The sequence below is a fragment of the Phormidium tenue FACHB-1050 genome (assembly GCF_014696925.1).
In the GTDB taxonomy this organism is placed as follows: Bacteria; Cyanobacteriota; Cyanobacteriia; order Pseudanabaenales; family Pseudanabaenaceae; genus Pseudanabaena.
The window spans coordinates 1-57,671 of the sequence record NZ_JACJQY010000025.1; the positions used below are offsets into that span (position 1 = coordinate 1).

The 57,671-nt window shown below is 43.4% G+C and carries 49 protein-coding genes, 1 tRNA gene and 1 pseudogene (1 of these 51 running past the window's edge); 27 read left to right on the forward strand and 24 right to left on the reverse strand.

All coding sequences use genetic code 11. The features are described from left to right. Positions 1-265: 265 nt before the first annotated feature. Positions 266-874: a flavodoxin family protein gene (locus tag H6G05_RS15095; RefSeq protein ID WP_190578967.1), complete on the reverse strand. Its 609-nt coding sequence runs from the start codon at positions 872-874 to the stop codon at positions 266-268. 122 nt (positions 875-996) lie between these two features. Between H6G05_RS15095 and H6G05_RS15100 the strand changes: the two genes are divergently transcribed. Further along, positions 997-1,341 (forward strand): winged helix-turn-helix transcriptional regulator, encoded by a 345-nt coding sequence (locus tag H6G05_RS15100; protein WP_190578969.1) that lies wholly within the window; start codon positions 997-999, stop codon positions 1,339-1,341. A 24-nt stretch (positions 1,342-1,365) separates the two neighbouring features. On the opposite strand, the gene H6G05_RS15105 is transcribed toward H6G05_RS15100, so the two are convergent. Together H6G05_RS15105 and H6G05_RS15110 are read right to left on the reverse strand one after the other, a co-directional pair. After that, a complete protein-coding gene (locus H6G05_RS15105; protein WP_190578971.1) occupies positions 1,366-2,886 on the reverse strand; it encodes a restriction endonuclease subunit S in 1,521 nt (506 codons plus the stop codon). Between the two features lie 253 nt (positions 2,887-3,139). After that, entirely contained in the window at positions 3,140-3,763 is a 624-nt protein-coding gene (locus H6G05_RS15110; RefSeq protein WP_190578973.1) for a DUF2887 domain-containing protein, read from the reverse strand. 92 nt (positions 3,764-3,855) lie between these two features. Here H6G05_RS15110 and H6G05_RS15115 point away from each other — a divergent pair, with 92 nt between their 5' ends. Further along, positions 3,856-5,313 (forward strand): RNA-binding domain-containing protein, encoded by a 1,458-nt coding sequence (locus H6G05_RS15115; RefSeq protein WP_190578975.1) that lies wholly within the window; start codon positions 3,856-3,858, stop codon positions 5,311-5,313. A gap of 189 nt (positions 5,314-5,502) precedes the next feature. Here the strand turns inward: H6G05_RS15115 and hsdR are convergent, their stop codons facing one another. Then, positions 5,503-8,808 carry a type I restriction-modification system endonuclease gene (gene hsdR, locus H6G05_RS15120; protein WP_190578977.1) on the reverse strand — a complete coding sequence of 1,102 codons (3,306 nt, stop codon included), beginning with the start codon at positions 8,806-8,808 and terminating at the stop codon, positions 5,503-5,505. Positions 8,809-8,970: 162 nt separating this feature from the next. Here hsdR and H6G05_RS15125 point away from each other — a divergent pair, with 162 nt between their 5' ends. Then, a complete protein-coding gene (locus tag H6G05_RS15125) occupies positions 8,971-10,383 on the forward strand; it encodes a class I SAM-dependent DNA methyltransferase (RefSeq protein ID WP_190578979.1) in 1,413 nt (470 codons plus the stop codon). 133 nt (positions 10,384-10,516) lie between these two features. On the opposite strand, the gene H6G05_RS15130 is transcribed toward H6G05_RS15125, so the two are convergent. The 3 genes from H6G05_RS15130 to H6G05_RS15140 form a co-directional block, all read right to left on the reverse strand. Beyond that, positions 10,517-10,837 carry a S1 RNA-binding domain-containing protein gene (locus H6G05_RS15130; protein WP_190578981.1) on the reverse strand — a complete coding sequence of 107 codons (321 nt, stop codon included), beginning with the start codon at positions 10,835-10,837 and terminating at the stop codon, positions 10,517-10,519. A gap of 3 nt (positions 10,838-10,840) precedes the next feature. Then, positions 10,841-11,170 carry a 3-isopropylmalate dehydratase small subunit gene (locus tag H6G05_RS15135; RefSeq protein WP_190578983.1) on the reverse strand — a complete coding sequence of 110 codons (330 nt, stop codon included), beginning with the start codon at positions 11,168-11,170 and terminating at the stop codon, positions 10,841-10,843. A 90-nt stretch (positions 11,171-11,260) separates the two neighbouring features. Then, entirely contained in the window at positions 11,261-13,078 is a 1,818-nt protein-coding gene (locus H6G05_RS15140) for an ABC transporter ATP-binding protein (RefSeq protein WP_190578985.1), read from the reverse strand. Between the two features lie 315 nt (positions 13,079-13,393). Here H6G05_RS15140 and H6G05_RS15145 point away from each other — a divergent pair, with 315 nt between their 5' ends. Together H6G05_RS15145 and H6G05_RS15150 are read left to right on the forward strand one after the other, a co-directional pair. Next, positions 13,394-13,678 carry a DUF7734 family protein gene (locus H6G05_RS15145; protein WP_190578987.1) on the forward strand — a complete coding sequence of 95 codons (285 nt, stop codon included), beginning with the start codon at positions 13,394-13,396 and terminating at the stop codon, positions 13,676-13,678. 88 nt (positions 13,679-13,766) lie between these two features. Continuing rightward, positions 13,767-15,101 carry an ATP-binding protein gene (locus H6G05_RS15150; RefSeq protein ID WP_190578989.1) on the forward strand — a complete coding sequence of 445 codons (1,335 nt, stop codon included), beginning with the start codon at positions 13,767-13,769 and terminating at the stop codon, positions 15,099-15,101. A gap of 202 nt (positions 15,102-15,303) precedes the next feature. Here H6G05_RS15150 and H6G05_RS15155 read toward each other — a convergent pair whose 3' ends face one another. Further along, entirely contained in the window at positions 15,304-16,869 is a 1,566-nt protein-coding gene (locus H6G05_RS15155; RefSeq protein ID WP_190578991.1) for a hypothetical protein, read from the reverse strand. A 144-nt stretch (positions 16,870-17,013) separates the two neighbouring features. Beyond that, positions 17,014-18,039, reverse strand: coding sequence for a type I glyceraldehyde-3-phosphate dehydrogenase (gap, locus tag H6G05_RS15160; RefSeq protein WP_190578993.1), 1,026 nt, complete (start codon positions 18,037-18,039; stop codon positions 17,014-17,016). A gap of 350 nt (positions 18,040-18,389) precedes the next feature. Here gap and H6G05_RS15165 point away from each other — a divergent pair. Beyond that, positions 18,390-18,463 (forward strand) — tRNA-Pro (locus H6G05_RS15165). A 35-nt stretch (positions 18,464-18,498) separates the two neighbouring features. Here H6G05_RS15165 and H6G05_RS15170 read toward each other — a convergent pair. From H6G05_RS15170 to H6G05_RS15185, 4 genes are all read right to left on the reverse strand, one after another. Then, complete coding sequence (locus H6G05_RS15170) at positions 18,499-19,038, reverse strand: rhodanese-like domain-containing protein (RefSeq protein WP_190578995.1); 540 nt, start codon at positions 19,036-19,038, stop codon at positions 18,499-18,501. Continuing rightward, positions 19,038-19,826, reverse strand: a complete 789-nt coding sequence (locus H6G05_RS15175; protein ID WP_242025542.1) for a sterol desaturase family protein — start codon at positions 19,824-19,826, stop codon at positions 19,038-19,040. The genes H6G05_RS15170 and H6G05_RS15175 overlap by 1 nt, the downstream gene beginning before the upstream one ends. 207 nt (positions 19,827-20,033) lie before the next feature. Next, complete coding sequence (locus H6G05_RS15180; protein ID WP_190578997.1) at positions 20,034-20,954, reverse strand: pentapeptide repeat-containing protein; 921 nt, start codon at positions 20,952-20,954, stop codon at positions 20,034-20,036. A gap of 46 nt (positions 20,955-21,000) precedes the next feature. Then, entirely contained in the window at positions 21,001-21,693 is a 693-nt protein-coding gene (locus H6G05_RS15185; protein WP_190578999.1) for a type IV pilin-like G/H family protein, read from the reverse strand. A gap of 452 nt (positions 21,694-22,145) precedes the next feature. On the opposite strand from H6G05_RS15185, the gene psbD reads away from it, so the two are divergent. Continuing rightward, positions 22,146-23,213, forward strand: coding sequence for a photosystem II D2 protein (photosystem q(a) protein) (psbD, locus tag H6G05_RS15190; protein ID WP_190579001.1), 1,068 nt, complete (start codon positions 22,146-22,148; stop codon positions 23,211-23,213). Between the two features lie 229 nt (positions 23,214-23,442). After that, entirely contained in the window at positions 23,443-24,822 is a 1,380-nt protein-coding gene (psbC, locus tag H6G05_RS15195; protein ID WP_408962480.1) for a photosystem II reaction center protein CP43, read from the forward strand. 94 nt (positions 24,823-24,916) lie between these two features. Here psbC and H6G05_RS15200 read toward each other — a convergent pair whose 3' ends face one another. Beyond that, entirely contained in the window at positions 24,917-25,216 is a 300-nt protein-coding gene (locus H6G05_RS15200) for a 30S ribosomal protein PSRP-3 (RefSeq protein ID WP_009627931.1), read from the reverse strand. Between the two features lie 60 nt (positions 25,217-25,276). Between H6G05_RS15200 and H6G05_RS15205 the strand changes: the two genes are divergently transcribed. From H6G05_RS15205 to accD, 7 genes and pseudogenes are all read left to right on the forward strand, one after another. Then, the gene (locus tag H6G05_RS15205; RefSeq protein ID WP_190579005.1) at positions 25,277-26,080 is read left to right on the forward strand and encodes a TIGR01548 family HAD-type hydrolase; all 804 of its coding nucleotides are present in this window, start codon (positions 25,277-25,279) and stop codon (positions 26,078-26,080) included. Between the two features lie 58 nt (positions 26,081-26,138). Beyond that, complete coding sequence (locus tag H6G05_RS15210) at positions 26,139-26,480, forward strand: MgPME-cyclase complex family protein (RefSeq protein ID WP_190579007.1); 342 nt, start codon at positions 26,139-26,141, stop codon at positions 26,478-26,480. An 86-nt stretch (positions 26,481-26,566) separates the two neighbouring features. Further along, the gene (locus H6G05_RS15215) at positions 26,567-27,547 is read left to right on the forward strand and encodes a hypothetical protein (protein WP_190579009.1); all 981 of its coding nucleotides are present in this window, start codon (positions 26,567-26,569) and stop codon (positions 27,545-27,547) included. Further along, positions 27,544-29,460, forward strand: a complete 1,917-nt coding sequence (locus H6G05_RS15220) for a pentapeptide repeat-containing protein (protein WP_190579011.1) — start codon at positions 27,544-27,546, stop codon at positions 29,458-29,460. The genes H6G05_RS15215 and H6G05_RS15220 overlap by 4 nt, the downstream gene beginning before the upstream one ends. Before the next feature lie 200 nt (positions 29,461-29,660). Beyond that, positions 29,661-30,419 carry a nucleotide exchange factor GrpE gene (grpE, locus tag H6G05_RS15225; RefSeq protein WP_190579013.1) on the forward strand — a complete coding sequence of 253 codons (759 nt, stop codon included), beginning with the start codon at positions 29,661-29,663 and terminating at the stop codon, positions 30,417-30,419. Between the two features lie 114 nt (positions 30,420-30,533). Then, positions 30,534-32,394 (forward strand): annotated as a pseudogene (gene dnaK / locus H6G05_RS15230) (molecular chaperone DnaK). A gap of 148 nt (positions 32,395-32,542) precedes the next feature. Continuing rightward, positions 32,543-33,511: an acetyl-CoA carboxylase, carboxyltransferase subunit beta gene (gene accD, locus H6G05_RS15235; RefSeq protein ID WP_190579015.1), complete on the forward strand. Its 969-nt coding sequence runs from the start codon at positions 32,543-32,545 to the stop codon at positions 33,509-33,511. Positions 33,512-33,632: 121 nt separating this feature from the next. On the opposite strand, the gene nagA is transcribed toward accD, so the two are convergent. Continuing rightward, positions 33,633-34,709, reverse strand: coding sequence for an N-acetylglucosamine-6-phosphate deacetylase (nagA, locus tag H6G05_RS15240; RefSeq protein ID WP_242025545.1), 1,077 nt, complete (start codon positions 34,707-34,709; stop codon positions 33,633-33,635). A 188-nt stretch (positions 34,710-34,897) separates the two neighbouring features. On the opposite strand from nagA, the gene H6G05_RS15245 reads away from it, so the two are divergent. Both H6G05_RS15245 and H6G05_RS15250 read left to right on the forward strand, forming a co-directional pair. Further along, entirely contained in the window at positions 34,898-35,404 is a 507-nt protein-coding gene (locus H6G05_RS15245; protein ID WP_190579017.1) for a hypothetical protein, read from the forward strand. Between the two features lie 7 nt (positions 35,405-35,411). Further along, on the forward strand, positions 35,412-36,251 hold the full coding sequence (locus H6G05_RS15250) for a metal ABC transporter permease (protein ID WP_199310569.1): 840 nt from the start codon (positions 35,412-35,414) through the stop codon (positions 36,249-36,251). 67 nt (positions 36,252-36,318) lie between these two features. On the opposite strand, the gene H6G05_RS15255 is transcribed toward H6G05_RS15250, so the two are convergent. Further along, the gene (locus H6G05_RS15255; RefSeq protein WP_190579019.1) at positions 36,319-36,624 is read right to left on the reverse strand and encodes a hypothetical protein; all 306 of its coding nucleotides are present in this window, start codon (positions 36,622-36,624) and stop codon (positions 36,319-36,321) included. Positions 36,625-36,951: 327 nt separating this feature from the next. Between H6G05_RS15255 and H6G05_RS15260 the strand changes: the two genes are divergently transcribed. The 9 genes from H6G05_RS15260 (at position 36,952) to H6G05_RS15300 (ending at position 46,376) form a co-directional block, all read left to right on the forward strand. Next, positions 36,952-38,232: an MSMEG_0569 family flavin-dependent oxidoreductase gene (locus H6G05_RS15260; RefSeq protein WP_190579020.1), complete on the forward strand. Its 1,281-nt coding sequence runs from the start codon at positions 36,952-36,954 to the stop codon at positions 38,230-38,232. A gap of 302 nt (positions 38,233-38,534) precedes the next feature. Then, entirely contained in the window at positions 38,535-39,017 is a 483-nt protein-coding gene (locus tag H6G05_RS15265) for an MSMEG_0572/Sll0783 family nitrogen starvation response protein (protein ID WP_094534132.1), read from the forward strand. 15 nt (positions 39,018-39,032) lie between these two features. Next, entirely contained in the window at positions 39,033-40,043 is a 1,011-nt protein-coding gene (locus H6G05_RS15270) for a Nit6803 family nitrilase (protein ID WP_190579022.1), read from the forward strand. A gap of 41 nt (positions 40,044-40,084) precedes the next feature. Continuing rightward, on the forward strand, positions 40,085-41,182 hold the full coding sequence (locus tag H6G05_RS15275) for an MSMEG_0568 family radical SAM protein (RefSeq protein ID WP_190579024.1): 1,098 nt from the start codon (positions 40,085-40,087) through the stop codon (positions 41,180-41,182). A 237-nt stretch (positions 41,183-41,419) separates the two neighbouring features. Then, positions 41,420-41,926, forward strand: a complete 507-nt coding sequence (locus tag H6G05_RS15280; RefSeq protein ID WP_190579026.1) for an MSMEG_0567/Sll0786 family nitrogen starvation N-acetyltransferase — start codon at positions 41,420-41,422, stop codon at positions 41,924-41,926. After that, on the forward strand, positions 41,927-42,889 hold the full coding sequence (locus H6G05_RS15285) for a sll0787 family AIR synthase-like protein (protein ID WP_190579028.1): 963 nt from the start codon (positions 41,927-41,929) through the stop codon (positions 42,887-42,889). 600 nt (positions 42,890-43,489) lie between these two features. Further along, positions 43,490-44,125, forward strand: coding sequence for a hypothetical protein (locus H6G05_RS15290; RefSeq protein ID WP_190579030.1), 636 nt, complete (start codon positions 43,490-43,492; stop codon positions 44,123-44,125). Between the two features lie 363 nt (positions 44,126-44,488). Next, the gene (gene plsY, locus H6G05_RS15295; RefSeq protein ID WP_199310571.1) at positions 44,489-45,163 is read left to right on the forward strand and encodes a glycerol-3-phosphate 1-O-acyltransferase PlsY; all 675 of its coding nucleotides are present in this window, start codon (positions 44,489-44,491) and stop codon (positions 45,161-45,163) included. Then, positions 45,141-46,376 carry an aminotransferase class I/II-fold pyridoxal phosphate-dependent enzyme gene (locus tag H6G05_RS15300; RefSeq protein ID WP_190579032.1) on the forward strand — a complete coding sequence of 412 codons (1,236 nt, stop codon included), beginning with the start codon at positions 45,141-45,143 and terminating at the stop codon, positions 46,374-46,376. The genes plsY and H6G05_RS15300 overlap by 23 nt, the downstream gene beginning before the upstream one ends. Positions 46,377-46,592: 216 nt before the next feature. Here the strand turns inward: H6G05_RS15300 and pheT are convergent, their stop codons facing one another. The 3 genes from pheT to H6G05_RS15315 form a co-directional block, all read right to left on the reverse strand. Then, positions 46,593-49,004: a phenylalanine--tRNA ligase subunit beta gene (gene pheT / locus H6G05_RS15305; RefSeq protein ID WP_190579034.1), complete on the reverse strand. Its 2,412-nt coding sequence runs from the start codon at positions 49,002-49,004 to the stop codon at positions 46,593-46,595. Positions 49,005-49,292: 288 nt separating this feature from the next. After that, complete coding sequence (locus tag H6G05_RS15310) at positions 49,293-49,658, reverse strand: type II toxin-antitoxin system PemK/MazF family toxin (protein WP_190579036.1); 366 nt, start codon at positions 49,656-49,658, stop codon at positions 49,293-49,295. After that, complete coding sequence (locus H6G05_RS15315) at positions 49,652-49,906, reverse strand: AbrB/MazE/SpoVT family DNA-binding domain-containing protein (protein WP_094534155.1); 255 nt, start codon at positions 49,904-49,906, stop codon at positions 49,652-49,654. The genes H6G05_RS15310 and H6G05_RS15315 overlap by 7 nt, the downstream gene beginning before the upstream one ends. A gap of 141 nt (positions 49,907-50,047) precedes the next feature. Here H6G05_RS15315 and H6G05_RS15320 point away from each other — a divergent pair, with 141 nt between their 5' ends. Continuing rightward, complete coding sequence (locus H6G05_RS15320; RefSeq protein ID WP_190579038.1) at positions 50,048-53,572, forward strand: tetratricopeptide repeat protein; 3,525 nt, start codon at positions 50,048-50,050, stop codon at positions 53,570-53,572. Positions 53,573-53,797: 225 nt separating this feature from the next. On the opposite strand, the gene H6G05_RS15325 is transcribed toward H6G05_RS15320, so the two are convergent. The 5 genes from H6G05_RS15325 to H6G05_RS15345 form a co-directional block, all read right to left on the reverse strand. Next, positions 53,798-54,073 carry a hypothetical protein gene (locus H6G05_RS15325; RefSeq protein WP_190579040.1) on the reverse strand — a complete coding sequence of 92 codons (276 nt, stop codon included), beginning with the start codon at positions 54,071-54,073 and terminating at the stop codon, positions 53,798-53,800. Positions 54,074-54,222: 149 nt separating this feature from the next. Then, entirely contained in the window at positions 54,223-55,299 is a 1,077-nt protein-coding gene (acsF, locus tag H6G05_RS15330; protein ID WP_190579042.1) for a magnesium-protoporphyrin IX monomethyl ester (oxidative) cyclase, read from the reverse strand. 87 nt (positions 55,300-55,386) lie between these two features. Then, positions 55,387-55,806, reverse strand: coding sequence for a bacteriohemerythrin (locus H6G05_RS15335; protein ID WP_190579044.1), 420 nt, complete (start codon positions 55,804-55,806; stop codon positions 55,387-55,389). Between the two features lie 87 nt (positions 55,807-55,893). Then, positions 55,894-57,294 carry an oxygen-independent coproporphyrinogen III oxidase gene (hemN, locus tag H6G05_RS15340; RefSeq protein WP_190579046.1) on the reverse strand — a complete coding sequence of 467 codons (1,401 nt, stop codon included), beginning with the start codon at positions 57,292-57,294 and terminating at the stop codon, positions 55,894-55,896. A 67-nt stretch (positions 57,295-57,361) separates the two neighbouring features. Further along, a protein-coding gene (locus H6G05_RS15345) for a biliverdin-producing heme oxygenase (RefSeq protein ID WP_190579048.1) crosses the window boundary here: on the reverse strand, positions 57,362-57,671 show its final stretch. It continues 425 nt past the right edge of the window; the window shows 310 of its 735 coding nt (coding positions 426-735); its start codon lies beyond the right edge, outside the window; it ends in the stop codon at positions 57,362-57,364.

Here is a 57,671-nt window from a genome sequence, read left to right on the forward strand (position 1 = left end):
GGCATGTTTTCTAGTGCTTCTCGTTCATATTGTGGTGGTTCTTTCATCCCTTTACTTTAACCACTTTGACTCTTTTGTCAATTTCTTACCTGATTCTTTACGAGGAAATAGTGGGACAAGGGGCTGTGCCCCCGTGCCAGCCCTCAACCTATGCTATTACAGAAATTCCTTCCACGTAAGGTCAGTTAAAAAGAGGGAAGAATTTAAATTCTCCCCCCTTTTTAAGGGGGGCTGGGGGGGATCTAGACAATTCTTAAATGTTTGCTTAAGCTGCGATCGCTACTTTTTCTAGATTCCAACGCTTTGTCGCTTGGGCAATACGTTGTCCAAAATATTCGGCGGTTAGGCGATCGCCTGAGTCGAGAACTGCTTCTCCACCAGATAGATTCATGGGAGTTTGTCCCATAGTACCAAGGAAGGAACCTAAGCGATTAACTCCATCGGTTTTGCCTTGATAAGAGCTTGGGTGTTCTCCTGCGCCTATCCATACCATGCCATGCTGCGCTGCATAGATAGATAAGTATATTAGAGTGCCTTGCTTGTCGCCACTGAGGGAACTAGAGTGGGTAAATCCCGCCGCAATTTTATCTTTCCATTGTTGGGTAAACCAAGCGGAACTTGCTGCGTCCAAAAATGCTTTGAATTGAGCGGCGACTCCGCCCATGTAGGTAGGAGAGCCAAAGATGATCGCGTCGGCTTGATTGAGCTTTGCCATGATCTCGTCATCTTGCCAACGACCGTTGGTAATTTGCTCTCCTGTAATCCGCAGCAAATCAACATGATGAGTGACTTTGCGAGATCCTACGGCGATCGCTTCGGCGGTTAAGTGGGTGTGACCAGAACCAGAAAAATAAACAATGGCGATCGTTGTCATAGCAACCTCTGTGAGTTGTTTGAGTTGTTGATGTGGGTTATGATTAGATACTAAAAGTAACTACCTACGAAAGTAAAGTAGGTACTTTTTCGTAACTAATAGGAACTTTCTGGTAACTAGTAATGGTGCAGCGATCGCGTGAGCTTAATCCTTGTCCTGTGAGTGCTTTGACAAATTTATTGTCGGGACCTTGGACTATGTATATTTTGTGGGTGCTAGCAAATTCGGGACCAACAAGGTTTGGTGCTTTGAAGCGCAAGATAGAGGGTATTTCTACTAAGATGCTGACTGAACGTCTTCGCATGTTGGAGCAGGAGGGGATTTTATATCGCCACTATGAGCCAACGGTTCCGCCTCAGGTAACCTATGGATTAACTGAGAGGGCGATGGAGCTGATGACTATTTTGGATCAGTTGGATGATTTAGCTCAGCGTTGGTATGGTCAGGGGCAAGAGATTGCTGGTTAACTACCAAAACTCTATTCTCAATCTCTACTTTTTTAGCTTTTTCGCGCCTGTTTGTTTAACTTTTGCTTTCTCTTTTTCGCGTTCTTTTTGAATGCGTTCTAGTAAAACTGATGCTGGCTCGTCGTTGGGGTCTTGCTCGACGAGTTCGCCTTTAAAGGCTTTAGAGAGAATAGATTGGTTGAGAGTGTCTAAGTTTTTTGCAAGATTTATATATTCGCTTTCAATATATTCTATCCGATTAAAAACTATATCAATCATCTCAACGATTTTAATTTGTTCTTGCAGTGATGGTAAGGGTATTAGAAGACTCTGAATATCACCTAATACTAGTCCCACTTTTGTAGCGCCTCGTTGAAGATCCCTAAACTGTTTAACTCCACCTTCAGAAGAAGCAAGATACCATGCTAAATATTGAGGACAAATATAATTGACTGGTCTTGCTAGTGCTACGTGCTGATTAACATAAGCTTCAGGAAAACTGGCTGGAACTAGTCCTATCATTCCACAATCAGCAGTTATTGAAATTAAAATATCGTTTTCTTTTACTTTTGTTCTAGTTCCTTCTATTCCTTCAGGGAGTTGAACTCTTTGTATAGAGTCTAGATCAAGCTTAATTGTTTGTCGATTGAGATTTCCCATTCTAATAAAGATACTTCCTTTTTCAGAATAGTATTTTGCCCATCCTCTAGATCCACTTGTTACAAAAGAAAAAAGCTCTTTAGATCGAACAGTTTCCCAACTTTCAGGGATGTCAGAAATTTGCAAGCCTTGTTCATCTATTTCAGAGGAGAATAATAATTTGTCTTTAGTCGATTGATTAAATAGTTCTCGCTCTTTGCGAATTCTTTCTAACAATACAGAAGCAGGCTCAATGTTAGGATTTTGTTCGCGCCAATCGGCTGTGAGGTCGCCACGAAAAGCGGCGGCGAGGACAGATTGACGAAACTGCTCAATTAATTTGGGGATTGCGTCTAATGCTTCTTTTGCCCTACGCGATCGCACCATCAACGCCTCAACCTTCTCCACAATCCGCCTCTGCTCATTAAGCGGCGGAATACGAAATTCAGTATCAAGTAAGAAATCTTTTGGTAAGCGTCTTTGACCAACAACACCAGTCATATTGTGGGCTGCATTATATAGATAACGTTCTTGACGTAGGAAACGGTATAAATACTCTGGTAAAACGGCTCCTTGACTACGAAGAACATGAAACTCTGTTGAGCCACAAGCAATTGAATTTACTAAGTCCTTTGCAACCGCAACTTTGCCATTTTCCATGCAAGGAGATATCTTCGCAAATATCACATCTCCATCTGTGAAGTGTGTATATCCCTTTCTTAGTTCACCTAGCCTCTTAACTTCATGCGTTTGAATTCTTCCATTAATTCCATCTACTGATGACATTGGGACAAAAGAGATTTCTAAATCATCAGAAATCTCTCTATTATGTTTTGGATTGAACTCACATAGATCCTTAATACAAGCTATTTCCCACCCTATTGGTAAATCATCATTATCAGAAAGAATAGAAAAATCAGAACTCATAGACATCATAGGGCAAACACAAAAAACGCGATTCAGACTTAGATATTTAACACAAACACAAGCCTCTAAAATATCATCATCTCACCGCCCCACCAAACAAATAGCAAAACACCAAAAACAAAGGGTTTGGAAACCAAACACTAGGAACCCCCTCTAACTCCCACTTTCAAGGGGGAGAACCAAGACTCCTTTCTGTGACTCCTTTCTGGCTTCCCCCCTTCCAAGGGGGGACTGAGGGGGGTAAAAACTACGCTTAAACGAGATCGCCCCCATTCACCTTCAACCAAGCTGTCAAATCTCTCCCTGACTTAAAATCACAAATCGCATCTAGTAAATCATCCAACTTACTCTCAGGTAGACAATTTATCTTTGCCTTTGACTCCGCAGAAACCCTCTTAAAGCGTCGCTTTAACACACACAAAACAGACTCTTGCTTACCTTGTAACTTGCCTTTTATCTCACCTCTCTTCTCGCCTCTCTTCTCGCCTATTTTTTCACCTATTTTCTTACCTTCTAGCCTTGCCTCGCGGCTATAATCTGCTGCTAGCTCTTGAAATAGTCTTGATTGTTTTAGCTCATCAAAAGTCAACATAGTCTCTATTTCCTTTCGACTCAAATTGTTAAATTTATTTAACAACACATCTACAATTAATTCTACTGTTTTTTGACTAACAGTAGCTTCACGCTCTCGGTTACGCAACTCACGCACCAAATCCCGCGCCATATCCAAAGTAACCGACTCATCGGCAATTATTAACTCGACGATACCCACCTCTAACGAATTGTCAGAGCGATCGCGCAGCGTATCCAAATAAACACAGCGAATTCTTTGACTCACAAACAACTCATGAAATTGTCTGGGGATACCCTCATCCAAATTGCGAAATTATTATTAATGATCAAGTAATATGCTAGAAGGACTACTGTAACGGCATTTAATAACAAATAAGTTCTGCATAATCTAGACTGATGGTTAACGAAAATCTAAAACTGATATTACAAGAATTAACTTCGCTTCCTCATGAGACTGAGTGGGTTGAATTTAAGATGAACAATAGCAGCCCAGATGATATTGGTGAGTACATATCCGCTATATCAAATTCTGCGGCATTACATGGAAAAGTTACAGGTTATATTGTATGGGGAATTGAAGATACAAGTCATAACATATTAGGAACCATTTTTAAACCACGCAAACAAAAGATTGGCAATCAAGAACTAGAAAACTGGCTAGTTACCCAGATTTCCCCACGAATTGATTTCAAAATCCACGAATTTACTATAGAAGGGAAGGATATTGTCCTATTTGAGATACCAAGAGCAAATCATACCCCAATCAGATTTAAAACAAGTGAATATATTAGAATTGGTTCTTATAAAAAACTGCTGAGAGAGTTTCCCGAAAAGGAGAGAGAGCTATGGTCGATATTTTCGCGAAAGCCTTTTGAAAAGGATATTGCATTAGAAAATTTAACAGCAGATGCAGTTTTATCACACATTAATTACTCCGCATATTTTGAGTTGATTGGACAGAACTTACCTGACAACAAAACAGGGATTATGCAACGTCTAGCTTCAGAGAAACTAGTGATTAAAAAATATGGGGAACTGTTTGATATTACTAACCTTGGCGCTATCCTTTTTGCTAAAGACCTTAGAGCTTTTGATCGGTTGACTCGTAAAGCTCTTCGAGTAGTAATTTATAGAGGTAAAAATAGGGTAGAAACTTTACGGGAGCAACTGAGTAATAAGGGATATGCTGTTGCTTTTGAAGAGGCAATTAAATTTATCAACGATCAGCTACCTCAAAATGAGCAAATTGGGCAAGCATTACGCAAAGAAGTAAGAATGTACCCAGAACTTGCAATTAGAGAATTAGTTGCCAATTCAATTATTCACCAAGATCTTTCAATACGTGGCACAAGCCCAATGGTTGAAGTTTTTTCTGATCGCATTGAGATTACGAACCCAGGTGTGCCGCTAATTAACACGTTGCGATTTATTGATGAGCCACCACGCTCACGTAATGAAGATCTATCTGATTTCATGCGTCGTATTAATATTTGTGAGGAGCGGGGGAGTGGGATTGATAAGGTAATCTTTGAAGTCGAGTTGTTTCAGCTACCAGCGCCAGATTTTGTGATAACTGGAGAAAATACCAGAGTAACCCTTTTTGCTTATAAAAAATTAGCTGATATGGATAAAAAAGATCGTATTAGAGCCTGTTATCAACATGCTTGCTTACAGTATGTATCAAATGATCAGATGACTAATGCGTCACTAAGAAACCGTTTTTCAATAAGCAATGAAAATTACTCTATTGCATCACGCATAATTGCAGATACTCTTGATGCATCTCTAATCAGACCTTACGATCCTGACAATACATCCAAGAAACACACCAGGTATGTACCATTTTGGGCATGATTTTGGGGAAGTCACAGCTAGCTATGTGACGGCTATGTGACGGTTATGTGACTGGAGAATGTATCAAAAAAACATAATTTCTTGAAATGCTTGCTACAGATGTCTTGCAGCACATAAAAAATATACTTCTTATGTGATTGTCTGTACCTCGGATTTGGATAGCGTGCTTTGCCCACTATCCAAATCCCTTTATCCCATATCTTGCCAAATCTCCTCATTAATACTCTCCAACACCGCCAACAACTCACCATTAAAAGTCCTATTCAACCGCACAAAACCACCATACTCAGTCTTAAACGCCCCACGATCCAACGCCTCGCGATCGACGATCGTTTCCGCCTTTAACTGCTTACCGATCCTCTCCAACAACTGACGCTGAGGCGCAGTCCATGACCGACTACTCATGATTTTACGAACCGCCCGATCCACCCGATCGCTATAGGGTATCAACGCATCACCGATCGCCGCCTGACGGATAAACCCAATAATCGAAGCCGCAATATCCTCATTCTTGCGATCGCGCCAAGCCCCTTGCAAATCGCTCTCCCGAAAACGATTTTCCTCCAATAACATCTGTAACTCCTTCAACTGAGCGCGAGTCAAATCCTTCGGACTCTGTACCGCCACCATCAACGCAGGAATCAAATTGAGATTGTCCGCCAGAAACTTCTGGAACAACTGCAAATACTCATCGGGACGAGTGGAATAAATGCTCCCATCTTCGGCAACACCATAGCCACGCTGCACCGCAACTAGGCGATCAGGATGGTACGAAATAAATACAGGCATAGTGCGATCGTCAGGCAAATCAATCACCGAGGCAAAATCGGGGCGATCGCGAAACCAGTTGGCTAATTGCGAAGGTTTGCTAGCGCGGAGATCATCTAATAGATGCTCAAGCGACAAACCTGCGATCGCCTCCAATTGTTCGCGTTTAGCCAGATTTGCACGACGCATTTTGCGCTGGATTCTCGCAAAGAGTTGCGGCAAGATCTCTTGATGATGACGCGGATCGCTAGTGCGGGTTAGTTCCTGCACCAACTTCTCGCAACTGATTTTAGGAATTACCGCCACAGGCTTCATTTCCGTAAATTGCGACATCACCCCAAAGATATTCACCGCATCAAACACTCGAAAGCGATCTTTGCCAATCTCAGTACAAGGGCGCGTAGCCCGACCAAGCATCTGCTCAAACAAGATCCGCGAATTCACCCGCCGCAAAAACACAATATTGCAAATCTTCGGCACATCAATGCCCGTAGTCAGCAAATCCACCGTCACCGCAATTTTGGGCAACTGCTCATTTCGATACTTCTTGATTAGTTCCAACGGGCGATCGGATGCTCCTGTGATCTTCTGCACCGCCTCATCTTCCACCTCTCCATACTTAGCAATCAGCGCCTCCTTCAGCAACTTCACCACCAAATCCGCATGATCATCCGTCGCACAGAAAATTAGAGTTTTCTCCTCTAACATAGGGTCAATCTGTTCCGCCAGATATTCACAAACCACACGATTAAAAGCAGGGGTAATTACCTTCTTATTGAAGTCCTTAATTTCCACCTTCACCTCATCCGCCGTTCTGCTCAGATCACGCTTGCCAGTTCGTGGATCGATCACCTCGATCTCCGCACCCTTTTCCCAAACTATCCCCGACTGAGCAAGTTCTGTCTGAATTAAATGCGGTGATTCATAATCAATGAGAAACTTGTCAATCACTGCTTCCGCATAGGTATATTGAAAAATTGGCTCACCAAAAATCTCGGACGTATGCAGCGCAGGTGTCGCTGTAATTCCAATTCTCACCGCATCAAAATATTCCACCACCCTTCGATATTTAGAAACATAGTCCTCAAAATCACGAAACTCCAACTCAATGGTGCTGAGTTCGCGATCAAGCAAATAGCCACGATGACATTCATCAATAAGCACGCAGTCATAATCATCCACATTGGGACTGGGCGCACTGTCGCTCGGATACATAATCCGTCTCACAAAGCTCTGCACCGTCGCCACATGTACCTTCGTCTCGCGATCGCAACTGGCATCCTTCAGCTCTTTGACTTCATAAATATCCGTAAATGCTTGCAGAAGCTCCATTTTGGTTTCTTTAAAAGCAGCGATCGCCTGATGCCCCAAGGAAGTGCGATCAACTAAAAATAAAATCCGCCGAAACCGCTTCGTTTTTAACAATCGATAGATCAGTGCAATGCAAGTTTTAGTTTTGCCCGTCCCCGTCGCCATCGCCAGCAAAAGCGATCGCCGATCTTCTTGTAAAGCTGCTTCGATGGCAGTGATCGCCTTAATTTGATACGCCCTCAGATCAAACCCATAGTTAAACTGCTCTTGGGCAAGTTGCTCATGGGCGTGATCGAAGTCCTGCTCCAATAGATCAATCAATCCCTCTGGTGAATACCAACCTGCGATCGCCCGTCGCTGATTCGTCGCCCGTCGCACATCCCGAAACCAAATCCCGCTTTTAGTATCCAGTTGCGCTAGATAGGGACGACCATTGGTCGCAAACACAAACGGCACTTGAAAAGGCTCCAGATCTCCCCAAGGCGCACCCTTAGCAAGTTGAAAATTATCACTAGCCCGAAGCGATCGCGCATAGCGATGCGCCTGATCGATCGCCCCCGATACATCCTTACTCTCTCGCTTTGCCTCAATAATTCCCACCAGTTGCAAACCCACAAACAACGCATAGTCCGCCGCCCCTTTGCGCGTTGGATATTCAGCGATCGCCAGATTTCCGCCTCGCACAGGACGCACCCCCTTCCCATAGGTCAACTCCTCCGAATCCACCTCCCAACCAACATCCCGCAGTTGGGTATCAATCAGTCGGCGAGTTTCCTGTTCATCCAGTTCCACCTTGGCAGCGGCAGCTTGCGATCGCGGGATGATCCTTTTTAGATTCGCCTCACTGTTTTGGGCTTGCTGCGCCTGTATCTCCGCCAAGTGTTGCAAAGCTGTTTGCAATTCCTGCGCTATTTCCGCCGCCAACTGTTCGGCTTGGGTTCTGGCACTCCGCTCATCTAACAAAGCTGATTCCAATTGTCGTGCCGTCACCTCTGGCGGAGTCGGCTCACAATATTCAGGCGCAACAAAATCCTTGGCTTTCCCCCAAGTCCGATGAAACCAAATCCCTAACTGATGCGCGTATTTGAGAATGCTCAACGCCGTTCGGCGATCGCCCACACTATCATGTACCGCCCGATTTCCCGTTTTGCGAAGTTCATGAAACAGGCGATCGATCTGTCCGTGAATAATGCCGCGATCGCGCAGTCGATTCAATAACTGCACCTGTGATTCTTCTACATCCTCGTAAAGCCCCACCCGCGCCGCAACTAACTTTGCCAAAAATTCCCCAAACACCCGCAACCGAAATAAGCAAGCCACAGGATCATTATGATAAGACCGCTCGGCAAGCGTCCCCAATCTCACCAATTCGACATCATGCTCTCTCAGAAACGCAGAATTCGTCGATGCTTTCATGGCATAGCTAAAATACATTACCTAAAATTATAGCGAAAAATCCAAAAATTAGAAAAGAACGCAAAGCGTTCTTTTCTAATTTTTGGATTTTTCCAAGACTTTTCCTAGATAATGATCATAGGCGGCGCAACGCGCCGCCTATGATCATTATCTAAAAGCTCAATGACCGTAACCTCTGATATCGTCCAAAAACTCTGGAACCTTTGCAATATTCTGCGTGATGATGGCATCACCTATTTGCAATATTTAACAGAACTAACCTATCTCCTGTTTCTCAAAATGGCGCAGGAAACCGATACAGAAATAGGCTTACCAGAGGGCTATCGGTGGCAAGACCTCTCATCAAAAGATGGGATCGAACTAAAAAATTTCTACAAGTCAATGCTGGATCATTTGGGTTCTAGCGCCTCATCACCACAAGTACAAGCAATCTTTGTCAATGCTCAAACCTCTCTCAAAGAGCCGCGCATAATTAAGAAACTAGTTCAGAGTATTGATGAACTCGACTGGTTTTCCGATCATCGCGATGACTTTGGCGACCTCTACGAAGGGCTACTACAAAAGAACTCCGAAGAAAAGAAATCAGGAGCAGGTCAATACTTCACCCCTCGACCGCTCATTGATAGTATGGTCGCACTACTCAAACCCCAAGCAGGAGAACTGATCCAAGATCCCGCCGCAGGGACAGGTGGATTCTTAATTGCTAGTCATGCCTACATCAAGCAACAACTAGGCGGCGATATATTCGCACTCTCCGAAGCCGAGCAAGAATTTCAACGCAAACATGCTTTCTATGGCATCGAACTCGTTCAAGATGCCCACCGTTTATTGTTAATGAATCTACTGCTTCATGGCATTGAGAGCGATGTCAAACTTGGTGATTCTCTTTCTTCCGAAGGTCAAAATTTAGCCAAAGCCGATATCATTCTCAGTAATCCTCCTTTCGGCACTAAAAAAGGCGGCGGAATGCCCACCCGTGACGACTTCACCTTTGCCACATCCAATAAGCAGTTAGCCTTTCTCCAACATATCTATCGCAATCTCAAGCCCAAAGGACGCGCCGCGATCGTGCTTCCTGACAACGTTCTCTTTGAAGATGGTCAAGGCAAATCCATTCGTGCCGATCTGATGGACAAATGCAATTTGCATACAATCTTGCGACTACCCACAGGTATCTTCTATGCCCAAGGCGTAAAGACGAACGTATTATTTTTCCAACGTGGCACAACTGAGAAAAATAATACTCAAGAAATTTGGTTCTACGATATGCGAACCAATATGCCCAACTTCGGGAAACGCATTCCCCTGACTCGCGATCGCTTTGCCGACTTTGAGTTAGCCTATGGTGAAGATCCAAATGGCAAGAGCGATCGCAAGGAACAGGAAAGATTCCGTTGCTTTAGCCGAGAAGAAATTGCTAAACGTGGCGAAAATCTTGATATCTCATGGTTACGCGATGACAGCCTTCAGTCCAGTGAAGACCTACCCGAACCCGATGCGATCGCTGCCAATATTCTCGATAAATTACGCACTGCGATCGCCGAAATGGAATCCCTAAGCGATTTACTAAACTAATCAACAAAAGTTGAGCAGTGCTTTGTGCTGTAGAACTTTTGTTGTTATAGCTGTAGTCACTTGCATTGGGAAAAATCAAAACCCAAAATAAAAGTGGTGGCTCAACGACTGTAGAGATGCAATCTCAATTTATCTAAACTTGACTAGCGACTGGCACTCTCAACTTAACCAAAGACTTTTGCAAAACACTCGGCTTAACACTCAACCAAACTTGATTGCGATCATCCTCAGTATAGCCAACCACCACCGCCCCCACAGGTGAACCAATCTCAGGATACATTTCTGGAGTCATCGCACCACTATCCAAAAAATCTGGAATCTGGATAATTCCCTTTACATTCTCATCCCCAATATCAACAAACACCCCAAAAGGTGCATGAAATTCCACTTTCCCGTAAATTAACTTCCCAAGCTGATACTTAGTTTTGACTTGATTCCACAGTTGACTATTCATTAGCTATTCTCTCTTTAACACTCTAGGGAACTGGTTTAAAGTAGGAAATAAATCTTGGGGGATCGGTAACTCAATATACGAACCACCCTGATAAGTCCTCTCAAGCGGTTTAAAAAGGCGATCATATGTTTCTTGATCTATCGTAACTTCTAAAATACCTTGTTTGTAACTTTGGTTATATTGTTCAGCTAAACTTCTAGAGTTAGCACCAGCAAAATAACACTTACCGTCCTCATAGGGTGGATTGTAAGGAAAATCCTCTACCTGAAAACCATTTTGTAACAATTTCTCGCCTTTATTCGGCTGCGGTGCTTTGTAAATAGTGACTATCACGATAATGTGTTGCTACCTAAACGCAAAATTAAAACAACAAAAGTAGTGCGGCGCTTGATGCTGCACTACTTTTGTTGTTTTAATTTTGCCTCATAACAACTCTCCTGTTTCCTGTAATGAATGCAAGCGATGATAAATGCCGCCTTGAGATAAAAGCTGCTGATGGGAACCAATTTCTACAATTTGACCTTGATCTAAAACCACGATCTTATCGGCTTCGCGCACAGTGCTAAGACGGTGAGCAATCACAATTGTGGTGCGGGTTCCCTGAATCCGACGCATAGCAAGTTGAATCGATCGCTCGGATTCGTAATCAAGACTAGAAGTTGCTTCGTCGAATACCAGAATATCAGGGTTAACTAGCAACGCTCGCGCAATCCCTAATCGTTGACGCTGACCACCCGAAAGCCGCACACCGCGCTCACCCACAATCGTGTTATAGCCACGGGGCAATAAATGCAGGAACTCATCAACACTAGCGATCGCACAGGCTTCTTGGACTTCGGCAAAGGTCGCTGTAGGATTGCCATACATGAGATTATCCATGAGCGTTCCATTAAAGATATCCACCTCCTGATGCACGATCGCTAAACGTTTACGATAGCCTGTGATATCTAGTTCCGTAATCCCCTGACCATCGATCAAAATCCCGCCATTCGTTGGCTCAAAGTAACGGAACAGCAGTTTCACCAAGGTGGATTTGCCTGAGCCAGACCGTCCGACTAGGGCAACAGTTTCATACGGCTCAATTGTAAATTGGATATTTTCTAAAACATGACGATCGCGATCGTAGCCAAAGGTAAGATTACGAAATTCGATTTTGCCATCAAAGCGATATTGGGGATATTTTGTATCTGGATGGAGCGCGATCGCTGCATCCTGTCCATTTGTTTGTTTCATAAACTCATGAAACCGTAGCATCGAAGAATAGCGCCTTGCAAACACTTCTGCTAGCAAACAAATCGGCTTGATTTCTGAATAAGCCATACTTGCCAATGTGGAAATGGTGATGAAATGCCCGATGGACAACTTGCCTCCAAAAGTTGCAAATAGAGCGGCTCCGAACACCACAAATTGACAGGCTTCCAAAACCGTATCGCGCACTATCCCCAGTTTCACATAGCCAATATGAATCCCCCAAAGCGAAACTTTTGCCTCACGCACAAGGCGATCGCTTTGGCGTTTATATTCCTTGGCTTCGTTGGCAAAAGCCTTGACAGTTTTGATATTGGTAATAATTTCCGAAGTACGACTTTCTGTATTTTCTTGATAGATATCAAGGGTTTCTTCCAGCTTAGTAAGATCCATCAGCTTCCCTAAACTACCCCATAGCACCAAAATAAATGACACTAAAAAGAAAGCGGAAATCCACCATGCGATCGCACAAATAATCACAAAAATACCAAGGATTCGCACCACTTTCGGAATCAACTGCCCCGCGATTTCGGGATAAGACCACATGTGATTGGCTAAGCCTCGCGCCACTCTCCCTGCAATCCGTCCCGCGTTGTTCTCATCGTAAAACTCAATGGGCAAAGTCAAAATCTTAGCGATCGCTTTTTGAGTCTGATCACGACGAGTTTTGAGCGCGATTTCCCAATGGAAGTTATTGGCAAACCATACTTGTATGGGCGCACGGATCACTGTAACTACAAAGATCAAACCCGATAGCGTGATTAATGAATTCGTCTGATTTATCGATTGTCCAAAGAGTGACACCGTTGCTATGACGAAGTTGTTGATTTCATAATCAAGCGATCGCCCCGACAACACATTCAGGATTTGCCCAACTGCATAGGGAACAGTGAGATCAATAATTTCAAATAAACTAGAAGCAGTGATGCTCCAGATCGCCTTTGTCCGATAGCGTTTAAAATAACGTGCGATGTCCCAAAAATTAGCTGTCATGCTCGTCAAAATCCACAATTAGAAAACCTAGACATAGCAGTTTTAATTTTGCTGTGGGCAAAATTAAAACTCAAAATCCTTACTGAGATTGATTTTTCGTTTTAATAAAGAACCAGATTTTTGATGGCGCGGCGAAGCCGCGCCATCAAAAATCTGGTTCTTTATTTTACGGCGCAGCCCTTACTCATTTGATAACCGCTATAAACTAGTTAGGACTTACGCAAAAATGCCTCAAGAACTATATTGTAGCCTAGGGACAATTGATGAATTGACTCTAGGGTGATCATCCACCAACCCAACCTTAAAGCAAAAAACATGTCGGCAAATCAAGGTCAACAACTAGAAACGTATAGTAGTAAGCATCCTCAAGAGGTTCTACTGGTCAAGCTACAAATTGATGGTGAACTTGACGAAGTGATGATTTTTAAGGGTTTTTCTAGCTCATTGATGAGAGCAACTGCCTTTGATCCTGATGTACCCGTAATTAGCGATCGCGCGGAAATTTTAAACATTGATCGCCTCGTCGCACCCTATAAACCCAATCAGCCTAACTATCTCCAACAAGGGATAAAATGGGAAGAGTTCCAAGATTATTTGTGATACACACTCACAAGTTTAAATTCTTGCAGAGTTGCGCCTCTTAGGGGCGCAACGTTACGGGTTTGAGTCTAATTACAGATTAGTAAATATGCTTGACGAAACGCGGCAATCAATTTATGACAGACAAGTGAGGATCGCTTCACTACTGCTGTATCAAAATGTATTAAAGCAAGAAGCATGGGCTGCCTATGTAAAGCTGTTGCGTAGCCTTGCTAACTATGCCTTAGACGGACATGAAAATAGTTCACGGCGACTTTACTATTTATTTGCCTATGGTAGATGGTTTAGAGCGATCGCTTCAACGGGTTTCAACTGGCGAGATTATGTCATTTCGCAAATTCTGGCTTCTGATAATCCCTTTAGCCAGTTAGCCCAAACCACAGCCCTTAATAGTTTACCTGTGTCATTGGTTGTAGCCGCCAAGCATGATCTGCAAGTTTTAGAAGAAATTAGTCTTTGGGGTGGAAATAAGTTAGTTGATTGCATCGAGTCTTTTGGCGATCACCCTGTTGCTTGGCAATTGATAGAAAGTGACATGTCGCAAATATCAGAAGCGAAGCGATCGCTAATTCTCAAGTTTCAAGCAACCGATGACTGGACGCAACTCTTACCCGAATTAGCTGATTATTACAAACACTCAGGCACGGGGATATTTACCGATTACGGAGCCTTCCGTTGGCACAAAGGTCATCTGGAGGGAATTGCCTATCCAGATCTGGTACAACTATCCGATCTGATCGGCTACGAGTCACAACGCCAAACTTTATATAAGAATACAGAAGCATTTTTGGCTGGCTATCATGGGTTGCACACTTTGCTCTATGGCAGTCGCGGCACGGGCAAATCTTCAATGGTCAAGTCATTGATGTATGCCTTTCGCGATCGCGGTTTACGTTTGATCGAAGTTGCCAAAAATGATCTTAAAGACTTGCCAATCATTGCCGATATGTTACGCCAAGTTCCCCAAAAATTTATAATTTTTGTCGATGACTTGTCCTTTGAGGAAGAAAGCGAAGACTATAAAGCGCTTAAGGTAGTTCTGGAAGGAAATCTTTCGGCACAGCCTGATAATCTCTTGGTTTATGCCACTTCCAATCGTCGTCATTTATTGCGCGAATATTTTAGCGATCGTCCTACCTTAAGTGATCTCAGTAGTAGCAAAGAGGTCAATCCTTGGGACACGGTGCAGGAAAAGTTATCCCTAAGCGATCGCTTTGGTTTGACTCTTACCTTTCTACAAGCCGATCAAGAAATCTATCTCAAAATCGTGCATCACCTCGCCAAACGTGATGGTATTAAATTGTTGGATGACGATCTCAATTTTCGAGCTTTGCAATGGGCTACTCGCCATAATGGACAATCGGGGCGCACGGCTCAGCAATTTGTCAATTTTTTACAAGCAGATTTAGAGCTTAATAGTTGAGATTGATTTTAGTGTTTCCAGCGCCTTCGGCGCTGGAAACACTAAAATCAGTTTATTGAAAGCCCGCCAAAGGCGGGCTTTCAATAAACTGATTTTTATAATTAGAGTTGCTAAGGCGATCGCTATAGCAATGTAAGTTTTGCCTAGAAACCCAAAAGATGAGTGGCGGCGCGAAGCGCCGCCACTCATCTTTTGGGTATTGTTAGTTTTTCCCAACCACAAAAGGCATGTCGATACTTTGCTTATATTTTGCGCCGCTCTTGGTGGTTTGATTAATTACAATTCCATAGGCTGCGTTGTAATCAGCTTTCAGCCAAGGGGAACAATAACGACCGACGGGCAAAGTGTAAATATTGCCATTAACGCTTGCCCCCTCACTAGGTTGCAATTTCGGCGGAATCTTAAAGGTAACAGTACGCCGTTGGACATAATCGCTAGCGACCACACCCGTTGCTGATTGCTTGCTAAAACATTGCACCTCGATTTGTGTATCCTTGAGCAGTTCTCGCACATTACCGCGATCGCTAAGGATTAATTGATTGTCAGTACCAACACCTGAGATTTTTTGTAATTGGAATGAACTGACGCGATCGGGATTGAATCCACCTGTAATCTTTACCACTTGAAGATTGTTCTCAGGAATAACTTGATATTCCAATGTCCCTGGTAATTGATATTCGAGTTCAGCATTCTCATTACGGACATTGACAGTTGCACCAATTTCCACACGATCAACACCCAAAGCTGCTGGAGTTTCTTTGGCAGCCCAATCAAATCGATAGAACAATCGAGCCGTATCTTTTAGATAGGTGTATCGATCTGAAACGTCAGAACTGGGGCGCAGTAAACGCAACAAACCACTTCTCTCAACCCAAATATTTTTGACTAAGCCAACTTTTTTACCGATCGCAGTTCCTAATGGTGTGCGATCGCTCGTAACCTCCGATGGAATATCTAAACGCGGTACAAGGGTAACTTTTCCATAATTACCTGTCTCGCCATTGCGTCCACTATTGCTAGTTTCTCCATCACGTCCGCGTTGGCAAGAATAATACTCTGTCTGGGTGACTCCTTTATTAGTGCGCCGATAGAGCCAATCATCTTTCCGATATTCAGAAACCTTTGAGTATAAGCGATTAAAATTAAGATCCCAACCATCACTTGAACGCCCACAAAGCCGAGTCTCTTTGGAGTAATATTGCCAAGGAGATTTAGCGTCATTAAATTGTCTGCGTTCAGTCTCTAGCGTACAGTATTTAACCTGCCATGATGTTTCTTGGCATTCACAGCCCTTGCCTCCAACTGCGCTACGCCCGTTTCGACCGCCTTTCCCCCCTGCATTCCGAATTTCTAGCTGTTGAAGTGCAGCAATATTGGTATAAAAAATGATGGCATTGCCCCCATTGCCGCCACGTCCACCATTCCCGCCATCTCCGCCACGTCCACCCGAAGCGCCTATAAGGGAATATTCAGGACGATAGGGTTGTTCACAACTGCTAGCCGATCGCCCTGATGTGCCATCTTCAGCATCTTCACCGATTGTGCCAGAGAGATCATAGGCAGCAGGTTTACCGTCACCAACAATTTTGATATCTTGACCATCTCGACCATTACGTCCGTCTCGTCCGCGATCGCCGTCTTGTCCAGTGCGCCCAAAAGTAGCTTGGGCGATCGCCTCTGAGTTAACTGACGGGATGATTAAAGGTAAAGACAAAATTGCGATCGGTAAAGCGTGGATTAAAGGTTTAAGCGATCGGGGTTTCCACATAATGTAAAGCCTTCTAAATCAATCTACTTCTGTTGTTCTGTTGACATTATTACTACAGAATGGGTTCCAAATATAGCGAGGTAAAAAAAACAAATGAAGGTGGTGCTTAGCACCACCTTCATTTGTTTTTTTTGCATTAGAGAACTAAAGAATTCCTTCCTTTTTAGCCATGGATATCATCAGATCAACCACACGGCAGGAATAACCCCACTCATTGTCATACCAAGAGACAACCTTAAAGAAGTTCGGATTTAGCTCAATGCCAGCTCCAGCATCAAAAATACTCGATCGCGAATCTCCTTTAAAATCTGTCGAGACAACCTCCTCATCGGTATAACCGAGAATGTCCTTTAAAGAATCTTCTGAAGCAGACTTCATCGCTGCACAGATTTCTTTATAGCTGGTAGCCTTTTCAGTCTTAAATGTTAAATCTACCACCGATACATCAGGCGTAGGAACACGCAGAGCCATTCCCGTCAGCTTCCCTTTCAGTTCAGGCAACACTAAAGCCACAGCTTTCGCCGCACCTGTTGAAGAAGGAATGATATTTTGACCAGCACCGCGTCCGCCACGCCAATCCTTTTTGCTAGGACCATCCACCGTTGGCTGCGTAGCTGTCATTGCGTGAACAGTAGTCATTAATCCTTCGGCAATACCAAAGTTGTCATTGAGAACCTTAGCGATCGGCGCTAGACAATTGGTGGTACAGCTTGCATTAGAGACAATTAAATCAGTGGCAGGATCAAACTTAGTGTGATTTACTCCAACTAACAATGTGGGTACTTTTTCGGGATCTTTAGTTGGCGCAGAAATGATTACCCGCTTTGCACCTGCGTTGATATGCGCGATCGCCCCAGCATAATCAGTAAATAAGCCAGTAGACTCCACCACATAGTCCGCTTTTAGTTCTCCCCAAGGTAATTCTGAGGGATTGCGAATCGCAGTACAGGGTACTAATATCCCATCGATCTCAATACCTTCGGGCTTAGCCGAAATTTTACCGTCATAGAGACCGTGGGTGGAGTCATGTTTAAGTAGATAAGCGAGGTTATCAGAGGGAACAAGATCGTTGATTCCGACAATCTCGATTTCGGGATGTTTGGCAGCAACACGAACCACTAATCGTCCAATTCTGCCAAATCCATTAATACCAATTCTGAGTTTAGCCATATTTTGCTTGTCTAGCAGATTTATAGTGCTTCGCGATTATGCTACCTCAAGTTTTAGTGAAGCAATCCTTAAAACATTAATATGTCAAGACTTGCATACATATAACTATCGTCGATTGTGTTAGGACAAAATCAAAACCTAAGAAGAGAATGACGGCGCTTCGCGCCGCCATTCTCTTCTTGGGTTTTATGTCCTACACTTGGCGACAGCTATATAATGAAGTGCTGTGGAGCGCTGCACTTCATTTCTTTGAACACAAAGCTCCATAAGCAAATTCTTGAGTTGAAAATTTAAGGAAAAAAATAATTATGTGTATTTCGCGCTTTCTGTAGTAACATAGATATTCGCAACGGGATGTAGCGCAGCTTGGTAGCGCGCCTGCTTTGGGAGCAGGATGCCGTAGGTTCGAATCCTATCATCCCGACTTAAAAATAAAAAAGCGCCTCATGAGGCGCTTTTTTATTTTTCTGACAAAACTTGCAAATCCTGCGATCGCGTAAATTGTTTACGCCATGCGGTAATACCACCCGTCAAAGTTACAACCTGATAACCGCGATCGCGCAGATACTTATTTGCCTTGATTGAGCGCATTCCCGAAGTACAGTACAAAACTATTGTGGGTTTAGTTTTTTGCTTCTCTTCATAGCTTTTCACAATCTTGTTAATCCTTTGAAACCCTAACTCAGTCTCAATTTCAGCTAATGATACAAGCACGCTATTACCAATGTGATCCTCTTGATATTCTTCGGGCGATCGCACATCGATTAATACTATAGATTTAAGCTTGCTATTAGCCAACGCATCGACTGAAATTTGCGGCGTGCTAAAACTTTGTAAATATATAGGTAAACTCATTTGCTGCTGATAAGCCAACAGACTCAAAGTCCCAAGACCAAATACTAACAATGCACCAAATATAGCTAAAGGAATCAGATATTTCCGCTTAGATATAAATCCTTTAAAGTTGCTTTTTGTTAGTTGAAATGCTTTTCTATCCATTAGATTTTCTTTCTTCTAATCTTGCTTCTAAATAGATGCTTAAATGGATAAATTAAATGATTAAAATAATTAGTCTTAGTATTTAATTCTGTTCCATATTGCTTTGGCAATTCTTGATTTGGCATATGCCAAGTACCAAATATATAATCAAGGATTGGTAACTGTACAGCCAGATTTTGAGCATATAGTTTCGGATGACGATCATGATGCCAATGATGAAATTCAGGTGTAACAATAATCCATTTTAAAATTGGAAATCTTACGCTAATATTGGCATGAATAAAAAAGGCGATCGCACTCGAAAAAATTGCATAAACCGCCAAAGCCTCAGTCGAGAAACCTAGCCAATAAAGCGGAATCATTTGGCAAGCCTTGGTCAAAATCTGCTCAAAAGGATGTACCCGCACAGTCGCAAGCCAGTCCATATGGGTGGAACTATGATGAATTGCGTGGAATTTCCATAACCAAGGCACAGTATGCATTAGATAGTGAATTATATAAAAACTAAGATCCCCAATAAATACGGCGGCGATTACTTGAAGAAAAATAGGTTGTTGGCTAACAAAGCTAGATAAGGTGGGAATAGAACCTTGTCCAAATAAGGCAAATATAATTAATAATTTAGTTGTGCCATGACCAATAAAATAGCCTGAAAAATAATAACAAAGATCTGTAAACCAACCTTCTCGTAATAATTTTTTATGATGTAATGCAAATATTTTTTCAATTGGTACAAATACAAAAATAAGGATTATTATTCCTTTAATAACATTAGGTATTTCCAGCATTATTCAAATCACTAATTTTGTTCGTAAGTTAGTTCTAAATGTAGGATGTGTTAGTGAAATGTAACGCATCAATTAGCCAGAAATGATGGGTTACGCTATCCCTACCCCATCCTAAGTTTAAACAACTTACTTATTAAATATTCATAGCCTATTGTATCCAAACCCAAAGTGAGTGGCGGCGGGAAGCACCGCCACTCACTTTGGGTTTTAGAGGCTGACGTAATTGGTGACAGCTATAATCTCAGGATTTTTAGCGATCGCCTCCTGAGTATCTGGAGAAAAACCATTGGGGAACTTGCAATTTTTAAAGGTTGCACCATACCAGTCAATACCTTCTATGTTTGCACCTGAAAAATCACAATTTTCTAAAACTGCATTTACAAATCGCGCATTTGTTAAGTCTGCATCATCAAAAGAAGTCACCACCGACATCTTAACTTTTGCAAAGTGGAGATTAAAAGCCCTAGTCGCCAAAACCGCAGGCAAAATCGCCAATACAGCAAACAAAATTGCATAATGAATTTCTCGGTATTTAATCCAGCTATAGCCAGCCGAAATTGCCGAAGATACTCCCACCGCCATCCAGACCATACCCACCGCGATCGCCCCTTTTTTGTAGCCCAGATATAGTCCAAACATAGACATTCCAAAGGCGGCAATCATCACACCTATCCCAACTATCATCAAGGCTGTAGAGTTTATGCCAGCGATTACCATTACTCCAATTAGCCCCATGTAAATATAAAAAATCCTTCTTTGAGAGACTGCCGCAGCCGTAGCAAATGCAAATATCCAGACAAAAGGATTTGTCAACCATCCATAGGGATTTGAGACCTCACCACCACAGCCTATAAGCACGAATCGACCTAGGAACCAAGCTGCTAATCCTAGAGGAATTCCCAAAATAATATGCAGAAACATATTGATGCACTGCTTTTGGAAGTTTTTTTCATCTTTTGCGATCGCTGTTTCTGAGAAATCAGCACCTGTTAGCCCCGCTCCTCGAAAATCACAACCTTTTAACCTTGCACCTGTAAAGTCAGCAGTCTGATCTTCACCTTTACGAAATTCATTTTGAAATGATTGATTTTGAAAATCTCGATAACGATAATTTACATAATTATTCATATTATTAATTGTTAAATATCTTTATTAAGTGTATGTAATGAGACAGTTACTCTACTAGGACAGTTCCCTCTGCACATTTGGGGATACCATTTTCTAGAGATGGTTTGGGTAACTTAGTCTTTACTCCAAGGATCGGTGACTCACAAAGAATCGTGACTGTAGTTAGCTCTTTTTTAGTAATTGGCTTTGTGGATGATTTGGGACTAGCCTGTTGATTTACATTTTGCGATGTTTGAGCTTTTTCAGGTACTACAAACACTGCACCAACAAAATTTTTTAAATTGTCATTCTTAGGAACACCATAATGATAGGCAACAAGCCCAAAACTTTGCAAATCATATTTATAGTTATCTGTCTCTTCTTCAATGCCAATTGCTAAAGCAGAAAGCGATCGCGCAAAAGCTCCATTCTCTAGCCAAAAAGTTTGTTGCGCTCTACCCATAGCTCCTACATAAACTCGAGCTTCTGGGCTCTTATTTTTGCAACTTGATGACACTCCTAGAAATGCAGGCGCAGCTATGGCAATTAGACCAAATCCCAACAAGCTATATATTGCCCAACGTAATAGCCGTCGATTTCCTTCCTGCTTAGGTGGTTTAGCTTCTTCTTCAGGTAAATCAGCCAAAAAATTACTGTCAGCCTCCATCTCACCAATATTTTCAGAGACGGGCAATATTTCCATCTGAAGATCATTTGGTTGTGATGTTTCAGACCGCCTAGTTTCAACCTTTCTAATCATTTTGATTACCTATAGCTAATCCACACTTATCCAATACTGCAATGTTGTTGGACACAAGAAGGCGATCGCGATCGCAAGTTTTAGTGATTATTGATTACTTTCTCTGCCAATATTTGCAAGTGTTGTAAGTATAAATACTTAGCTATTAATGCGAAGATCCAGTCAAATCCATCTCTGTTACAACATTTTTGAAATGACTGGATTTAGCACTGCTATATTGTTAATTAATATATTAATTTATTGGCATCTATCTCATAAGAGGTAGAAGTAAACCTTCTTAATACTTTTTTAAGATTTTTTGCTCAGTACACATACTCTGTAAAGCAAGCTCAAACCCTTACTTGCAAACGATTTTAGGTTTTTAACTATTTTGTAAGAACCCAAACGTAAAGATGTGTTAAGCTAATTTCAAATCCATATAAATACTCTTAGTTACAGCAGGATTTAAGATTATGACCATTGCAATGGGCAGGTCGCAAGAAGTCGAAAGAGGATGGTTTGACATCATCGACGACTGGCTAAAGCGCGACAGATTCGTATTTATTGGTTGGAGTGGCTTGTTGCTATTCCCCACCGCATTCTTATCAATTGGTGGCTGGTTTACAGGTATCACCTTTGTATCATCTTGGTATAGCCACGGGCTAGCTTCTAGCTTCCTCGAAGGTTGCAATATCTTGACCGTAGCCGTATCTTCACCTCCATTGAGCGTTGGTCACTCCTTACTCTTGCTCTGGGGACCTGAAGCTCAAGGCGACTTTACTCGCTGGTGCCAAATCGGTGGTTTGTGGACATTCCTAGCACTTCATGGCGCATTTGCACTGATTGGCTTCATGCTTCGTCAGTTTGAAATCGCTCGTCTAGTAGGTATTCGTCCTTATAATGCGATCGCCTTCTCTGGTCCTATCGCCGTATTCGTATCCGTCTTCTTGATGTACCCCTTGGGACAATCTGGTTGGTTCTTCGGTCCTACCTTCGGTGTTGCTGGTATTTTCCGCTTCATCTTGTTCTTACAAGGTTTCCACAACTGGACTCTGAACCCCTTCCACATGATGGGCGTAGCAGGTATCCTTGGTGGTGCATTGCTTTGTGCAATTCACGGTGCAACCGTTGAAAACACCTTGTTTGAAGATGGCGAAGGCTCTAGCTCTAATACTTTTAAAGCTTTCAACCCCACCCAAGCTGAAGAAACCTACTCCATGGTTACCGCTAACCGTTTCTGGAGCCAAATCTTTGGTATCGCTTTCTCTAACAAGCGTTGGTTGCATTTCTTCATGCTATTCGTACCTGTAACTGGACTATGGTTCAGCAGCGTCGGTATTGTTGGTCTAGCATTGAACTTGCGTGCCTATGACTTCGTATCACAAGAAGTTCGCGCCGCAGAAGATCCTGAGTTTGAAACCTTCTACACCAAGAACTTGCTCTTGAACGAAGGTATTCGTGCTTGGATGGCTCCTCAAGACCAACCCGCTGAAAGATTCATCTTCCCTGAAGAAGTATTACCTCGCGGTAACGCACTATAAATTTGAATCTTAAAAATTGATTGCAGCGTGCTGCAATCAATTTTTTAAGGATAACTGCAAAGCTTAGCTATCAGAAATCGGTACGGTTCTACTAGTTTTTGGATTATGATGAATCTCATCAAACGTCTGAACGTTAGCAGTTAACTATCTGATAACTGATAGCTTAAAAATTATTTGCACTTTAAACCTATAAAAATTTTTCTGGAGATAACCTCTCGTGACGACGACCATTAACTTAAACTCCCTAGGAGTGGGCGGGCGTACACAAGACTCATCGGGCTTTGCTTGGTGGTCTGGCAACGCAAGACTCATTAACCTTTCTGGTAAACTGCTGGGCGCTCACGTTGCTCACGCTGGTTTAATCGTATTTTGGGCTGGCGCAATGACTTTGTTTGAAGTCGCGCACTTTATTCCTGAAAAGCCAATGTACGAGCAAGGCTTCATCTTGCTACCTCACCTTGCAACTCAAGGCTGGGGTGTTGGCGCTGGTGGTGAAGTTGTTGATGTATTTCCATACTTTGTAGTTGGCGTTTTACACCTTATTTCTTCGGCAGTACTAGGCTTCGGTGGTATTTACCATGCTTTGCGTGGACCTGAAGTTTTAGAAAATTATTCTTCCTTCTTTGGTTATGACTGGAAAGATAAAAACCAAATGACTAACATCATCGGGTATCACCTGATTGTGTTGGGCTTTGGCGCACTCCTACTCGTATTCAAGGCAATGTTTTTTGGTGGTCTTTATGATACGTGGGCTCCTGGTGGAGGCGATGTACGTGTGATCACTAATCCGACGATCAACCCCGTTGTCATTTTTGGCTATTTGCTTAACTCACCTTTTGGCGGCGAAGGCAATATCGTTGGTGTTGACAACCTCGAAGATGTAGTCGGTGGACATATTTGGATCGGCTTGATCTGCATTTCTGGCGGTATTTGGCATATTCTTACCAAGCCTTTTGGTTGGGCAAGACGCGCTCTTGTATGGTCTGGTGAAGCATATCTATCCTACAGTCTTGGTGCATTGAGCTTGATGGCGTTTATCGCTACTTGCTTTGTATGGTTTAACAACACTGTTTATCCTAGTGAGTTCTTTGGTCCTACTGGCGCTGAAGCTTCTCAGTCTCAAGCTTTCACATACCTTGTACGTGACCAAAAGTTAGGTGCAAACATTGCCACCTCTCAAGGTCCTACTGGTTTAGGTAAGTACCTGATGCGTTCTCCTTCGGGCGAAATCATCTTCGGTGGTGAAACCATGCGTTTCTGGGATTTCCGCGGACCTTGGTTGGAGCCTCTCCGTGGTCCAAACGGTTTAGATATCGACAAACTTAAGAATGACGTTCAACCTTGGCAAGTACGTCGCGCTGCTGAATACATGACACATGCTCCTTTGGGTTCCTTGAACTCAGTTGGCGGTGTTATCACTGAAATCAACGCGGTAAACTTTGTTTCTCCTCGTTCTTGGTTGTCTACATCTCACTTCGTATTGTCCTTCATGTTCTTGGTTGGTCACCTATGGCACGCTGGTCGCGCTCGCGCGGCTGTTGCTGGCTTTGAAAAGGGTATTGACCGCAAGACTGAGGCTGTACTATCGATGCCTGATCTTGATAAATAGTTTCTAAAAATAAAAAGGTTTCGCAATGCGAAACCTTTTTATTTTTAGATTTTTAAATCAAAAAAAGGGGCGCATTGCGCCCTTTTTTATTTGCTTAGTTACTACCAGTAAATATGACATCAGGGAATTTACCTTGAGCTTCTGTCATGGGGCGGTTTTTGCCCTCTTGCTGCCAGTAATTAATTACTTCGGTTGCCTTATTTAAAATTTCAATCCGATCTTGATCGGCAATCCAAGGCTTGCTTTCCATTTCTGATTTAAGTTGATCCCAAGCATCATCACGGGGCCAAAAGAAATACTTGGTGAGAGGGCTGAAGCCTTTGCCAACGACTTGATCGACGGCAAGAGCTACATTATTCTCTAACCATAAGATTTTTAGAATAAACTGGGACAATGCTACCTACCTCCAAGAAAAGTTAAATTACATATTAAAGTAGCGATCTTGCACTATAACATGATTGAAACCTCTAAAGTTGATTCAAACCTATTAAACCAAAGTATTTTTGTCTTTGATATTGATGGCGTGATTCGAGATGTATCAGGTTCTTACCGCCGCGCTCTTGCCGATACGGTTGAGCATTTTACAAAATCCGCGTATCGTCCCACTCCTGAAGAAATCGACGAGTTAAAAGCTGAAGGGATTTGGAATAATGACTGGGAAGCTTCACAGGAGCTAATTAAGCGATATTTGCAAAGTCTGGGGCAAGAGATTCAAGTAGCCTATAAGGCGATCGTCGAGTTTTTTCAGAGTCGTTATCGGGGTGGTAATCCTGACTGGTCAGATGGCTATATTGCGACGGAGCCTCTGATTGCCACTACGAAATATTTTCAGGAGTTAACGATCGCAGGAATTGGATGGGGCTTCTTTAGTGGAGCAACGAGGGCTTCGGCAAGTTATGTGTTGCAACGCTTGGCAATTGATCAACCAGTGTTAATTGCAATGGAGGATGCTGCGGGTAAGCCTGATCCCACAGGACTTTTATTAGCGGCGAAACAAATTGAGCGGAAGCAAAATAATACTGCAACTGTGATTGTGTATGTGGGGGATACGGTGGCGGATATGCTGACGGTAGTAAAGGCGCGAGACTTTGATCCCAGTTATCAATATGTTGCTGTTGGCGTAATCCCTCCCCATGTCAGTGTAGATTTGCGCGATCGCTATACAGCTTTGCTCAAGGAAAATGGAGCTGATATTGTGTTAAACACAGTACTAGAGCTAACCCCACAGCTTAATCTATTGCAAAGTTTGATAAGTTAAATAGGCGTTAACATAGATCTAGCTTTACAAGCTATTACCTTGTTAAGAAAAGAAATTTATGTCAGACTCCCAGCAATATTATTTCGTGGCTGCTAGCCGTAAGTACTTGTGTGAAGACGAAGGGAAACCTTTGGGTGAGACGCTATCGGAGCGTCGGCGCAATTTTGAGGCTCGCAATAAGGAAATTAATTTTTGGTTGATTGAACAACCTGCTTTTTTAGAAGCTCCTGAAATGGCAAGTATTAAAAAGCAAATTCCCCAACCTGCGGCGGCGATCATTACAACCGATCCAAATACAATGCGTTGGCTGAAGTTAAGACTTGAGTTTGTGGTAACTGGCGAATTTACTGCACCTAGTGCCTCAATTCCCCAGCCTTTAGCTTCTTTAGCATTGGCATAACAACATAGCGTGCAAAGCACACTCTATGTTTTGTACAAGAAAAGCCGCCATAGAGCGGCTTTTCGATTAGGTTAATGTGCTAATGTGTGACCTTGAATTTGCTGATCAAATTGCCGATCGCTATAGCTACTGTGTTTAGATCTTTTTTCCCTAATACTTTTTCTGGCGTGCATTCTCCCTATGGGTATGCAAATTTTGGCTTTAAAGAAATCGCCTTAAATGCTCAGAAATATAGCGATCGCAGTTTATATAATCAGCCCCTCAATCCTGAGCTAAAAAACTTTCAAAAAGAACAGTCTAAACCTCATTTTGAACTGATTCAAAGTTTTTCAGTCCAAAAGGCAGGGAATTTGCTCACCGAATGTGAAGACATTTGGCATTGTGTAAAACGAAATCCGATGGTGTCGATCGCTTTATCTGATGGTGCAACCGAGTCTTCCTTTGCAAGGGAATGGGCGCAGGAATTAGTTACAGCTTTTGTGAATCGTCAATTACCTTGGCAAGAAGTCTATGCTATGGCTGCAAATTGGCTATCGCCCTTACAAACGTCTTGGCAACAATGGTTAGTGCATCAGGATTTGTCTTGGTTTGCCAAACGTAAGGCAGGTGAAGGCGCTTTTGCCACGTTTGTGAGCTTAGAAGTTTTTGCGAATTTAACTTGGAAGTCTCTTGCTGTAGGAGATTCTTGCCTATTTATCGTGCGCGATCGCTGTTTACAAACTAGCTTTCCTTTGCAAAAAAGTCAGGAATTTAACAATCGACCCAAGCTGATCGGAACCAATGTTAAGGCGACAAATATTCATGTTTCGCAAATTCATGGGGATGCAAAATTTGGCGATCGCTTTTATCTTGCTACCGATGCGATCGCCTGTTGGATTTTTAAGCAATTAGAAGCAAATCAAGATCCTTGGGTAAAATTAGATGAGATCAGCTCGCAAGATTTGTTCGCAGAATGGGTGACGGATTTGCGCGATCGCCATGAAATAGCTAACGACGATACAACCTTGCTATGTCTCAAAATTCAGGATGCAACCGAAATTCCGATGAGTCAAAGTTGTGAATCATGACAGATATTCAAACTTGGCCCCTAAATATTGACTTTACAATCGCAGTGCAAAATCCGCATCTTTGCTTTGCTGATCCTGACCTGAAGCAATCTAGCACTTCTAAAAATTCGCGGGGACGGGTTTTGCTTTGGTCGGGCAACTTTGCCACTGTGTACAAGCTCACTAAGGGAAATCGCTCTTGGGCTGTACGTTGTTTTACGCGCATTCCGCAGTCAGATGTACAGCAGCGCTACAGGTTAATTAGTGAATATCTCAGTCAACACCAGATTCCTTACTTAGTGGATTTTGAATTTCTGACTCAAGGAATTCTGGTCAAAGGCGAATGGTATCCGATCCTAAAAATGGATTGGGTGCAAGGCTCAGAACTCGATCGCTATATTGGCGACTATATTGATGATTCGCAAGTGTTGTTGCGTTTAGATCGTCAACTACAACAACTCCAAAAAGATTTGCAGCAGGTGGGCATCGCCCACGGGGATTTGCAACATGGAAATATCATGGTGGACGATCAGGGAGAGCTAAAGCTAGTTGACTATGACGGCATGTATGTGCCTGCATTGCGAGGAACTCCACCCCTTGAAGTGGGACATCCTAACTATCAGCCACCAATGCGATCGCCTAAGGATTTTGGGGATCAGCTTGATGAATTTTCCTTTGAAGTGATTTCCCTATCTCTTCGGGCTTTGGCAAGCCAGCCTAATCTTTGGGAAACCTTCCACGAAGACAACAAAAATCTGATCTTTCGGCAAAACGATTTTCAAGAACCTGAATTATCACCTGTGTTTCAGTCGATCGCGAGTATCCCTGATGATGAAACTCGTGAGCTATGCGATCGCCTGATCCGTCGCTGTCATGGCAAAGAAGATAGTAAAACTCCTAACTCAAAAGAGCAGTTCAAATTTGTAATTGCTTCCTATAAGCCTTTGCTATGGATTTTCCTAACTGTGTTATTGGTTGGTGGTACTTTCTGGGCTCTCAGAAACAAACAAACTCAACCGACTGTTATCAGAAGTCCTGAGTTATTGCCCTCAAGCTTTCCTACACCAACTCCTACTAACACCACCACTCCAATAACACCAAAATTAACCCCAATTACAGCAACTAATTTAATTGCTAAATACGCCGAGGGGCAGCGTGATTTTCGCTATGTGCAGCTGACAGGTACTCAAGGCGATCGCTTACAAGGTCAAGACTTTAGCAATATTAATCTCAGTGGTTCTGTGCTAGAAAGAGTTGATCTGCGCCAAGTGATCTTCAGGAATGCAAATTTGAATGGCATTAAAATCGTTAAAGTCGATCTCCGAGGTGCAGATCTGAGTAATTCTAGTCTTGTGGACGCAAACTTAGCATTTTCTAATCTGACCGAAGCCAATTTATCTCAGGCGAATTTATTGCGGGCAAATTTATTTCAAGCAAAGTTAGGGTCAGCACTTTTACAAAAAGCAGAATTAATGAAGGCAAATCTGAGTGAGGCTGATCTCAGTTCCGCCAATCTCAAAGGCGCAAATTTAGTCCTCGCCAATCTTCGTAAAGCTAATCTCGTTAAAGCGAATCTGAGTGAAAGCAATTTAAGCGCCGCAAATCTGAGTGACGCGATTTTAGACGATGCCGATTTGTCTCTAGCGGATTTGCGATCGGCTGAGCTGCATTTAACTAACTTTTCCAATGCAAATCTTAGTTCGGCTAACTTAACCGCCGCAAAATTAATCTTGATTGAGTTTGCTGGTACAAACCTTAACGGCGCAAATTTCCGCAATGCGATCGTTGAAAATATTGGCAGTATCGAAGCCGCCGATTTTACTAACGCTTTAAATCTGGCTCCTAAGATTCGTACATATTTTTGCTCTTTAGCCTCTGGCAACGTTGCTGAGACTGGGCTCTCTACAAAATCAACTCTTAATTGTTTGCCATAAATAAAAGCGGCGCTTCGCGCTAACTTCATTTCAGCGCAAATTTCCATATTTATGCCACTATATGGCACTAACAGCTATACGTTGTCTCAGATAAAGAGTAAGATCGAAATGACTGACAAAAATCGTCAAAACTAACACTTAAATTTTAACTCTTAGCAATTTACTGCTAGTCTAAAAAGCGCTAAAAGAGTATCACCGTAATGATCGAAGAAGAAAACATCCTCAGTTCTGACGACCTCATCGACGAAGATGATGAGGTTCTTGAGTCACGGTTGCAACAACTTGCTACCGAAGAATTAAATCAAATCGCAAATCCAGACATATCCAAAGCAGAAGGCTCTCCAGCATCTGCAACCACAGCTAGCGAGCCAAAACCTGACGCAAGTAAAGCCAATGCAGCAGCCGCAGCAACGCTAGAAAAAATTAATGGTTTGATCGCTGAGTCAACCTCGCTTAGAGAGCAATTAGACGATCGCAAACAACAGTACTTGCGTCTATATGCTGACTTCGAGAATTTTCGCAAACGTACAGAGCGTGATAAAGAAGAGCAAGAAGGGACAATTACATCCAAGATTCTTAAAAAAATCCTGCCTGTAGTCGATGACTTTGAGCGCGCACAGTTACAAATCTCTCCAAAAACTGACGGAGAAGCTTCAATTCATAAAAGTTATCAATCTGTATACAAGCAGTTGCTAAAATGCCTCAAAGAGACAGGGGTAGTGAGGATGGAGTGTGTTGGGCAAGACTTTGACCCCAATTTCCATGAAGCAATTATGCAAGAACCTTCAACTGAATATAACGAAGGTATTATCACCGAAGAATTACGCCCAGGCTATCTAGTCAGCGATGATCGTGTCCTACGTCATTCACTGGTCAAAGTGTCTTCAGGCAAAATTGACGGAGATGATATCCCGTCTTCAGACGCGACCTCTGAAAATAGCTCTAGCGAACCTAATTAAGCTAAATATTTCAAGATGCGATCGCGATTGCATCTTGAAATGCATTCTTAGGGTACATTATTCAGAAATTCATTAAGCTAAACTTTAAAAAAGCTTTTAACGGAACTGGCGATTATGTCGAAAGTAATTGGGATCGACCTTGGTACGACAAACAGTTGTGTTTCGGTTTTAGAGGGTGGTAAGCCTGTTGTCATCTCTAGTGCAGAGGGGGGGGCGCACCACACCGAGTATTGTCGCTTTTGTCAAAGACAGTAGCGAGAGGATCGTTGGACAGGTTGCTAAGCGTCAATCTGTAACCAACTCAGTCAATACGGTTTATAGTATCAAGCGTTTTATTGGTCGTGGCTGGGATGAAACCGAGGCGGAGCGTCGTCGTGTTCCTTACACAGCGGTTAAAGGAAAAGACGAAACCGTTGATGTTCAGATTGGGGATAAGACTTATACCCCGCAAGAAATTTCAGCAATGATCCTGCAAAAGCTAAAGCAGGATGCTGAAAACTATTTAGGCGAAGAGGTCACTCAAGCCGTTATTACTGTGCCTGCTTACTTTACTGATACTCAACGCCAAGCTACCAAAGATGCTGGAGCAATTTCGGGCATGGAGGTGCTACGGATTGTCAACGAACCGACAGCCGCAGCACTTGCTTATGGATTGGACAAGCAGGATCAAGATCAGATCGTTTTAGTGTTTGACCTTGGAGGCGGTACATTCGATGTGTCAGTACTGCAACTCGGTGATGGCATTTTTGAAGTTAAGGCAACATCAGGAAATAATCACCTTGGTGGTGACGACTTTGACGCAATGATTGTGGATTGGTTAGTTGCTGACTTTAAACAAAAAGAAGGAATTGATTTATCTGCTGATAAAACTGCTTTGCAACGACTCAAAGAAGCTGCTGAAAAAGCCAAGATTGAGCTTTCTAGCGCTCCTTCAACCTTGATCAGTTTGCCATTTATTGCTGCTGATGATTCAGGACCAAAGACCATTGAGCTAGATTTTACTCGTTCCAAGTTTGATGAAATTACTGCACCCCTAGTCAAAGCAACTCTCGAACCGACCGCTCAAGCTTTGAAGGATGCAGGGCTATTACCAAAAGAGATTAATCGGATCATTTTGGTTGGTGGCTCAACGCGGATTCCTTCAGTGCAAGAAGCGATATCCAGATTTTTTGATGGCAAAAAGCCTGATCAGTCAGTCAACCCTGATGAAGCGGTCGCGATCGGTGCAGCAGTTCAAGCGGGTATCTTAGGCGGCGAAGTTAAGGATCTTTTATTACTAGATGTAATTCCTCTCTCGATTGGACTGGAAACTCAAGGCGGTGTGTTTACAAAAAACCTAGAACGTAACACCACAATCCCCACGAGTAAGTCCCAAATTTTCTCCACCGCCGTTGACAACCAATCGGCTGTAGAAATTCATGTTCTACAGGGTGAACGGGCTATGGCAAAGGACAATAAGAGCCTAGGCAAATTTGAACTAGAGGGCATTCGTCCCGCACCTAGAGGGATTCCCCAGATCGAAGTTTCCTTTGATATTGATGCTAATGGTATTCTCAAAGTTTCAGCGCGAGACATTGACACTGGAGTTGAGCAAAGTATCAGCATCACTAACACAGGTGGCTTGAGTCCCAGCGAAATCGAGAGAATGCGGATGGAAGCTGAGGTCTACTCTGAAGAGGATGAAGCTCGTCGCGAGTTAGCGAATATGAGGAACCAAGCATCCAACCTGATTCGCACTGTCGAAGAAATCCTCAGAGACAATGGTCCTTCGGTAATCACTACCAGTTTGCGTGAACCTACACTCAAGAACATGGAAGCTCTCAAGAATTTATATGAAGCTGAAGAGGCTACATATGAGGACTTACAAACTGCCATTAAACCTTTACAGCAATCACTATTTGAAGTTACTCAAACAGTTGAGAAATACTCTCAAGTTGAACGAGTGAAGCAAAAAACAAGCGACAGCTTAGAATAAAACTGAAGGGCGATGCTTTACATCGCCCTTCAGTTTTACTGAGAGCGCAAAGCGCTGTATGATGACAAAGTTAGACTTGTATTTTTGGCTACAGTTGTCGTCTGTCAACATTGACAACTGAAGCTTATTCTGTAAACCGTGAGCCGCTATGTCACTGTTTGATTGGTTTGCTGAAACTCGCTCGCGCGCAGGTGAAGCATATCGCCGCAAAACTCCTAATCTCAATCAAGAGTCTCAAGAACGTGAAATTCCTGATGGCTTGTGGCACAAATGTTCTAGTTGTGGCACTTTGACCTATGTGAAGGATTTAAAAACCAATTTGATGGTTTGTCCAGAATGTGGTCATCATAATCAAGTTAATGCCTATGAGCGCATAGCCCAATTGATTGATGCAGGAACATGGCAAGAAATGGATGCAGATTTAACCTCCTGCGACCCACTAGGTTTTAAAGATCGTAAGCCCTATATTGATCGCATCAAAGAATATAAGCAAAAAACGGGGTTAAGTGATGGGGTAATCACTGGCACTGGCAAGATTGATGGCTGCGATGCTGCGCTTGCAGTGATGGACTTTAGATTTATGGGCGGCAGTATGGGATCGGTTGTCGGGGAAAAAATTACCCGTATGCTAGAGACTGCTACCGCTAAACGTTATCCAGCTTTGATATTCTGTGCTTCTGGTGGGGCAAGGATGCAGGAAGGGATTTTGAGCTTGATGCAGATGGCAAAGACTTCGGCTGCTTTGGAACGCCATCGTCAGGCAAATTTGCTTTATATCCCAGTTTTGACTAATCCTACAACGGGCGGTGTAACCGCAAGTTTTGCGATGCTTGGTGATCTTATTTTGGCTGAGCCGAAAGCTTTGATTGGATTTACAGGGCGGCGCGTGATTGAACAGACCCTAAAGCAAAAAATTCCTGAAGGCTTCCAATCGTCGGAATATTTACTTGATCATGGTTTTGTGGATGCGGTTGTACCCAGAACTAAGCTGAAGCAAAGTCTTGCCATGATTTTAAAAATGCACCAACCGCAAGAGTTAATTGCTAATAATCAAAATCTTAATGGTGCTACTAAGTCGGGAACCCATGCTATGTCTGATAGTCCGCTAAGCTTATGAACCAATTTTTGAGTGGCGCGGCTTCGCAGCACCACTCAAAAATTGGTTCTTATCTATATTTAATTAAGGGACATACAGAAAATAATTGATCCCAAAAATGTTGAGGTGGGCTTAGCTCACCTCAACATTTTTGGGTTTTATATGGATCATTTTTTTGTTGGATTCCCTTAATTTCACAGACAAACGAAGTAGAGCCGAATCGTCCGGGAGAAGAGAACGAGTACTTACACCAAGTTAGCCTCTGAGGCGCATTTTGATCGATTTCAAGATTTATGGCAAGGCGGGGAGAGTCGATCGCTAATTTAATAGCATTTTCTGGCTCACAAACTCCCCACTCGATCAGGTTATTGACTGCTTTAATCAGAGGCAGCGTCGTACCTGAGAGCGTACCATCGGGTAATCGCGCTGTGCCATTTTGAATCGTAATTTGGCGATCGTCCCAAGGATAAGTGCCATCGGGCAAACCAAGGGGCGCAAGGGCATCACTAACCAGAAAAATTTGTTTTTTCATCCGATAGAGCAGTTTGATCGTTTCGGGAGAAACATGAACGCCATCGGCGATTAGTCCGCACCAAACCCGATCGCTTAATATTGCTTCACCCAATAGCCCCACATCGCGATGATGCAAACTTGGCATGGCATTAAAGGCATGAGTGACCATCGTTGCTCCTTGGGCGATCGCTACTCTCGTTTGTTCTGCATTAGCCGTAGAGTGTCCTAAACTGACGACGATCTGGCGATCGCGTAAATATTGAATTGTTTCCCCCGATGGATCAAGTTCTGGCGCGAGGGTGACAAGTTTAATAATGTCGGTGTAATCGCCTAACACCTGCCGTAATGTATCGAGATTAAGCGGTAATAGATGTTGTTGTGGATGTGCGCCACGTTTATCGGGATGCAGAAATGGCCCTTCGAGATGGACTCCTAAAATTTTGGCTTCTTGAGGATTGGGATTTTGCTTTTGATTAGAGATCGCTTCGGCTAGGAAAAATAGCGATCGATGGAACTGCTCAATGGATGCAGTAACAAGGGTAGGAAAAAATCCATCGAGTCCCTGTTGATATAGGAACCGACAAATTTCTGGTAGCTTGGCAGCGCGATCGCGATTTAAATCATTGAAGGGAATTCCCAATGCTCCATTGATTTGGAGATCAATTGCTCCTTGGGTAGAACAGATAATTTCACGTAAACCTGTCATGATTTCTATCGCTCATGGGATTGATAATATTTTTGCATGAGCTTTAGCGAGGTGAACTAGATGTCCGTATCAATCCTAAATAGGTTGAGAGAGTGCGTCCCTTTGGGCCGCACTCTCTCAACCTATGATCGGTAATTGCTATAGGAGATCATGTAGGATTGCTTTAGCCCCAAATATAGTTAACGAGCGTGCAATCTTCTCATCCTATTTCGACTGAATCAGAGCATTTATCTGTAGCCGATCGCATTGAATCTTTTAAAGCAGGGTTTCTCGGCGCGATCGCTAGTGTTTTCTCGTTTTTTGCGATCGCCCTACTTCATCACTTTTTGCAGAATTTTCTGACTGTGCAACTAATCAGTAGCTTTGAGCTTGGCAGTCCCTTCATTTTGTTACTTAAGCTAGGCATGATTGGCTTTTCGGGTTTTTTATTTGCCGTCACTTATCGTTACATTGTGCGGGGCGATCTCAACTCACATCTCAAATCAGGCGCAATTCTAGCTTTTGCCTGTATCCGTAGTTTTGGAGCAATTGATCATGACTTGCCTACACTAACGCCATTGCCTTTAGTCCAACTAGCTTTAGTAAGCGCCATCTTATTACTTGAAAATGTTGCATGGTTAGCGATTGTGCAAAGTATCCTCGAAACCGCCATTCAGTACAAATGGATCGCTGCTTTTGGCTCAGCAAAGGATTGAGAAATTTATGGCTAATCAAATCTGGCAATGGATCACTGAGCCACTAGCACTGGAATTCATGCGAAATGCCTTGATTGCAGGTGGTTTAGCGGGAATTATTTGTCCAGCGATCGGGTGCTTTTTGATTGTGCAGCGAATGGCGTTGCTGGGGGATGTGATGACGCATACGGTTATGCCGGGGATGGCGATCGCCTTTTTTTGGCGCATTGACGTAGCGATCGGCGCATTTATTTCAGGAATTGGCAGTGCTTTTTTAATCGCATGGTTGCGATCGCAAACTCGCGTGAAAGTTGATGCAGCGATGGCTTTGACTTCATCGAGTTTCTTTGCGATCGGGATTTTGTTAATTTCCTTGCTGAAAATCAAAATTGATCTGCATGGCTTTTTGTTTGGCGATATTCTCAGCGTTACGCCAACCGATACGATTCGCGCAGGAATTATTACGGTGATTGTGCTGGCGGCGATCGCGATGTTTTATAAGCAATTACTTTTTTATACCTTTGATCGCATTGGTGCAAAGGCTTTGGGACTACCCGTGAATCTGATCTATTTAGGATTGATGGCAGGTGTGACTTTGACGATTATTGCCAGTATGCAGACGATGGGCGTGGTGTTGGTGGTGTCGCTCTTAGTGGGGCCTGCGATTACCGCCTATTTATTAGTCAAGGAATTGCATCAGATGATTTTTGTGGGTGCGGGGTTAGGTGTGACGGCAAGTGCGATCGGTTTATATGCCAGTTACTATCTCAACTTGCCTTCTGGCCCAGCGATCGTGTTAGCAGTACTGCTGTTATTTTTACTGACTTTAGTTTTTAGTCCCAGTCAAGGCTTACTCACAGGCAAATAAAAAGCGGCGCAATGCGCCGCTTTTTATTTTATATAAAAGACAGCGCATTGCGCTGCCTTTTATATAGTTAAGCTTCGGTCGTTTCTTCGGTTGTGCTTTCTTCAGAGGCTTCAGCCACTTCAGCAATAACTTCTTCCACAACTGGTTGTGGCTTAGTTGGCTTTGGTCCCCTGACCAAAGCGAGATTTACGGGAGCTTTGACTTCTTCGTCCCTTCCGCCTCTTTTATCTCTCTTGCCTTTACCACCATCACGACCATCACGGCCAGAAGAACGCCTTTTGTCGGAGTCGTCAGACTGTCTAGCGCTAGGAGTGGTTTCGTTGGTTTCGGGGTTTAGCTGACGATCTGCTTTTTTGATAGGACGTTCTACCATTGTTAAATTCCTGATTAACTTGATGTATTTGTATCCTAGCCTGTTTAGGCATAATCTCGCGATCAAAACTAGAAAGGACGCAAAGCGCCCTTTCTAGTTTTGAAAAAGTAGAGGCAACGCGAAGCACCCTTTCTACTTTTCTAAATGGTTTATGAACTATTGATTTAGGTAGAAGTTGGAAATGCGATCGCCTCAAAATCGTGGATACATTTTCTATCCCTAACGTTATCGATAGACTTAGAGGTTCCGTAGTTAGGAATACAAAATCACAGTTTGGCTAGCAATTACTCTCAAATCATTCTAAGCAGCGATTTAAGAAGTTAGCCAATGACAAATCACTATCCCGTTGTAATTGTTGGCGGTGGTCAGGCTGGTCTATCCATAAGCTATTGCTTAAAGGAAAGAGGCTTAGACCATATTATTTTTGAGAAAAATCAGATTGCGAATGCATGGCGATCGCAGCGATGGGATTCCTTTTGTTTGGTAACTCCCAATTGGCAATGCCAGCTTCCCGGCTATCCCTATAAAGGTAATGAGCCAGAAGGTTTCATCAAAAAGGATGAAATCGTAGCCTATATCGAAAATTACGCACGCTCCTTTAATCCACCGATTCAGGAAGGCGTAGAAGTTCTGAATTTACGACGAGGCGATCGCGGTATTTTTGAAGTGACAACGAGCATTGGTGATTACACTGCCGATCAGGTGGTCGTAGCCGCAGGTGCATACCATCAGCCCAAGATTCCCAAAATTGCGGAGCGCTTACCAGCGCATATTTTGCAGGTGCATTCTTCAAAGTATAAAAATCCTGAATCTCTCCCCGAAGGTGCAGTTTTGGTAATTGGGACTGGTCAATCGGGTTGCCAAATTGCCGAAGATTTACATCTGGCTGGGCGCAAAGTCCATCTATGTGTGGGTAGTGCGCCGCGATCGCCACGTCGTTATCGCGGTAAGGATGCAGTGGAATGGCTGGATTTAATGGGATATTATGAACTTTCCATCGATCAGCATCCCCAAAAAGAAAAAGTCCGTTCTAAGGCTAATCATTATCTAACAGGACGTGATGGCGGTAGAGAAATCGATTTGCGCCGTTTTGCTTTAGAAGGAATGCAATTGCATGGCAGGTTAAAAAATATTGCTAGTAATAAATTGGAATTTTTCAACGACCTCAAGCAAAACCTTGATGGAGCTGATGCCGTTTCCGAGAGCATTAAGAAAACGATTGATAATTTTATTGCTAAAAATAATCTTGATGCCCCCCTTGAGCCTCCCTATCAACCCGTCTGGCAACCAGAAATGGATATTCCCGATCTAGATTTGGCTGAGGCGAATATTACAACCGTGATCTGGTGTACGGGTTTTCAGTCTGATTTTAGCTGGATCGAGATTCCTGTATTTGATGGCAAGGGCTATCCTGGACACGATCGCGGAGTGACTGAGGTGAAAGGCTTGTACTTTCTAGGATTACCTTGGCTCTATACATGGGGCTCGGGGCGATTCTCAGGAGTTGCTAAAGATGCGACTTATCTCGCAGATTACATCATGGCACGACGCAAGGTTGCCCATGTCAGTGATTGGACTGTGGTTAATGAGTTTTTACTCGGCTCATGATCACCTATCGATTTCGATAGGTAAGCGATCGCATTTTGATGAATTCCTAAAGAAAGCGATCACCTTCCTATCGATAAAGATAGAGTTCTCTTTTTCGTAACCAGAGATACAAAATGGAACCTCAGATAGAAACTAATCTGACTTCAAGTTCTTAGTTAGGTATAGGCTTTTAGCTCTTAGCTTTTAGCTTTGTTACTGACTGTCAGATTATTTAGATATTGCAACCATTTTGAACTTCAAATTTTAAAGCTAATAGCTAACAGCTAATAGCTTCTTAATCATTTACCTTAAAGGAAACAACAATGCCTGAAGTAACTGCTCCTGCTCACCAGACTGGCGATTTCTTTGTGAATTATGAAGAGAAAGTATTTGAGGATGTCAAAGCTGAACCGGGGGAGAAAGCCCTTGTCACTTTCCATACTGTCGCTTTTGAAGGTTCAATCGGTTTTGTAAATCTTTTACAAGCTACTCGTTTACTTCGTAAAGGATTTGAGACTTCAATTTTGCTCTATGGTCCTGGGGTAACTCTGGGTGTACAGCGTGGTTTCCCAAAACTAGGTGATGCTGCTTTCCCCGGACATCAGAATTTCAATGACCAAATCTCTAAATTCATGTCTGAAGGTGGCAAGGTTTATGCCTGTCGCTTTGCCCTGCAAGCTCTCTATGGACATGGTGAACCATCGCTAATTCCTGGCATTCGTCCAATTAGTCCTCTGGATGTATTGGATATCATTCTTTTACATCGCAAGGACAACGCCTTCATTCTCGATACTTGGACTCTATAAGGACTTCACAAAATCGTGGATTATTCACGCAAAGTTAGAGCCGCCGCTGTCCAAATCAGTCCAGTTTTATTCAGCCGCGATGGTACGACCGAGAAAGTCCTGCAAGCGATCGCCAATGCTGCGAAAGAAGGTGCTCAGATCGTCGTTTTCCCAGAAACCTTCGTTCCCTACTATCCTTACTTTTCCTTCGTGCAGCCGCCTGTAATGATGGGAAAAGAACATATGCGTCTTTACGAAGAAGCTGTTGTCGTTCCCAGTCCTGTTACGGAAGCGGTTAGCCAAGCCGCGCGATCGCACAGTATCGTTGTTGTGTTAGGTGTGAATGAACGCGATGGTGGTTCGCTTTATAACACACAGCTAATTTTTGATGCCGATGGTTCACTGTTACTAAAGCGACGCAAAATCACACCGACCTATCATGAGCGAATGGTATGGGGACAGGGTGATGGCGCAGGATTGAAGGTAGTGGATAGTGCGGTTGGGAAAGTCGGCGCTCTAGCTTGTTGGGAGCATTACAATCCCTTGGCGAGATTTGCCTTGATGTCACAGCATGAGCAGATCCACTGCGCTCAATTTCCGGGATCTCTAGTTGGACAGATTTTTGCTGACCAAATCGAAGTCACGATCCGTCATCATGCCCTTGAGTCTGGCTGCTTTGTGATTAATGCCACAGGCTGGCTCTCGACCGATCAAGTAAGTCAAATCACCAGTGATGAGAAACTCCAAAAGGCTCTAAGTGGTGGTTGCAACACGGCAATTATTGGACCAGAAGGAAATCATCTTTGCCCACCGATTACAGAAGGTGAAGGCATGGCGATCGCAGATTTAGACTTCTCGCTGATCACCAAGCGCAAGCGGATGATGGACTCGGTTGGACATTATGCGCGTCCAGATTTACTTCAGGCTCACTTGAACGCTGATGCTTTTGCAGGATTCCAGATTGATCAAAGAGGTGATGTCATAATTTCTCCAATTGGCGATCGCGGATTCAACGGATTAAAGGATTACGCAGATTCTCAACTATAGGAACAAGGGGCTTAAGCCCCTTGTCTGTAAAGGCTATCACCATGAATAAGCAACAATTAATTACAGAATTACAGACTAAGGGTTTGCAACTGGTTGATCGCCAAAATGATCGCCAAATGGGAGCGAATGGGCGTAAAGGCGGCGCAGGCCCCTCCGATCATAAGGCGATCGCTATTGATGGCACAACGGTGATGGTTCCAGTTTTCAATAGTTCAGCAGCTAGTTCTCCCTATAGGGTGGAGATTAATGCCGAAACTAACGAGATGCTCTTAGAATCAGGAAAAGAAGCGATCGCGCCCATTACTTTTCCTAAGTCTCCTAACTTCTATAATCTCACCACCAGCGATGGCATTCCCTATTGGAAAATCGCATTGCTTCACAGCCACGATGTGCTAGCAACAACGGTTTTGCAGACCTGTATGCGCTATAACAATACGGATACGTCCTGTCAATTTTGTGCGATCGGGCAATCTCTCGAAGCAGGACGTACCATCGCTCGCAAAACTCCTGCTCAACTAGCCGAAGTTGCCGAAGCTGCGGTGCGCTTGGATGGAGTTAAGAACATGGTGATGACTACGGGGACACCAAATACGAGCGATCGCGGTGCGGCTTATTTGACGGAATGCGCCAAAGCCATCAAAGCCAAAGTGGATATTCCCATTCAAGCCCAATGCGAACCTCCCGATGATTTTATCTGGTTTGAGCGCATGAAAGCGGCAGGTATTGATACTCTAGGAATGCATTTGGAAGCTGCTGACCCAAAAGTTCGCGCCAAAATCATGGCTGGCAAGGCAAGCGTTCCCCTTGACTATTATTTTGAAGCCTTTGCTGCTGCCGTCAAAGTATTTGGCTGGGGTCAGGTCAGCACCTATCTCTTAGCAGGCTTAGGCGATAGTTTAGAAACTCTGGTGGAAACCTGCGATCACCTAATTAGCATTGGTGTTTATCCCTTTGTCGTTCCCTTTGTACCAATCAGCGGCACGCCCTTAGCTAATCATCCTGCACCGACGACGGAGTTTATGTTTGCGGTTTATGAGCAGGTGGGTGCATTGCTAAAGCGATCGCAGATGTCTTCTGCCGATATCAAAGCAGGTTGCGCGAAGTGTGGCGCTTGTTCAGCACTTTCTCTTTTTGAATAAGCCCCTCACCCCTAGCCCCTCTCCCAGATGGCTACCTTGTACACACAAGTCTCAAAAACCCCCTTTAATTCCCCCTTGCAAAGGGGGAAGACTAGAAACCTTATTCCCTCCCTTAGCAAAGTGGGAAGACTAGAAATCCTGTTCCCTCCCCTTTGCAAGGGGAGGGCTAGGGAGGGGTTATAGCTCCCGCAGGAGAATGGGAGTGAGGGCAGAATATTAAACTTAGGGATAATTATCATGACTTCCGCTTACATTTTTAAACTTGCCTCCACACCGCAAGAAATCGACGCATACTTTGAACTTCGCAAAGCCATCTTTGTAGAAGAACAGTATGTATTTGAAGAAAATGATGTTGATGACATCGATGCGATCGCCTATCCGATTGTGGCGATTAATCCTGAAAACAACCAAGTTGTGGGCGTTGTCCGCATCTATGAAACCGAAAAAGGCATCTGGTATGGAGGTAGATTAGGCACGCACAAAGACTATCGACGGGGTTGGCAAATTGGCAAAGGCTTGATTTATAAAGCGGTGACAACGGCGAATACATGGGGATGCGATCGCTTCTTTGCCACAGTCCAGATCCAGAATGTGCGCTTCTTCCAACGTCTGCATTGGGAATCGCTTAAGGAAATGACGATCTGCGATCGCCCCCATCATTTTATGGAAGCTGATCTTAACTTCTATCCCCCAAGCGATGAAATTCGTCCTACTTATCCTGCTCAAATCCGTGAGGCTTCCTAGATGCTGGCGGCACTTTCAGCAAAACTTAGAGCATCTATGGGTATCTTGCATAAGCAGGATATTCAGATTACGGCAAGAGGGCTAGGTGAGCAATGGAATGATGCAATTCTGTTAGGTGATGACTGTGCGGCAATTCGCGATCGCGATGGCTATTTGTTACTTGCTGCTGAGGGGATGTTACCGCAATTGATCGACACTGACCCTTGGTTTGCGGGTTGGTGCGCGGTGATGGTTAATGTTAGTGATATTTACTCAATGGGGGGTGAACCGATCGCTGTTGTCGATACGCTCTGGAGTCAGTCGCCCGACTCTATTTCTGAACTATTAGCAGGAATGAAAGCGGCGGCTATTGCTTATCAAGTGCCAATTGTTGGTGGACATACAAATTGCCGCAGTCCCTATAATGCTTTGTCAGTAGCAATTCTGGGACGCGCTCAGAAGTTACTCACCAGTTTTAACGCGAAGCCTGATGATATTTTGTTAGCGGCGATCAATATGCGTGGTCAGTTCCATCCTGATTACCCATTCTGGAATGCGGCAACTAAAGCCGATCCGCAGCAACTACGCGAGAATTTATCGATCCTGCCATATCTCGCCAAATCAGAATTATGTGATGCGGCTAAAGACATCAGTATGGGTGGGATTATTGGAACTTTACTAATGCTCACCGAAACTTCTAATTGTGGCGCAATTCTCGACTTAGATCGGATTCCCTGTCCTGAGAATGTTCCCTTAGAGCGTTGGTTGATTTCTTTCCCTAGCTATGGATTTCTATTAAGCATTCGTCTTGAAAATGTAGAAGCAGTGCAAGCGCTTTTTCAGGCACAAGATTTAGTTTGTGCGGTGGTGGGGGAAGTACAAGTAGGTACTGAAGTGATCTTGCGATCGCAAGGTGAGTCAACTCTATTCTGGGACTTCTCTCAGCAATCTTTAACGGGGTTTAACGATCGCAAAGACAAATAATTGTTAAGCGACCAAACTCTAAATTCGCACTCTTTTCTATGTATCATTCCAAACAAATTAGATGTGTTATGCTCAAAAAATAGGTTAGTACTCCAATTGGTTGCTCTACCCAGAAATTTTCCGTATAATCAACTTATTTCAGTTACCTAAACGGAAAATTTCCGTACAAATCCATGTAGTTAGATCGTCTGACTAAAGCTACGTTAAATAATAAAAAGGATAAGCTTGGAACTAGTCCTTACTCTAGTTGAATGCCTTATTGTCAACTCAGTTGGAATGCTTTAGCTGGTTACATTATTAGTCATTTGCTATCCTTAAAGGGCTTTGACATAAAACTTGGCGTTTCTGAGACGGTTTTTACACTCACTTTTGCTTACGCTCTAGTATCAACACTCTGGTAATAACTAGAAGCCTCTTTCTACCAATGTAGCTGTTATGTCTTTGGAGTTTTGATTGAAAATTGAAATTACCTGTAACATTTGCTCCAATAACAAATTGGAAGCAAAGTCCTCTTTTGTACAATACTCTCGTCTTTGCTCTGTTCGGGATGATGGGATTTATGAATTTGAATGCCCAGAAGGACACCGATCAAAAACGGTTTTGCGTACACCAAAGCATGAGGTTCTTTTTGCGATCGCATCTAATGCTTTGTTAGATGGGTATTTACGAGAATCTATCGCTAGTTTTGCTGCATCTCTTGAACGATTTTATGAGTTTGCAATTCGAGTCATCTGTCGATCAAAGTCTATCTCTCAGCAAGATGTCGATAAATGCTGGACAGCAGTATCAAAGCAATCAGAGCGGCAACTTGGAGCCTTTGCCATGCTCTGGTTTGTGGAGATGGGTGATCCTCCAGTGTTACTGCCAAACAAGATGGTTGAATTACGAAATCAAGTCATTCATCAAGGAAAAGTACCTACTTATCAGCAGTGTATCCAGTTCGGACAGACAGTTGTCAACGTAATTTCTCCAATCGAGTGCAAGATGCTTGATAAGTTTGCAGATAGCCACAAAGATGAGTGTTTTGCATTATCAAACTCTGTAAGAGAAACGTATGAGCAACGACTTACTATTTTGAGCATCTTCTCTCCGCTAGATGCAGTAATCAAAGAAAATATGAGTCTTGAAATATGCTTAGAGCGACTAAGTTTACAGAGAAAACATCAGGGTGTGCCATCTATTGGTTCAGAGCTTATACGAGCTACAACAGTGCATCCTGTACAAAAAGAGACGTAACAACTAATAGATCGGAACTTTGAAGTACACTGGCTCTAGCAAAATTTGTCTACGTTCAGAGAGCACATACTTTAAACCGAAGCGATGCGCCCGTTAAGGCTATCTGTTTCTAGCCGTGATTGTGCCATCAGACATGGGCTAACTTAGTTTTTGAGTTCGTAGAAGTTAGTGGTGATTCCTTTCAGGTAAGTCTCGCTGCAAAGATAAATAATTATTAAGCGATCAGAGCCTAGACACCATAATTAAAGTTTTTCAAGAATAATTTTATTAAACTTTGCGGTTAATCCCTGCTTAGTAAACGATTAGTGGTATGCAGCAAAGCCTCGCACTACTAATCCAAAAACTCTCTTAACGAGATTAATTATGGAACTTAGCTTATTGATTCTTGCTTACTTTATTGGCTCGATACCAACAGGTTATCTGGTGGGTCGAAGCGCAGGGCTTGATATTAGAGAACATGGTTCTGGTTCGACGGGAGCCGCAAATGTCTGGCGCACAATTGGTAAAGATAAAGGTATTTTTGTGTTTGGGATTGATTTAATCAAAGGCACAACAACCATCTTACTAATACAATCTATTAGTGAACTCAAAACCACCTCAAGCCCTCTGTTTTTCAACAGTTTCGAGGCAAATATCCAGCCTCAAAATGAATGGTTTGTAGTAGGAGCAGCCTTACTAGTGATTTTGGGACATAGTTATTCCTGTTGGATTGATTTTAAGGGAGGTAAATCCGTAGCTACAGGTTTAGGAATTCTATTGGCTTTTAATTGGATTGTAGGATTAGGAGCATTTAGTTTTTGGCTAGCGACGGTCGTCATGTGGCGAACGACATCGATTGGTTCTATATTGGCTGCGATCGCCTCCTCAAGTCTCATGCTTTGCACTCACTCACCCGTCGCTTATAAATTGATGGTGTGTGTCGGTAGTCTTCTCATAATTTACCGACATCGCAGCAACTTTGATCGACTGTGGCAAGGTACAGAGCTTAAAATCAACTTTTTTGAGAGCGATCGCCATGAAAATATATCCACGGATTGAGTTAGATATCTCAATTAAGGATTTAAGTATAAGCCTAGTTTCTTCCTTCGCATGGTCTGAAAGAGCAAAAATAATTACCCAGATTCAATCCTATTGGCATACACCAAAGGAAGTTCTAGTTACACTCTGCGTTAGAACTTCCTTTGATCTACTACTCCAAGCATTATGCTTACCTGCTGGCTCCGAAATTATGATGAGCGCGGTAAACATAGCTCACATGGAAGAGATTGTCAAAAAGCATCATTGTATTCCTGTTCCCATAGATATTGACTTAGAGACACTTGCACCCTCTTTAGAATCGCTCAAAGCCTCTATCTCTAATCAAAGCAGGATATTTGTCGTTGCCCAGTTATTTGGTGCGATCGCGCCACTCGATCCTTATGTCGAGATATGCAAGAGCCATAATATCCTGCTGGTGGAAGACTGCGCTCAAGCATTCGATGGTCTGCGATATCTGGGACATCTTCATGCTGATATCAGTCTTTTCAGTTTTGGTCCAATCAAATCTTGTACAGCTTTAGGTGGTTCAGTAACCATCGTTCAAGATCCCAATTTAGTCCAGAAAATGCGAGATATCGAGCAAACCTATCCTGCCAAGACTGATTTCTGGTTCTTGACAAGATTACTCAAATATTTATGCCTTAAAGTTCTCTCTATTCCTACGATCTTTGGGGTTCTTATCGCTTGTTTAAATTTTCTGAAATTAGATGCAAATAATTTTATTAGTATGCTAACCCGTGGCTTTGGGAAAGGAGATATCCAGACTCAATTGCGATACCGTCCTCCCAATAGAATGCTTAGGCTTTTGCTCCATAGACTAGAGCATCTTGATGCGACTTATTACGATCGCCGCAAGCAGTCGGCTATTGTCTTTTTTGATTCATTAAAAAAGACAAACTCTAATCTTGGAAACGGTGTAATGCTGCATTCGTACTGGGTAGTTCCTTTGATAACAGAAAATCCAGAAATGCTAATGCAAACATTGAGAAAGGCAGGTTTTGACTCGACCACAGGAACAACTAGTCTGAAATCAATTGCCGAGGAGTCATCATTTGCAACTAAGTTAATGCGTAGCATCCTTTACTTACCGATATATCCTGCTGTCCCATTAGAAGAAGTGAATCGTCTTGCCCAATTAATCAATCTGAATACAGCAAATGAATCTAAGTATAGCTATAGCCACCTGTATCAGGACAAATCAAAACCCAAATAATGTGAGGCGGCGCTTCGCGCCGCCTCACATTATTTGGGTTTTATGTCCAAGAATGGCGACAGCTATAGATCACTAAAAGTAGTTGCAGCTCAAAGCGCTGCAACTACTTTTATACCAAAGCCCAAGAAAATTTTTGAAATCATTGTTTTGCAATGATTTCAAAAATCTTCTTGGCTTGTGTGCAAAAGGATGTAAGCCGATCGCTTTAACAACACGCTAACTTCTTAATGTTGCTTGGAACTTCTCTTCAAGTAAGTCACGTACTTTCTGATGGACGGGGTTAATGTCGGCATCAGTGAGCGTGCGATCGCTTGCTCGATAAACTAGTCTAAAGGCAAGACTACGTGAACCTTCAGGAACGCCTTTACCGATGTATTGATCAAAGAGAGTGACGGAATCAAGCAACTCGCCGCCCACATGGGTAATCGATCGCTGAATATCGGCAACCGTGAACTTCAATGGTGCAAAGAAGGCAATATCGCGATCGCTACTGGGATAGGTCGAGAATGACTGAAAAGTAGGAATCGACTTTTTCATCATTGCATCGAGCAAAGTATAGAAATCTAGCTCAAAGGCATAAATCTCATCAGGAAGTTCCTTCTCGGCGCGTAACTGGGGATGTAACTGACCAAAAGTACCAAGGCGTTCACCAGAAATCCAGAGAGAAGCGGTACGTCCAGGATGTAAGCGTTCATCCTTTTGATCGGGTTGGTATTCCACAGTTACCGAGAGATTGTGGAATACGGAATCGAGTAAACCTTTGGCTTCATAGAAATTCAAAGGTTTGGAATCATGCTGCCATGCGCCCACAGTCGGATCGCCGCCGAAAATACCCGCAATGCGATCGGTTTCATCGCTACCTGCTTCATCGAGCCAGAACACGCGCCCAATCTCAAAGCCATTCAAGATGCCATTACCTTGATTGATGTTAAAAGCACATGCCTCAATCAAATTAGTGAGCAAATCACCACGCAAGGCTCCATACTCGATCGCTACAGGATTATTGATTTTCACTTGATGTGATTCAGTGGGAGGGCATAGGGACATATGCATCACTTCTGTTAAGCCCACGGCTCGGAAAGCTGCCCGAATCATCCGACCACCCTCTTGATCGGCGGAGAGGAATCCAAACTCGGTTCTCGCAGGTAAAGTCTCTACAAATTTGTCATAGCCATAGATCCGTGCAATCTCTTCCACCAAGTCTATTTCGCGCTCAATGTCAGCATAGCGATAGGGAGGAACGGTGACTTTCCATGTGGCATAGCTGCCTTCTTCGATTGGTTGCTTCTCTAGCTCAAAGGATAAAACCTTGAGAGTCTGCTCAACTTCAGCTTCAGAGAGTAAAGCCAAGGCATCATCATCTTCGCGATCGACTTCACCTAGTACTTGCCAAACTTTAGTTAATCGTAAGTCAATGGTGCGAATTGCCTTAGAACGCGCATCAACGATGCTCTGTTCCACAACTTCACCGCCAGCCATCTCCGTAATCATCTGGATTGCTTTTGCCGAAGCCGACTCGATCGCCGCTTGGTTAACGCCTCGTTCATAGCGAGCTGAGGCTTCCGTGCGTAAGCCTTGAGCGCGTGCCGATCGCCTTGTGGTGACTTGCGTAAATAGCGCCGCTTCTAAAACAATATTGGTAGTTTTGTCGGAAACTTCGGTTTCTGCGCCACCCATCACCCCTGCGATCGCGATCGGTTTGTCGCCCGATGTAATCAAGAAGTTTTGACTGGTGAGAGTGCGATCGGCATCATCAAGGGTTTTAATTTTTTCGCCAGCCTTAGCAAAGCGTACCCCGATCTTCAGATCCTTATCCAAAGTATCTGCATCAAAGGCATGGAGAGGCTGTCCCCATTCCAACAAAATGTAATTGGTAATATCCACAATATTGTTGATCGATCTCATTCCTGCGGCTTCCACACGACGCTTTAACCATTCAGGAGATGGCGAAACCTTCACGCCTTTGATTAAAGTACCGATATAGGCAGGACAGGCTTTGGGATCTTCTACGGTTACCCAACTTGCTGCTTTTGGCTGGAAATCTTGGGTTGCTAGGGGTAAACGCACCTCTTTGCCTAGCAAAGCGGCGACTTCACGGGCGATCCCTACTACACTCAGGGCATCGGCACGGTTTGCGGTCGAGGTGACATCAAGGATTGCATCGTCTAAACCTAGCAATGGACGCACATCTGCGCCGACGGTCACATCTTCAGGAAATTCATGGATGCCGCTGGACTCTTTGGCTAGCCCAATCTCAGCTAGTGAACAAATCATCCCCTCCGAACGTTCACCGCGTAACTTAGTGGGGCGAAGTTTCAAATCAATGGTCGGTAAATAAGTCCCAATCGTGGCTACAGGCACAAACAAGCCCTGTCTAGCATTGGCCGCACCACAGACGATTTGCAAGGGTTCGGGTGCGCCAATATCGACTTTACATACCTGTAATTTATCAGCGTTGGGATGACGCTCGGCTGTGAGGATATGACCAACTACCACGCCCTCAGCCCATGTCCTGCGATCTTCGATTGACTCGACTTCAAAGCCTGCCATAGTCAGTTTTTCATCTAGCTCTTGGGGCGAGAGATCGCAGTCTACAAGTTCACGGAGCCAATTCAGAGAGATACGCATTGGAAAATTATGGAGAAAAGAGTATTAAGAAATATTCAGGCTATTGTAGTTTAGCAAAATCCGCACTCCAAACTCATTATACCAATTCACGAAAGTGTGACAACACTTTTGTGAATTAAAAACCAAACCCAGTAAGGGTTTTCAAAACTAAAAATGGCTATGCCATTTTTAGTTTTGGTATTAAGTGTATGGCATGACGCTATAGCCCTGATTCTAGGCTTGCTGTATCGGCGATCAAACCTAAAAGAGAGTAGCGGCGCGAAGCGCCGCTACTCTCTTTTAGGTTTGCTATAGCTGAATGATTTGATTTAGGCGATCGCATACTTGAGTAAACAAATCGTTGTCCAATTTGCTTAGTGGATGAGGCTTGGCTCCACGAAGCCGCCAGTCAAAGGACTTGGGTTGATGGCAGAGAACGTAGCTGGTTTTACTGCGTGAGGCTTTGCCAACAGCGACGGCAAAGGGGTTATCAGCATTGTATGCAGCCGTTGTCATTGGTAAGCCAATCACGATCGCGGTTTTGTCATTAAATATGCGTGGTGATAGCACCAAGAAAGGATGAATGTCTCGCATTTCTTTGCCTACCTGCGGATTGCAGTCAATCCAGATAATATCTTGGCGATCGGGTATCCAATCTTTGGAGGCTTTTACCACTTTTCTGCGCCTAGTTTTTGGGATGTGGTCATGACTTCACCGCCATGGCGAACAGGGTCAAACTGGGCGAGACGTTCTTCGAGTGTTAATGGAGAATTGGGAACTGGAGCAATAATTACTGATCCATCAATTACGGAAAGGCGCACGCGCTGATTGACTTTTAAGTTTGCGGCACGGGCGATCGCTGCGGGTAAGCGTACTCCTAAGTTATTTCCCCATGTTTTGATATCTAGTATTGCTTCGGTCATGATGATTATATTTCTATGTTTAAACATAAGTATAAACATTTTGGAGTGTGATCATATGTAAAAATTGACTTTCGATACATCAATTAGCTCGATAGTAAAAGTTTTCGTTAGAATGGCAACAGATGTGGAGGATGCCGATCTATGACAAGGATCTTTTTGGCGAGGACAGAGGAGCAGAAAAGATTTCGGGAAGTGTTGCGATCGCTGCAACCAAATGCTGGTTCGCGATGGTTATCGGAGAACTTGCCTACGATGGCGAAACTTTTACCTGCGAAAAAAGAAACGGTCAGTACATCACCACATATTTTCTTGCTCTATGGCGAAGGGGGAATGGGGAAAACTAGTCTGGGGAGGCGTTTTTGTGAATTGGCTGGGGAAGAGTTTTCTGATTGCTTTCAGGTGTTGCGATTGGATTGGGAAGAGGCAAAGAATGAGTATCCATCACTCAATGTGGGACATGAATCAATTCGTCCTGAGTCGGTATTGGAGACGATTTATTTGGCAGTGAGTAAGGGGCGCGAGGGGATTTTTGAGAAATATCGGCAGGTGGAGAAAACGCTGAAGCAAATTGAGGAGAAGGTGGATAAGGAACTGCAAGCAAGGCAGGGTGAGGGGGCGGAATATGCGCCGATTTTGAAAAAGGGTTTGAGTTGGTCGTTGGGGGCTTTGCGGAAACTGCCACAGGTGGAAGTGCTGCTGGGGGCGGGAGATGGCACGGTGGATGAGGCGATCGCAGATAGTGCGGTGAGTGCTTTGGTAGGTTTGATGAAAAAGCGGTTGTCTTTGGAGGAGCGCAGGATTTTTGCGACTCCCCATCGACAATTGGCTGAGGCTTTGGGACATGGATTTCAAGCGATTTCTGCTCAGAAACTATTGGTGCTTTTGCTGGATACCTACGAGATTGTCGATCGCCTTGAGTGCGATCGCGTATTGCGAATGGTAATTAAGGCGGCGGGGCGGCGGGTGGTTTGGGCGATCGCGGGTCGGGCAAATCTGGCGGATAGCTATCGGTTATCGCAGGATTATTTTCGCGGCTATCGGGATGAGTTTTCGGAAAATCTCTATGTGTATCCGATGAGTGAGTTTAGTCGGGAGCAGGTGAGTGAATATTTCGCGCATCCTCAAATCGATGTGCCTTTGAGTGATGAGGCGGCGGAGTCAGTGAAGCAGTTTAGTTTGGGGATTCCCTTTGTGGTGCAGCAAATTGCGGCGATGCTTCAACAGGGGATCGAGATGGCAACGATTCTCAGCGCTCCATCGGCGGATCGTGATGATGAGTCGCCCCGTGAGGCGGTGGTCAGGGCAACGAGCGATCGCTTTTTGCGGTATTGCTTGGATGAGCAGGACAAAAAGGCGGTGTATGCGATGGCGATGATGCGCCGTCCTGATAATGAGTTGTTAAAGGCGATGCTGGGGGTGACTGACCTTGAGCCAGAGATGCGATCGCTAAAGGCAAGGCATTCGTTTGTGTTGTTGGAGGGTAAGGGCATTAGGTTGCATGACAAGCTAGAGAGCTTTTTGCAAGATTATCTGCGTTGTGGGTTGGCGGGGCAGTCACCTATGGTGCGGGAGTTGAGCGATCGGGCTGTGGCTTATTTGGAACCGCGTTTGGATGAATGGACTCAGGAGTTTACGGATACGGCGGATTATTTCGAGTCGGATCGGATTGCCAATGGGTTGTTGGATTTGGTGCAGTTTAAGTTTTGGCAAGATGTGGAAGTTGGCTGGCGCTATGCTGTGCCTCTTTTTGTGGAGAGTTGGCAATATAACCGCGATTGGCAAAAACAACTTTTGGGAATTATTGAGGCTTTTCAGTCGAGGTTTGATGGCGATAGTAAAAAGCGTTTGAGAATCTTTTCTAAAGATTTGGGTTACTCTTCATTCGATACTGATAGTCGGAAGGAGTTGCTAGATGAGTTAGAGAAATTGGCAAAGCGGGGTTGGCTTGATGGTGATCGTAAAAATGAACATATAGCAATTCTCTCATTACAACGAGGGCGATTGCTTTATCAAATGGAACAATATTTAGAAGCCTATAGAATATATTTGGAAACTGAAAATCTCCCACCCATAACTTCTATAACATTTAGGAAAGAACTTGCAAACGAATATGGAGAAATTGGCTGGGAATTATCTTTGGCAAATGGAATTGCTATAAATTCTTTAGAAGGTGAAGATGCTTTTTTTAGAGCTACTAAATTAAACGAGAAAGATGGAGATAGCTTTATAGGGCTTGGGGTCTCGCAGCACGGACAAGGTCGATACGATGAATCTCTAAAGAATATTAAGGTTGGTATTTTGTTACAAGGTGAGAAATCGTACTCTCTTAATTGGCTAGGCAATGTTTACAAAGCCAAAGGAGAATATGAATTAGCGATCGCATCATATCAACAGACGATCAACTTCGACCCAAAAAATGCCTATCCCCATAACGGTTTAGGTAATATCTACCAAGCTCAAGGAGCATACGAATTAGCGATCGTATCCTATCAACAGGCGATCAACCTCGACCCAAAATATGCCACTCCCCACAACGGTTTGGGCAGTATTTACCAAGCTCAAGGAAAATACGAATTAGCGATCATATCCTATCAACAGGCGATCAATCTCGACCCAAAATACGCCTCTCCCCATTACAATTTAGGAACTGTTTACAAAGCCAAAGGGAGATACGAATTAGCGATCGCGTCCTACCAACAAGCGATTAACCTCAACCCAAAATTTGCCACTCCCCACAACGGTTTGGGCAATGTCTACAAAGCCCAAGGGAAGTACGAATTAGCGATCGCATCCTATCAACAGGCGATTGCCATCGATCCAAAACATGCTATTCCACACAACAGTCTGGGCAATGTCTATAAAGCCAAAGGAGAACATGAATTAGCGATCGCATCCTATCAACAGGCGATTGCCATCGATCCAAAACATGCTATTCCACACAACAGTCTGGGCAATGTCTATAAAGCCAAAGGAGAACATGAATTAGCGATCGCATCCTATCAACAGGCGATTGCCATCGATCCAAAACATGCTATTCCACACAACAGTCTGGGCAATGTCTATAAAGCCAAAGGAGAACATGAATTAGCGATCGCATCTTATCAAAAAGCAATCGACCTCGACCCCAAAAAGGCTTTATATCATAATAATTTGGCTGAAGTCTACTTCTACCAAGGACAGTATGAATTGGCACTTACTAACATACAAGAAGCAATCAATCTCGACGCTAACGATCCATATTACTATAATGGCTTAGGGCTGAACTACCTAGGTAAAGGACAGTATGAATTAGCTGTCGAAGCCTTGCAAAAGGGAATTACCCTCAACTCTAAAAAAGATGGCTCCCAGCAATTTCTTTTAGGTATTGTAATGGGTATACAAGGCAATCAAGAACAAGCTATTACTTTATGGAAACAAAGTTTAGAACTTGTTACTAGTAATTCTCCAAACGAAAAACTTGCTTGTATATTTTGTCAAATTCTCATTGGTGAAATTGAGCAAGGCGCAAAAAGTTTTCAAGAGCTTTTAGCAACAAAAAATCTACCAATTTCAGAAATATCAGATTCTCTAAAGTTTATGGAAGTTATAGCTCGATTGCCAAAAAAACTTGAGGGCATTGATACTGTGATTGAGATGCTGCGTCAAGCGATTGCGAAGGCACAATAAGTAGGGGCTTAGCATTTGCGCCACAATTTTAAAAACCATCACAGAAATCTCGATCCGCAAATGCTAAGCCCTCTCTGCTTTTACAGACAATTTGTCCCTGCGTTGCGAAGTTTGGGGCAGTGCATTCCCAAAAGAAGATTATCTGAAAAATTATAAATTCCTACGGGAACGCACTGCCCCTACAGTTCGACTCTATGGGCATGAATAAATAATGACACTCCATCTTTAACTTTCTCGATTGCCTCGATTTAAATATCTCACCTCTTCAAGTAAAACATTAAATCTCTGATCGCTTTCAGCCTGTCTCTCTTTTATCAATTCCATATCTCGCTGACTCTGAGCAGCCACTTGTAACAAAGCTTGGGCAGTTATTCTCAACCCATCGATCCCATCCTTGACCTCAGTCACACTTTCTCTCAATTCAGTCACACCTTCTCTCAATTCAGTCACACTTGAAGCTAATTCATCAAGCATTTCATCAGTCCACCGTTGTACAGTCATAGAGTATATTCCTGATTATCGCAACCTATATTTTCCATTTTACAGCACGAGCAATTGGTTTTCGATCCACCACAGAATTTGCCAATAGCTTTGCAGGTAGAGATTATAGTGATTCGGGACAAAAAAAGCGGCGCACAGCGCCGCTTTTTTTAATGAACTTCGCCGCGTTTAGCTTCAGCATCAATAGGCTTAGCTAAATACACCAGCAGCAACTGCCAGAAAATCGCCACAAATAAAGGCAACTTCTGCAAGGTCTTCACAAACTGTGGGCGATCGCTATCATTAATCGCCATCAGCTTGAAATTGTAATCAACGCATTTCTCCAATCTGGGGAAAAAGTCGGGATGACTGGTATCTAGCACCGCAGGGAACGCACTAATGGCGGTGTGATTAGTATTGATCACCACTTGCTTGTTATATTCGCGAGCATCTAAACCAATGGATTTATAGAAATCAGCACGTTCAAATACAGTAATCGTATGCGTAGCAAATACCGTCAATAGGAAGAACCGCGCCCATAGTTTTGCCTTCCATGTACCCCATAGCGCTGGCTGCGATCGCAATAACACCTTAAAGAAATCGCCATGACGGTTCTCATCTTGACACCAACTTTCAAAGTATTTGAAAAGTGGATAGAATTGATTTTCAGGATGATCTTTCAAATGGTAATGCACAAGAATATAGCGCCAGTAGCCAATTTTCTCGGACAAGTAAACGGTATAAATTACCCATTCTGGTTTAAAGAAAGTATAGCTGCGCTTTTTGGTCATATTCACCAAGTCCAGCGACAGATTAAAATCCTTCATCGCCTTATTCAAAAATCCTGCATGACGCGCTTCATCCCTTGCCATCAGGTTAAAAGCTTCCGCTAATAGAGGACTGCGATCGCTGAGTTGGCGAGACAGTTCTTTAAATAGCAGAAATCCAGAGAATTCTGAGGTACAAGATCGTTCTAGAAAGTCAATAAAAGCGGCGCGAGTTTCGCCATCAATATGTTCCCAAGACTGTAAAAACTCGTTATCTCGCTTATAGTGGTAGCGATTGTAATCGGTGCGAAGTTCTTCAACTACGGCTTCCAGTTCCGCCTGTTGCGATGAAACATCCATCGCTGCAACCGCATCATAATCAGTTGTGTAGAACCTTGGAGTTAAGAGAGTTTCTTTAACAGGAACTTTGATGCCGTCACGGAGGAGTTCGGGTTCGGGTCTAGATTGAATTGAAACCATAGTAGTAATTAGTGATAGAGATTTTTATAAAGTTAGAGATTTTTGATCCCCCTCAATCCCCCTTGTAAAGGGGGGCTGGGGGGGGATCTATTGATTTTGAAAAAACTGAATCATCTTTTTGTCTTCACCCTTGATATGGTGAGCCAACCATTCAGTGAGAAATTGCGTGATTTCTGTTGTAACTGCTTCGGTATTGCGATCGCGAAATTTTAGAAGTAGCCGATCCACTTTGGATAAGAGACAATCGTGAGTTTGCTTGTGGCGATCGTATTCGGGATAATCCACCGCCATCATTAAAGCTTCTTCCGTTTGAAAATGCTCAATGGTGTGATTAGCTAGGGCTTCTAGAAGCTCTTGGATTGTATAAACATTTTTTTTGGTAACCACAGCATCATGGAGGGCATTAACAATCTCAAATAGTTGTTGATGTTGTCCATCGACCTGTGAGTTACCAGTGTTATATTCCTGTTGCCAACAAGCGATCGGTTTAGTCAAAGTGACCGTCATATACTTAATTCACGATAGAAGAGATTAGATGCGTAATACAAAAATTATTTTCTAGAAGTAGGGGCAATTCATGAATTGCCCTTACTTCTAGATTGATTTAGAGAACTTGTCAGATGCATTTTTAGTGAGATAGCTATCAAACACTGAAGCAATGTTGCGGATCAGCAAGCGTCCCGCAGACGTGACCTCAATGTGATCTTTTTCTAGTTCAATCAATCCATCTGCCTCTAGTTGCCGCAATTGCAGACGTTCGGGGGCAAAATATTTGCCGAAATCGCGATCGCAGGTTAGATGATATTTCGCTTCAATCTCTTGCTGCGAGAGTTCAAATTGACACATCAGTTCCATAATTACGGAACGACGCAAAATGTCATCGGCATTGAGAGTAACACCGCGCTCAATTGGTAATTCGCCCGCATCGATCGCCTTATAAAAGTCCTGCAAACCCTTATGATTTTGTGTATAGACGTTTTGCAGCATACTGATCGAGGTCATGCCAAAGCCTAAGAGATCGGATTCGGGCTTGGTGGTATATCCTTGGAAATTGCGATGTAAATTGCCTTCACGCTGAGCGATCGCCAATTCATCATTAGGCTTGGCGAAGTGATCCATACCGATAAACACATAACCATGCTTAGTCAGAGTTTCGATGGTCATTTGCATGATTTGTAACTTCTCTTCAGGGGAAGGCAAAGTTACGGGATCAATCTTCTTCTTTTGTAATGGCTTCAGCCAAGGCACATAGGCGAAGTTAAACACGGCAATGCGATCGGGATTAAGGGCGATCGTTTTGGCGAGGGTTTCGCGGAATGTCTCTAGGGTTTGATAGGGCAATCCATAGATGAGGTCAACGTTTACTCCTTCAAATCCCACTTCACGCATCCATTCCATTCCCTGAAACAGCATTTCTTCAGGTTGAATGCGATTAACTGCTTCTTGAACCTTGGGATTAAAATCCTGAATACCAAAACTAATGCGATTAAATCCAAGATTTCTTAAACCTTGCAAATATTCCTGAGTCAGCGATCGCGGATTCACTTCAATAGAAATTTCTGCATCCGCCGCAAAAGTAAACTGCGCTTGAAAACTTTGCCATAATCTCTCTACTTGATCAAAGGAGAAATAATTAGGAGTGCCGCCGCCCCAGTGCATTTGTTGGACTAGGCGATCGCGATCAACTGTGGGTGCAACCTGTTCAATATGACGAATTAAATAACCTAAATAAGGTTCGGCAATTTCCTTGCGAGTGCTAATCACCGTATTGCAGCCACAAAAATAACAGGGTGCATCACAAAAGGGAATATGAGCATAGAGAGATAAAGGTGTTTTCTGCAAATTTCCTGCCGCGATCGCTCCTCGAAAATCAATTTTCTGAAAGCTTTCGTTTAATTCAGTTGCAGGTGGATAGCTGGTATATCTTGGTACGGGCTGATTATATTTATGTAAAAGATTAATATCAAATTTAACTGTCTGTGTTGCTGTATGCATTCATTCACTTCCTAAATTCTAAGTCTTGAGAACGATTAGTACTTTGTACTGCCCATTCTCACAATGTCTATGCTGCTGCGTGGCTATGGTGACGCTCAGTACTACCTGCCCGATCCTGCTTGGTGAGCAGTTCAAAAACATGGGGATCGAGTACGGCTCTAACATCAGCTTCTAACTCATCCACCACATTCCGATTGAGTGTAAAAGCATAATTTGCCTCTTCCACAATTCTCAAAATTGTGGCTTCATCCACAACTAGAGAATCTAGAGCATGACGATATTTCTCTTTAAATTCCTTTTTCGCCTCAATTGTCGGCAACTGTTCAAATTCATAGAAAGTTGTGCCGTGATCGCTTGGCAAGTCCAAAGCCGAACGA

Excerpts from the sequence above, each read along its gene's own strand:
- H6G05_RS15325 (WP_190579040.1), bottom strand. The coding sequence starts at position 54,073 with ATGACTGTACAACGGTGGACTGATGAAATGCTTGATGAATTAGCTTCA.
- H6G05_RS15315 (WP_094534155.1), bottom strand. The coding sequence starts at position 49,906 with ATGACCGAAGCAATACTAGATATCAAAACATGGGGAAATAACTTAGGA.
- H6G05_RS15255 (WP_190579019.1), bottom strand. The coding sequence starts at position 36,624 with ATGGTAGAACGTCCTATCAAAAAAGCAGATCGTCAGCTAAACCCCGAA.
- accD (WP_190579015.1), top strand. The coding sequence starts at position 32,543 with ATGTCACTGTTTGATTGGTTTGCTGAAACTCGCTCGCGCGCAGGTGAA.
- H6G05_RS15140 (WP_190578985.1), bottom strand. The coding sequence starts at position 13,078 with ATGACAGCTAATTTTTGGGACATCGCACGTTATTTTAAACGCTATCGG.
- H6G05_RS15275 (WP_190579024.1), top strand. The coding sequence starts at position 40,085 with ATGAATAAGCAACAATTAATTACAGAATTACAGACTAAGGGTTTGCAA.
- H6G05_RS15145 (WP_190578987.1), top strand. The coding sequence starts at position 13,394 with ATGTCGGCAAATCAAGGTCAACAACTAGAAACGTATAGTAGTAAGCAT.
- H6G05_RS15205 (WP_190579005.1), top strand. The coding sequence starts at position 25,277 with ATGATTGAAACCTCTAAAGTTGATTCAAACCTATTAAACCAAAGTATT.
- hemN (WP_190579046.1), bottom strand. The coding sequence starts at position 57,294 with ATGCATACAGCAACACAGACAGTTAAATTTGATATTAATCTTTTACAT.
- H6G05_RS15250 (WP_199310569.1), top strand. The coding sequence starts at position 35,412 with ATGGCTAATCAAATCTGGCAATGGATCACTGAGCCACTAGCACTGGAA.
- H6G05_RS15300 (WP_190579032.1), top strand. The coding sequence starts at position 45,141 with ATGAAAATATATCCACGGATTGAGTTAGATATCTCAATTAAGGATTTA.
- H6G05_RS15320 (WP_190579038.1), top strand. The coding sequence starts at position 50,048 with ATGACAAGGATCTTTTTGGCGAGGACAGAGGAGCAGAAAAGATTTCGG.
- H6G05_RS15220 (WP_190579011.1), top strand. The coding sequence starts at position 27,544 with ATGACAGATATTCAAACTTGGCCCCTAAATATTGACTTTACAATCGCA.
- pheT (WP_190579034.1), bottom strand. The coding sequence starts at position 49,004 with ATGCGTATCTCTCTGAATTGGCTCCGTGAACTTGTAGACTGCGATCTC.
- H6G05_RS15105 (WP_190578971.1), bottom strand. The coding sequence starts at position 2,886 with ATGAGTTCTGATTTTTCTATTCTTTCTGATAATGATGATTTACCAATA.
- H6G05_RS15095 (WP_190578967.1), bottom strand. The coding sequence starts at position 874 with ATGACAACGATCGCCATTGTTTATTTTTCTGGTTCTGGTCACACCCAC.
- acsF (WP_190579042.1), bottom strand. The coding sequence starts at position 55,299 with ATGGTTTCAATTCAATCTAGACCCGAACCCGAACTCCTCCGTGACGGC.
- H6G05_RS15115 (WP_190578975.1), top strand. The coding sequence starts at position 3,856 with ATGGTTAACGAAAATCTAAAACTGATATTACAAGAATTAACTTCGCTT.
- grpE (WP_190579013.1), top strand. The coding sequence starts at position 29,661 with ATGATCGAAGAAGAAAACATCCTCAGTTCTGACGACCTCATCGACGAA.
- H6G05_RS15150 (WP_190578989.1), top strand. The coding sequence starts at position 13,767 with ATGCTTGACGAAACGCGGCAATCAATTTATGACAGACAAGTGAGGATC.
- psbD (WP_190579001.1), top strand. The coding sequence starts at position 22,146 with ATGACCATTGCAATGGGCAGGTCGCAAGAAGTCGAAAGAGGATGGTTT.
- H6G05_RS15335 (WP_190579044.1), bottom strand. The coding sequence starts at position 55,806 with ATGACGGTCACTTTGACTAAACCGATCGCTTGTTGGCAACAGGAATAT.
- H6G05_RS15125 (WP_190578979.1), top strand. The coding sequence starts at position 8,971 with ATGACCGTAACCTCTGATATCGTCCAAAAACTCTGGAACCTTTGCAAT.
- H6G05_RS15185 (WP_190578999.1), bottom strand. The coding sequence starts at position 21,693 with ATGATTAGAAAGGTTGAAACTAGGCGGTCTGAAACATCACAACCAAAT.
- hsdR (WP_190578977.1), bottom strand. The coding sequence starts at position 8,808 with ATGAAAGCATCGACGAATTCTGCGTTTCTGAGAGAGCATGATGTCGAA.
- nagA (WP_242025545.1), bottom strand. The coding sequence starts at position 34,709 with ATGACAGGTTTACGTGAAATTATCTGTTCTACCCAAGGAGCAATTGAT.
- H6G05_RS15100 (WP_190578969.1), top strand. The coding sequence starts at position 997 with ATGGTGCAGCGATCGCGTGAGCTTAATCCTTGTCCTGTGAGTGCTTTG.
- H6G05_RS15130 (WP_190578981.1), bottom strand. The coding sequence starts at position 10,837 with ATGAATAGTCAACTGTGGAATCAAGTCAAAACTAAGTATCAGCTTGGG.
- H6G05_RS15155 (WP_190578991.1), bottom strand. The coding sequence starts at position 16,869 with ATGTGGAAACCCCGATCGCTTAAACCTTTAATCCACGCTTTACCGATC.
- H6G05_RS15265 (WP_094534132.1), top strand. The coding sequence starts at position 38,535 with ATGCCTGAAGTAACTGCTCCTGCTCACCAGACTGGCGATTTCTTTGTG.
- gap (WP_190578993.1), bottom strand. The coding sequence starts at position 18,039 with ATGGCTAAACTCAGAATTGGTATTAATGGATTTGGCAGAATTGGACGA.
- H6G05_RS15180 (WP_190578997.1), bottom strand. The coding sequence starts at position 20,954 with ATGAATAATTATGTAAATTATCGTTATCGAGATTTTCAAAATCAATCA.
- H6G05_RS15170 (WP_190578995.1), bottom strand. The coding sequence starts at position 19,038 with ATGGATAGAAAAGCATTTCAACTAACAAAAAGCAACTTTAAAGGATTT.
- plsY (WP_199310571.1), top strand. The coding sequence starts at position 44,489 with ATGGAACTTAGCTTATTGATTCTTGCTTACTTTATTGGCTCGATACCA.
- H6G05_RS15210 (WP_190579007.1), top strand. The coding sequence starts at position 26,139 with ATGTCAGACTCCCAGCAATATTATTTCGTGGCTGCTAGCCGTAAGTAC.
- H6G05_RS15285 (WP_190579028.1), top strand. The coding sequence starts at position 41,927 with ATGCTGGCGGCACTTTCAGCAAAACTTAGAGCATCTATGGGTATCTTG.
- H6G05_RS15260 (WP_190579020.1), top strand. The coding sequence starts at position 36,952 with ATGACAAATCACTATCCCGTTGTAATTGTTGGCGGTGGTCAGGCTGGT.
- H6G05_RS15280 (WP_190579026.1), top strand. The coding sequence starts at position 41,420 with ATGACTTCCGCTTACATTTTTAAACTTGCCTCCACACCGCAAGAAATC.
- H6G05_RS15175 (WP_242025542.1), bottom strand. The coding sequence starts at position 19,826 with ATGCTGGAAATACCTAATGTTATTAAAGGAATAATAATCCTTATTTTT.